The 57671-nt window shown below is 34.7% G+C and carries 50 protein-coding genes and 1 other RNA gene (2 of these 51 only partly in view); 13 read left to right on the top strand and 38 right to left on the bottom strand.

Annotation, left to right across the window (positions count from 1 at the left end):
• The 21 genes from GFU89_RS08930 to GFU89_RS08830 all read right to left on the bottom strand — a co-directional run.
• Nucleotides 1-616 carry the 5' portion of a PHP domain-containing protein gene (locus GFU89_RS08930; RefSeq protein WP_318846796.1) on the bottom strand. Its footprint begins 128 nt before the window's first position, so the window shows 616 of its 744 coding nt (coding positions 1-616); the start codon lies at nucleotides 614-616; its stop codon lies beyond the left edge, outside the window.
• The gene (locus tag GFU89_RS08925) at nucleotides 586-1653 is read right to left on the bottom strand and encodes an ATP-grasp domain-containing protein (RefSeq protein WP_318846795.1); all 1068 of its coding nucleotides are present in this window, start codon (nucleotides 1651-1653) and stop codon (nucleotides 586-588) included. The genes GFU89_RS08930 and GFU89_RS08925 overlap by 31 nt, the downstream gene beginning before the upstream one ends.
• Nucleotides 1650-3029, bottom strand: coding sequence for a polysaccharide deacetylase family protein (locus tag GFU89_RS08920; protein ID WP_318846794.1), 1380 nt, complete (start codon nucleotides 3027-3029; stop codon nucleotides 1650-1652). The genes GFU89_RS08925 and GFU89_RS08920 overlap by 4 nt, the downstream gene beginning before the upstream one ends.
• A 26-nt stretch (nucleotides 3030-3055) precedes the next feature.
• Complete coding sequence (locus GFU89_RS08915; RefSeq protein WP_318846793.1) at nucleotides 3056-4066, bottom strand: Gfo/Idh/MocA family oxidoreductase; 1011 nt, start codon at nucleotides 4064-4066, stop codon at nucleotides 3056-3058.
• Between the two features lie 10 nt (nucleotides 4067-4076).
• Nucleotides 4077-4649, bottom strand: a complete 573-nt coding sequence (locus tag GFU89_RS08910; RefSeq protein ID WP_318846792.1) for an acyltransferase — start codon at nucleotides 4647-4649, stop codon at nucleotides 4077-4079.
• A gap of 12 nt (nucleotides 4650-4661) precedes the next feature.
• The gene (locus GFU89_RS08905; RefSeq protein WP_318846791.1) at nucleotides 4662-5786 is read right to left on the bottom strand and encodes a DegT/DnrJ/EryC1/StrS family aminotransferase; all 1125 of its coding nucleotides are present in this window, start codon (nucleotides 5784-5786) and stop codon (nucleotides 4662-4664) included.
• A gap of 35 nt (nucleotides 5787-5821) precedes the next feature.
• Entirely contained in the window at nucleotides 5822-7012 is a 1191-nt protein-coding gene (gene lhgO, locus GFU89_RS08900; protein ID WP_318846790.1) for an L-2-hydroxyglutarate oxidase, read from the bottom strand.
• A gap of 6 nt (nucleotides 7013-7018) precedes the next feature.
• The gene (locus GFU89_RS08895; RefSeq protein ID WP_318846789.1) at nucleotides 7019-8314 is read right to left on the bottom strand and encodes a nucleotide sugar dehydrogenase; all 1296 of its coding nucleotides are present in this window, start codon (nucleotides 8312-8314) and stop codon (nucleotides 7019-7021) included.
• Nucleotides 8314-10710 carry a polysaccharide biosynthesis tyrosine autokinase gene (locus GFU89_RS08890; RefSeq protein ID WP_318846788.1) on the bottom strand — a complete coding sequence of 799 codons (2397 nt, stop codon included), beginning with the start codon at nucleotides 10708-10710 and terminating at the stop codon, nucleotides 8314-8316. The genes GFU89_RS08895 and GFU89_RS08890 overlap by 1 nt, the downstream gene beginning before the upstream one ends.
• Before the next feature lie 6 nt (nucleotides 10711-10716).
• Complete coding sequence (locus GFU89_RS08885; RefSeq protein ID WP_318846787.1) at nucleotides 10717-11541, bottom strand: polysaccharide biosynthesis/export family protein; 825 nt, start codon at nucleotides 11539-11541, stop codon at nucleotides 10717-10719.
• A gap of 39 nt (nucleotides 11542-11580) precedes the next feature.
• On the bottom strand, nucleotides 11581-13509 hold the full coding sequence (locus tag GFU89_RS08880; RefSeq protein WP_318846786.1) for a nucleoside-diphosphate sugar epimerase/dehydratase: 1929 nt from the start codon (nucleotides 13507-13509) through the stop codon (nucleotides 11581-11583).
• A gap of 356 nt (nucleotides 13510-13865) precedes the next feature.
• The gene (locus GFU89_RS08875) at nucleotides 13866-14324 is read right to left on the bottom strand and encodes a regulatory protein RecX (RefSeq protein ID WP_318846785.1); all 459 of its coding nucleotides are present in this window, start codon (nucleotides 14322-14324) and stop codon (nucleotides 13866-13868) included.
• A gap of 56 nt (nucleotides 14325-14380) precedes the next feature.
• Nucleotides 14381-15646: a serine hydroxymethyltransferase gene (gene glyA, locus GFU89_RS08870; protein ID WP_318846784.1), complete on the bottom strand. Its 1266-nt coding sequence runs from the start codon at nucleotides 15644-15646 to the stop codon at nucleotides 14381-14383.
• Between the two features lie 149 nt (nucleotides 15647-15795).
• Complete coding sequence (locus GFU89_RS08865) at nucleotides 15796-16701, bottom strand: NAD(P)/FAD-dependent oxidoreductase (RefSeq protein ID WP_318846783.1); 906 nt, start codon at nucleotides 16699-16701, stop codon at nucleotides 15796-15798.
• A 162-nt stretch (nucleotides 16702-16863) separates the two neighbouring features.
• Nucleotides 16864-18390 (bottom strand): glycosyltransferase family 39 protein, encoded by a 1527-nt coding sequence (locus tag GFU89_RS08860; RefSeq protein WP_318846782.1) that lies wholly within the window; start codon nucleotides 18388-18390, stop codon nucleotides 16864-16866.
• Nucleotides 18391-18438: 48 nt separating this feature from the next.
• Nucleotides 18439-19011, bottom strand: a complete 573-nt coding sequence (locus GFU89_RS08855; protein ID WP_318846781.1) for a hypothetical protein — start codon at nucleotides 19009-19011, stop codon at nucleotides 18439-18441.
• Nucleotides 19012-19133: 122 nt separating this feature from the next.
• On the bottom strand, nucleotides 19134-20345 hold the full coding sequence (locus GFU89_RS08850) for an efflux RND transporter periplasmic adaptor subunit (RefSeq protein ID WP_318846780.1): 1212 nt from the start codon (nucleotides 20343-20345) through the stop codon (nucleotides 19134-19136).
• Nucleotides 20346-20448: 103 nt separating this feature from the next.
• Nucleotides 20449-21720, bottom strand: coding sequence for an ABC transporter permease (locus GFU89_RS08845; protein WP_413228583.1), 1272 nt, complete (start codon nucleotides 21718-21720; stop codon nucleotides 20449-20451).
• A gap of 56 nt (nucleotides 21721-21776) precedes the next feature.
• A complete protein-coding gene (locus tag GFU89_RS08840; protein WP_318846778.1) occupies nucleotides 21777-23006 on the bottom strand; it encodes an ABC transporter permease in 1230 nt (409 codons plus the stop codon).
• A gap of 129 nt (nucleotides 23007-23135) precedes the next feature.
• Nucleotides 23136-23492 (bottom strand): four helix bundle protein, encoded by a 357-nt coding sequence (locus GFU89_RS08835; protein ID WP_318846777.1) that lies wholly within the window; start codon nucleotides 23490-23492, stop codon nucleotides 23136-23138.
• Between the two features lie 101 nt (nucleotides 23493-23593).
• On the bottom strand, nucleotides 23594-24283 hold the full coding sequence (locus GFU89_RS08830) for an ABC transporter ATP-binding protein (RefSeq protein WP_318846776.1): 690 nt from the start codon (nucleotides 24281-24283) through the stop codon (nucleotides 23594-23596).
• A 424-nt stretch (nucleotides 24284-24707) separates the two neighbouring features.
• Here GFU89_RS08830 and GFU89_RS08825 point away from each other — a divergent pair, with 424 nt between their 5' ends.
• The 6 genes from GFU89_RS08825 to GFU89_RS08800 all read left to right on the top strand — a co-directional run bounded on the left by GFU89_RS08825 (nucleotide 24708) and on the right by GFU89_RS08800 (nucleotide 31652).
• Entirely contained in the window at nucleotides 24708-25682 is a 975-nt protein-coding gene (locus GFU89_RS08825) for a ribonucleotide-diphosphate reductase subunit beta (RefSeq protein ID WP_047378790.1), read from the top strand.
• Between the two features lie 110 nt (nucleotides 25683-25792).
• Nucleotides 25793-26083 (top strand): hypothetical protein, encoded by a 291-nt coding sequence (locus tag GFU89_RS08820; RefSeq protein WP_318846775.1) that lies wholly within the window; start codon nucleotides 25793-25795, stop codon nucleotides 26081-26083.
• 46 nt (nucleotides 26084-26129) lie between these two features.
• Nucleotides 26130-27797, top strand: a complete 1668-nt coding sequence (locus GFU89_RS08815; protein ID WP_318847163.1) for a ribonucleoside-diphosphate reductase subunit alpha — start codon at nucleotides 26130-26132, stop codon at nucleotides 27795-27797.
• 319 nt (nucleotides 27798-28116) lie between these two features.
• A complete protein-coding gene (locus GFU89_RS08810; protein ID WP_318846774.1) occupies nucleotides 28117-30255 on the top strand; it encodes a T9SS type A sorting domain-containing protein in 2139 nt (712 codons plus the stop codon).
• Nucleotides 30256-30353: 98 nt separating this feature from the next.
• Nucleotides 30354-31244 carry a DUF72 domain-containing protein gene (locus tag GFU89_RS08805; RefSeq protein ID WP_318846773.1) on the top strand — a complete coding sequence of 297 codons (891 nt, stop codon included), beginning with the start codon at nucleotides 30354-30356 and terminating at the stop codon, nucleotides 31242-31244.
• 177 nt (nucleotides 31245-31421) lie between these two features.
• On the top strand, nucleotides 31422-31652 hold the full coding sequence (locus tag GFU89_RS08800) for a hypothetical protein (RefSeq protein WP_318846772.1): 231 nt from the start codon (nucleotides 31422-31424) through the stop codon (nucleotides 31650-31652).
• Nucleotides 31653-31706: 54 nt separating this feature from the next.
• Here GFU89_RS08800 and GFU89_RS08795 read toward each other — a convergent pair whose 3' ends face one another.
• A complete protein-coding gene (locus GFU89_RS08795; RefSeq protein WP_318846771.1) occupies nucleotides 31707-32300 on the bottom strand; it encodes a hypothetical protein in 594 nt (197 codons plus the stop codon).
• Nucleotides 32301-32369: 69 nt separating this feature from the next.
• Here GFU89_RS08795 and GFU89_RS08790 point away from each other — a divergent pair, with 69 nt between their 5' ends.
• Entirely contained in the window at nucleotides 32370-33605 is a 1236-nt protein-coding gene (locus tag GFU89_RS08790) for a hypothetical protein (RefSeq protein ID WP_318846770.1), read from the top strand.
• Here the strand turns inward: GFU89_RS08790 and GFU89_RS08785 are convergent.
• The 5 genes from GFU89_RS08785 to GFU89_RS08765 all read right to left on the bottom strand — a co-directional run bounded on the left by GFU89_RS08785 (nucleotide 33602) and on the right by GFU89_RS08765 (nucleotide 39475).
• Complete coding sequence (locus GFU89_RS08785) at nucleotides 33602-34246, bottom strand: HD domain-containing protein (RefSeq protein WP_318846769.1); 645 nt, start codon at nucleotides 34244-34246, stop codon at nucleotides 33602-33604. The two genes, GFU89_RS08790 and GFU89_RS08785, sit on opposite strands and share 4 nt — an antisense overlap.
• A complete protein-coding gene (locus GFU89_RS08780; RefSeq protein ID WP_318846768.1) occupies nucleotides 34243-35088 on the bottom strand; it encodes an alpha/beta fold hydrolase in 846 nt (281 codons plus the stop codon). The genes GFU89_RS08785 and GFU89_RS08780 overlap by 4 nt, the downstream gene beginning before the upstream one ends.
• A gap of 90 nt (nucleotides 35089-35178) precedes the next feature.
• Nucleotides 35179-36069 carry a ribokinase gene (locus GFU89_RS08775; protein ID WP_318846767.1) on the bottom strand — a complete coding sequence of 297 codons (891 nt, stop codon included), beginning with the start codon at nucleotides 36067-36069 and terminating at the stop codon, nucleotides 35179-35181.
• A gap of 67 nt (nucleotides 36070-36136) precedes the next feature.
• On the bottom strand, nucleotides 36137-36772 hold the full coding sequence (locus GFU89_RS08770) for a DUF4241 domain-containing protein (RefSeq protein ID WP_318846766.1): 636 nt from the start codon (nucleotides 36770-36772) through the stop codon (nucleotides 36137-36139).
• A gap of 87 nt (nucleotides 36773-36859) precedes the next feature.
• The gene (locus tag GFU89_RS08765) at nucleotides 36860-39475 is read right to left on the bottom strand and encodes a valine--tRNA ligase (RefSeq protein WP_318846765.1); all 2616 of its coding nucleotides are present in this window, start codon (nucleotides 39473-39475) and stop codon (nucleotides 36860-36862) included.
• Between the two features lie 128 nt (nucleotides 39476-39603).
• Here GFU89_RS08765 and GFU89_RS08760 point away from each other — a divergent pair, with 128 nt between their 5' ends.
• Both GFU89_RS08760 and GFU89_RS08755 read left to right on the top strand, forming a co-directional pair.
• Nucleotides 39604-40080, top strand: coding sequence for a DUF1573 domain-containing protein (locus GFU89_RS08760; protein WP_318846764.1), 477 nt, complete (start codon nucleotides 39604-39606; stop codon nucleotides 40078-40080).
• Between the two features lie 357 nt (nucleotides 40081-40437).
• Complete coding sequence (locus GFU89_RS08755) at nucleotides 40438-41307, top strand: polyphosphate kinase 2 family protein (protein ID WP_318846763.1); 870 nt, start codon at nucleotides 40438-40440, stop codon at nucleotides 41305-41307.
• Nucleotides 41308-41318: 11 nt separating this feature from the next.
• Here the strand turns inward: GFU89_RS08755 and GFU89_RS08750 are convergent, their stop codons facing one another.
• The 4 genes from GFU89_RS08750 to rnpB form a co-directional block, all read right to left on the bottom strand.
• Nucleotides 41319-41909, bottom strand: coding sequence for a hypothetical protein (locus GFU89_RS08750; RefSeq protein WP_318846762.1), 591 nt, complete (start codon nucleotides 41907-41909; stop codon nucleotides 41319-41321).
• A 45-nt stretch (nucleotides 41910-41954) separates the two neighbouring features.
• Nucleotides 41955-42482: a hypothetical protein gene (locus GFU89_RS08745; protein ID WP_318846761.1), complete on the bottom strand. Its 528-nt coding sequence runs from the start codon at nucleotides 42480-42482 to the stop codon at nucleotides 41955-41957.
• A 22-nt stretch (nucleotides 42483-42504) separates the two neighbouring features.
• A complete protein-coding gene (locus tag GFU89_RS08740) occupies nucleotides 42505-43035 on the bottom strand; it encodes a hypothetical protein (protein ID WP_318846760.1) in 531 nt (176 codons plus the stop codon).
• 174 nt (nucleotides 43036-43209) lie between these two features.
• Nucleotides 43210-43534, bottom strand: an RNA gene (gene rnpB / locus GFU89_RS08735) — RNase P RNA component class A.
• A gap of 163 nt (nucleotides 43535-43697) precedes the next feature.
• On the opposite strand from rnpB, the gene GFU89_RS08730 reads away from it, so the two are divergent.
• Genes GFU89_RS08730 through GFU89_RS08720 form a run of 3 tightly spaced genes read left to right on the top strand, consistent with a single transcriptional unit; the run spans nucleotide 43698 to nucleotide 46537 of the window.
• Nucleotides 43698-44189, top strand: coding sequence for an RNA polymerase sigma factor (locus GFU89_RS08730; protein ID WP_062673949.1), 492 nt, complete (start codon nucleotides 43698-43700; stop codon nucleotides 44187-44189).
• The gene (locus GFU89_RS08725) at nucleotides 44182-44856 is read left to right on the top strand and encodes a beta-carotene 15,15'-monooxygenase (RefSeq protein WP_318846759.1); all 675 of its coding nucleotides are present in this window, start codon (nucleotides 44182-44184) and stop codon (nucleotides 44854-44856) included. Before GFU89_RS08730 ends, GFU89_RS08725 begins: the two co-directional genes overlap by 8 nt.
• A 58-nt stretch (nucleotides 44857-44914) precedes the next feature.
• On the top strand, nucleotides 44915-46537 hold the full coding sequence (locus tag GFU89_RS08720) for an AMP-binding protein (RefSeq protein ID WP_318846758.1): 1623 nt from the start codon (nucleotides 44915-44917) through the stop codon (nucleotides 46535-46537).
• A gap of 238 nt (nucleotides 46538-46775) precedes the next feature.
• Here GFU89_RS08720 and GFU89_RS08715 read toward each other — a convergent pair whose 3' ends face one another.
• From GFU89_RS08715 to GFU89_RS08685, 7 genes are all read right to left on the bottom strand, one after another.
• Nucleotides 46776-48923 carry a hypothetical protein gene (locus GFU89_RS08715; RefSeq protein WP_318846757.1) on the bottom strand — a complete coding sequence of 716 codons (2148 nt, stop codon included), beginning with the start codon at nucleotides 48921-48923 and terminating at the stop codon, nucleotides 46776-46778.
• 193 nt (nucleotides 48924-49116) lie between these two features.
• A complete protein-coding gene (gene rpoN / locus GFU89_RS08710) occupies nucleotides 49117-50580 on the bottom strand; it encodes an RNA polymerase factor sigma-54 (RefSeq protein ID WP_318846756.1) in 1464 nt (487 codons plus the stop codon).
• 159 nt (nucleotides 50581-50739) lie between these two features.
• Nucleotides 50740-52188 carry an asparagine--tRNA ligase gene (asnS, locus tag GFU89_RS08705; protein ID WP_318846755.1) on the bottom strand — a complete coding sequence of 483 codons (1449 nt, stop codon included), beginning with the start codon at nucleotides 52186-52188 and terminating at the stop codon, nucleotides 50740-50742.
• A gap of 759 nt (nucleotides 52189-52947) precedes the next feature.
• A complete protein-coding gene (locus GFU89_RS08700) occupies nucleotides 52948-54687 on the bottom strand; it encodes a helix-turn-helix domain-containing protein (RefSeq protein WP_318846754.1) in 1740 nt (579 codons plus the stop codon).
• Nucleotides 54688-54841: 154 nt separating this feature from the next.
• Nucleotides 54842-55483, bottom strand: a complete 642-nt coding sequence (locus GFU89_RS08695; protein ID WP_318846753.1) for a hypothetical protein — start codon at nucleotides 55481-55483, stop codon at nucleotides 54842-54844.
• 25 nt (nucleotides 55484-55508) lie between these two features.
• Nucleotides 55509-56582 carry a fatty acid desaturase family protein gene (locus GFU89_RS08690; RefSeq protein ID WP_318846752.1) on the bottom strand — a complete coding sequence of 358 codons (1074 nt, stop codon included), beginning with the start codon at nucleotides 56580-56582 and terminating at the stop codon, nucleotides 55509-55511.
• Nucleotides 56583-56584: 2 nt separating this feature from the next.
• Entirely contained in the window at nucleotides 56585-57220 is a 636-nt protein-coding gene (locus tag GFU89_RS08685; RefSeq protein ID WP_318846751.1) for an LA_2272 family surface repeat-containing protein, read from the bottom strand.
• A gap of 105 nt (nucleotides 57221-57325) precedes the next feature.
• On the opposite strand from GFU89_RS08685, the gene GFU89_RS08680 reads away from it, so the two are divergent.
• A protein-coding gene (locus GFU89_RS08680) for a helix-turn-helix domain-containing protein (protein WP_318846750.1) crosses the window boundary here: on the top strand, nucleotides 57326-57671 show its 5' end (the start). 584 nt of this gene lie beyond the right edge of the window; only the first 346 of its 930 coding nucleotides appear in the window; it begins with the start codon at nucleotides 57326-57328; its stop codon lies beyond the right edge, outside the window.

The raw sequence follows: 57671 nt of genomic DNA, 5'->3' as shown, positions 1-57671 counted from the left end.
TTTTTTTAAGAAATAATGGAGCAATTTCGCCGTTTGTTAATGCTTCATGAAACATTAAATCATTTTTCTCATATCCTACCACAACATTTAAGAGAGATTGAGGAATATGAGAATCAGAGCTCCAAATTACAGGTTTTTTATATTTTAGAGCCAACAGATAAGACTTGTAGTTATTAATAACTGATGATCTGGCGTTAAACACTTCTATAACGTCCACAGCCTGAGCCAATTCTTCTATTTGGGTATGTCCATCATATGGATGTGGTAAAATCAGTATTGCATTTTGTTCTTTTGCATTTTTATAAAACTCTTCCCATTTCATATCTGTAATTTCATTCTTTACATTTAATGCAATTACATCTCCCCGATCCGTTTTATATTCTGCAGCAGTAGGTATCTCTACATTCAGATTTTGTTCTTTTATTTTTCTTTGAAGCTCTAAACTTCCTTTTATGGTCTCATGATCAGTTAAAACAACAAAATCAAGTTTTTTATCTTTTATTGTTTTAACTATTTTTTCAATTGTATTTATTCCATCATAGGAATAGGTACTGTGAAAATGAAAAATTCCCTTTTTCATTTTATTTACTTTGAGAAAATTTTCTTTATGGTCCATATTAATTTGATTGAATCAACGAAAAAGTTTTCAAACAAGTTCGTATAAGAATCCTTATAAAAATATTCTTTTATTTTATTCAGTTTTCCTGTTTTAATTAAAACCAAAAGATCTCCATCTAAAACCCAGAAGAACTTTTTTCCCACTTCATATTTCTTTTCAGTTTGTTCTTCTACATTATTTGAATAAGCTTCAATCAACGTTTTTCCAAAATTGAGTCCTACTGCATAAGATAAATCTAATGAACCCCAAAATTTGGGATTTAACTCAATTAAATAATATTGCTCTTTCTGCTCATCATATTTATACTCAATCATTAATGGGCCGGACCAATTTAAATATTCTATGATCTGTTTAGATATATTAAACATTTTTTCACAAAAAATAGACTTGGCCGCTGTACTAGATCCCCCTGTAACTGGTATTTCTCTAATGCGTTGATGCATGTAATAGCTAATGATTTTACCTTCTTTAGCAATACAAAAAAAACCTCTGCCTACTCCCGATACCTGTTCCTGCATTAATAGTTTTACTCCCCCTGACAAGTATTTTTCTATTTTCCCGAATTCGGATTCAGAACCTAATTTTACATATAACGGGTCAAATTTAGCTAGGCTTTCATTGCTTGATTTAACAACACAATTCTTATCTCTACTATATAGCTTTAACTCTTCCAGATTTGAAAATAACCTGCATTCAGGATAATTTACATCTCTAAGAGAGTTCAAAATTACCATTTTATCTTTATTTAATGCTATTTCAAGACTCTCTTTTGTAGGTATTAAACATAATTCTCTATATTTTTCAGAGCATATCTTTACGGCTTCACTCCCTACAGGAATTATAAATTCGGGGTTAATCTGTCTGACTGATTCTTCCAAATCCCCCACAATATAATCTTTACAATACCCCAATCTTTTAGTAAAAAAAACGGCTTCTTTGTCTGTAGCAAAAACCTCATGCATTTTGTCTCTATATAATTCCCGCTGTATTGCTATAGAGTTTTTGTAATTTGCATCCGTTATCAAAATTCTCATACTTGCTTGGTGTTATTCAGGGTTGAACAAAATTCGAGGATCTGACAGTATAGTTCTTTCTTTTTTTCATTTTCAAATTCATCATTATGCCAAAGTAATGAAAATCTACCTCCTACTTTATAACACTGAAGAACTATTTTTTTGACATAATTAAGAGCTTTATCATCATCCATTTTTATTTTAGAATAATCCAGAACACTTCCTTCCATTATAATTAAAGGTCTTATTTCTACATTTAGAACTGATTTATTATAGATGTCAAACGGTTTATAAGGAAAACATGTTCCACATCTAAAACCACCTGTTTCGTGGAAGGTTAAGGTATTGTCATACTTCTGCCCAACCGCAGAAATTTGTCTTAGCGTTTCGAGAAAATTAATTCTTAAATAATGCATTCTTCCCCCCATTTCTGTAGGAATGTTCAATTCAGATAAAATTGTTCTGAGCTTCATCCATTCAGTCTTAATATTGAATTTTGATGAGGCACTGTAACTGTAATGAATACCTACTTCGTGGCCTCTATTATTAATTTTTTTAATAAGGCGTTTTACAAAATTGGTGTAGTTATATCTGAAGTCAAATTTAAAAGAGGTATTGTCCGGAATAAAATAAAACTTACTGGTTATACCATGTTTATCTGAAACATCCATAATCCAGTCAAATGTATTGGATGCCTCCTTATCAAAAAAAAATTTTCTATTTGTAAAATAAGAAACAACCAATTGTGGTCTTTTCACTAAATCTATCAGAAAAAGTATGATAACTTTAATTTTTGGGACACTAATATATCTTGATATTTGATCCACATCGTGACTAACTTCATAAGAAAACATATTTTGTTTGCAATCAATATCAGAGGCTAAAAGAATACTTCCAATAAAATAAATCCACTCATCAACTATTGGCCTCAAGTATAATTCACCCTTGAATAAATGAGAATTTTTCAACTCAAATCTGGAATGTTTATCTTCAGAATTCACTCCATATTCCTCTAATCTATTGAGGGACCATACCATATATGATATGAAGTCATAATTTATTGTAAAAACATTATTTTCTTTTCTGATAAACCAGTCTATTTCCGAAACTCCAAATAAAACTAAATTTTCATTTGGGATTTTCAGTCCTGTTGTTTTTGAAATAGATTCTCCAGACACATAAGTGAAGGCATTTTCTTTATTGAAAAATGCTTGTCTTCCATTATCTGTAAAGTTAATAGTTACAAAATGGCTGTTTTGAGAAAAATTCAAACAAAAATGATCCTCTGAAAGCTCAACCTGAACATCTACATCAAATCTCTCTCTAAAAATATTACCCACCCAATCCTGCAACAGATTATCTGAAAGTATTTCCAGGAAATAATTACTTGTTACCAAAATTTTTTTAATATTATGAAAATTTTCTACTTTTTATCATATATTCTCTCAATAATATCCACCACTTTAAGCCCTTCTAAAGCATTAGTAGTGATAGTATTTCTTCCTTTTAATACATCTACAACATTTTCAATGATAAAATGGTGATTGGCTGCAGATCCTTTGTAAGCACCATAATCATTTCCAGGATTTGTTGGAGCTAATTCCGGCATTACATAGTCTTTTATATTGCAAACTTCTACTTTATCCATGTACTGTCCTCCGATTTTCACGGCTCCATGTTCTGCAATAATTGTCATAGAGCTTTCAAGATTCTGATTCCACACTGAAGTAGAATAATTTAATGATCCCATTCCTCCGTCTACAAAATCAAAGCTGACGAACCCTGAGTCTTCAAAATCAGTAAGCGTTTCGTGATTAAAATCTGCAAATTTCGCCTGAATATTGGTAATATCACCGAATAACCAGTACATAATATCTATAAAGTGAGAAAACTGAGTAAATAAAGTTCCTCCATCCAGCTCTTTCTTTCCATGCCATGATTCCGGTTTATAATATCGATCATCACGGTTCCAGTAGCAATTAAGCTGAACCATATATATTTTCCCAAGTTTCCCGCTCTCTACCATTTCTTTTACCCATGCAGAAGGTGGAGAGTATCTGTTTTGCATCACTGCGAAAACTTGCTTATGCTTGTGCAATGCCTGAAAAATAAGTTTTTCGGCATGTTGTTTTTTCAGAGCCATTGGTTTTTCTACCACAACGTGCTTTCCTGCATCTATCACTTTATAAGATTGTTCAAAGTGGAATCCGTTTGGAGATGCAATATTGATAACATCTACTTCAATCCCGGAAGCCAGAAATTCATCCAGTGAAGCAAAAAAGGGAACTTCATAATTTTCAATGCCCAGTACAGATTTATCTTTAACATCGATTAATCCAACCAATTCACATTCCTCATTTCTTGAGATCATTTCGGCATGTCTTTTTCCAATATGCCCGCAGCCAACTACTGCAAATTTGATTTTTTCACTCATTTGTTTGTTTTTAAATTTTAGAAACTTTGTTATTTTCTAATTTGTATTTTTCTCCACTTTCTTCACAAACGGCAATATTTTCTGCATCAAATTGAAGTCTTTGCCCAAACTCACTCATCCATCCCATTTGTCTGGCAGGGTTTCCTACCACCAACGCATAATCCGGCACTTCTTTTGTAACTACAGCTCCTGCTCCAATAAAAGCATACTGACCTATATTATGTCCACAGACAATGGTTGCATTAGCTCCTATAGATGCACCTTTTCCCACATGTGTTTTCAGATATTCACTTTTTCTGTTTACGGCACTTCTAGGATTTATTACGTTGGTAAAAACCATTGAAGGACCTAAAAAGACATCATCGTCACATATTACTCCTTCATAAATAGAAACATTATTCTGAACTTTTACATTCTTTCCTAACACTACTTTCGGAGAAATAACAACGTTTTGTCCTATATTACATTTTTCTCCCAAAACGCATCCGGTCATAAGGTGTGAAAAATGCCAAACTTTCGTTCCGGTCCCTATCTGGCAACCTTCATCAATAACAGCTGTTTCGTGTGCAAAAAAATCTGACATATCTGCTTTATATTAATTAAAATAATTCTTAATTTCTGTAACAATAACATCCAATACTTCCTGATCAAACTCTGTATGTACGGGAAGGGAAATCACTTCGGTGCAAAGCTGCTCCGTAACAGGAAGACTAAAACCTTCTTCTACATATCGAAGAAAAGCTTCTTGTTTGTAAAGGGGCAAAGGGTAATATATCATACTTGGAATATTCTTTTCTGCCAAGTATTTTTGTAGTTCATCTCTTTTCCCATTTTTTACTCTAAGGGTATACTGATGGAATACATGGGTAGAGTTTTCAGCTCTTTTAGGAGTTTGAATTTCGGCAATACCTGCAAGATTTTTATCATAATAATCAGCCATCCTATTTCTGGCGGCAGAGTATTCGTCCAGATGTTTTAATTTTACTTTTAAAATGGCTGCCTGAATTGTATCCAATCTGGAATTACAGCCTAAAACTTTATGATAGTATTTCTTTTCCTGACCATGATTAGCAATCATTCTGATTTTTAAAGCCAGATCATCATCATTCGTCATTAATGCACCTCCATCACCATAGCAACCAAGGTTTTTCGATGGAAAAAATGAGGTACATCCGATATGGCCTATAGTTCCTGTTTTTTTGAAGGTTCCATCAGAAAAAGTATAATCAGAACCAATTGCCTGAGCATTATCCTCTATAACAAAAAGGTTGTGCTTTTTTGCAAATTCAAGAATCTTTTCCATATTGGCACTTTGGCCATATAAATGAACGGGAACAATTGCTTTGGTATTGGGTGTCAGATATTTTTGTAAATCTTCCAGCTCAATATCAAAAGTATCTTCGTTTACATCTACCATTACCGGTTTTAATCCTAAAAGACCAATAACTTCAGCTGTAGCTACATAAGTGAAAGCCGGGCAGATAATTTCGTCACCGGGCTGCAGATCAAGTGCCATCATGGCAATTTGAAGAGCGTCTGTTCCGTTAGCACACGGAATAACATGTTTTACACCCAAATATTTTTCAAAATCCTGTTGAAATTCTTTTACAGCAGGACCATTAATAAATGCTGTATTGTTTATACATTCCTGGATACCGGCATCTACGTCTTCTTTTATTTTCAGGTATTGACCTTTAAGGTCAACCATTTGAATTTTCATATCTTTAGTTTTTTGAGTGCACGTAGAGGTGCATTTTAATTCACGATAAGCTCACTAATCTTATTTCCTATAGAAAGACAGGAAGTGGCTGCCGGAGAAGGTGCATTTCTAACGTGAATGATGTTTCCGTTTTTCACGATATCAAAATCATCAATTAGTCCTCCATTTCTGTCACAAGCCTGCGCTCTTACACCTGAACCTCCTGCTACGAGGTCATTTTCCTGTATTTCCGGTAAAAGTTTCTGTAAAGCTTTTGTAAATGCGGATTTGGAAAGTGAACGGTGCATTTCTCCCATTCCTGTTTTCCCGTATTTTGCAACAATTTTTCTAAATCCAGGCCATAGCATGGTCTGCATTGTTTCGTTGAAATTGAAATCAAAGAAATGGTACCCTTCCTTTTTGAAAGCAAGCACTGCATTAGGCCCTGCTTCTATATTACCATCAATCATTCTGGTAAAGTGCACTCCAAGGAACGGAAAACTAGGATCAGGAACCGGGTAAATAAGATGTTTTACCAAATATTTTTTTTCATCCTTAATTTTATAATATTCTCCTCTGAACGGAATAATGACCACATCGTTTTTTTCGTTGGTCATTTTGGTGATCTTATCAGAATAAAGTCCTGCACAGGAAATCAGCTTTTTGGTTTTAAATTCGGAAATATTTGTGTTTACAATAATTTCAGATCCTTTATCAATGATGTTTTTTACTTCATTGTTGAATCTTACTTCGCCTCCTAATTCTTCAAAAAGCTCTTTTATTTTTTTTGCTATTCCCGGATAGTCGATAATTCCGGTCTGTGGAACTTTGATTGCTTTTACGCCCTCACAATGAGGTTCAATTTCACGAAATTCTTCTCTTGAAAGGTATTTTAAATCCTGCAGACCGTTTTCAACCCCTCTTTTATAAATATTATCTAAAAGGGACAATTCTTCCTGTGAAGTAGCTACGATTATTTTACCACAAAGGTCGTATCTGATCCCATGTTTCTCTGCAAAATTAATGACTGAGTTATATCCTTCGATACAGTTTTTTGCTTTAAGACTGCCTGGTTTATAATAAATTCCACTATGGATAACTCCGCTGTTGTGTCCCGATTGGTGCAATGCAACATCGTTTTCTTTTTCTAAAATTAAAATCTTAGAATCAGGATTTTTCAGCTTAGTCTGATAGGCTGTAGCCAATCCTACCAAACCTGCACCAATGATTATAATATCATAGTTCATTATCTGTTACAGTCTTGCATCTACCAGATTTCTGTCTAAACATGCTTTGGTATCAAAAACCACAGCATTTTCTTTTTTAAGCTGATCCATATCCATTTCCAGAAACTCGTTATGAGATACTGCAATAACTAAAGAATCATACTTTTTCCCTTCCTGCAGAGTATCCAGAATATCAATTCCATATTCATGTTTTACTTCCTCTTTGCTTGCCCACGGATCATAAATGTCTACATTTACTCCATAATCAGCAAGTTCTCTGTAAATATCAACAACTTTAGTGTTTCTGACATCCGGACAGTTCTCTTTGAACGTCACTCCTAAAATCAAGGCATTAGAGTTTTTGATCACTCCACCTTTTGCAATAAGAAGCTTCACTACTTTAGCTGCAACAAACTTTGCAATAGAATCGTTTACACGTCTTCCGGATAAGATAACATCCGGGTGGTATCCTAATTGTTCTGCTTTGTGTGCAAGGTAATAAGGATCTACGGAGATACAATGTCCTCCTACTAATCCCGGTTTATATTTAAGAAAATTATATTTTGTACCTGCTGCTTCCAATACATCATTGGTATCGATTCCTACTCTATCGAAAATTAAAGCTAATTCGTTCACAAAAGAAATATTAACGTCTCTTTGTGCGTTTTCAATAGCTTTAGAAGCTTCTGCTACTTTAATGCTGGGTGCTTTATGCGTTCCAGCTGTAATGATTTTCTTATATAGATTATCAACTTCTTCGGCAATCTTTTCCGTAGAACCTGAAGTTACTTTTTTAACACTGGTAAGCGTATTTACTTTATCTCCCGGATTAATTCTTTCTGGAGAGTATCCTACAAAAAAGTCTTCGTTAAACTGAAGTCCTGAATATTTTTCAAGAACTGGTACACATTCTTCTTCTGTACATCCTGGAAAAACTGTAGATTCATAAATAACAATATCTCCTTTTTTGATAATTTCTCCCAACATTTTTGAGGCAGAAATCAACGGATTCAGATCCGGAGCATTATATTTATCAATAGGGGTAGGAACTGTTACAATGAATACATTAGCTTCAGAAATATCGGACAACAGGCTTGTTGCTTTGTATCCTAAAGAACCATTAGATTCATTATATTTTTTCAGTTCGTTATTTAATTTATCAACATCTGCTTCAAGCGTTATATCTTTTCCGTTGTTAAGCTGATCGACACGCTGTGTATTGATATCAAATCCAAAGACAGGATAGTGATCTGCAAATTCAAGAGATAAAGGTAGACCTACATAACCCTGGCCTATAACCGCTATTTTATATGTTGTTATCATTAACTAAGTTTATTTTTTATTTTTTGAAACCAAGATTGTTCTGTATGTTGGTTATAACCATAACCATATTTGTTACTATATCCTAAATCTTCTCTATTTACATCGTTAAGTACGAATCCAACATTTTTGATTTTTTTCTGATCGATATTGCTATTTGCAAATTCTAACAATGCCTTTTCTGTATATTTAGATCTGGATACATAAATAGTAATATCAGAAAGTTCAGCAATAAGGAATGTGTCTGTAACAAGAAGCAATGGTGCAGTATCCAGGATTATATACTCATATTTATCTTTCAATTCACTTAAAAGAATCTCGTAACGACCGTTGGATAATAGTTCTGTCGGGTTCGGAGGAATCATTCCTGAATAAATTACATCCAGATGAGGATTAAAAGATGATACATGAATGATATCTTGCAGTTTTGTATCGTCATTATAAAGATATTCCGTAAGTCCGGTAAGCCCTTTTCTAGCAGGGTTATATCTTTGAAGCTGAGGATTTCTGATATCAGATCCTATGATAATTGCTTTTTTCTTAGGATTAGCCAATGTTAAAGCTAAATTGACAGAAGTAAAGGTTTTTCCTTCTCCTTTTACTGTAGAAGTAACAAATACAACTTTTCCTTTTCCATCTTTTGAAAGCATGAAATTCATATTAGTAATAAGAATTCTAAATGCTTCCGCCATAGGAGTAATATCATTCGTTTTTACGATCTCAGAATCTCCTTTTTCAAGACTTGGTAATTCAGCAATAATAGGTGCATGTACAAGCTTCTCAAGATCATGTTTTGTAACAATTTTATTATTGAAAAGCATTGTTAAATAAATAATAATAAATGGAATTAACAGACCTGCTACTAAATAAATCGTCAAAATAACATTGGTCTTTGGAGAAATCGCAGCTGGTGAAGCATATGCAGCATCCAGGACTTTTGCTTTTGGAGCTAAAATAGATTGTGCAATAGCAGTCTCTTCCCTTTTTTGAAGTAAAAGCAAGTACAGATTTTCTTTGATCTGCTGCTGTCTTTCTATACTTCTGAACATTTTTTCGATAGAAGGAAGTTTGGATATTTTCCCGGAAACTTTATTTTGTTCTCCTAAATATTCATTTTTTGCAAGTTCCAGCCCCACTCTATTTCTTTGGAGAGTCTGCATAATGGAACTACGCATTGCGTTAATTTGTTTTGTAACATCTACCACAGTAGGGTTTTCTGGTGTAGCAGATTCAAGTAATCTGTTTCTCTGTAAAACAAGTTGGTTATATCCTGATATTCCTGATATTGCTTCAGGATTATTCAATCCTACATTTGCAGGCAGAACCTGATATTGTCCTTGTTTAGAAACATAGCCTATAAGCGCTGTTGTAAGTTCCAGCTGAGCATCCACATCCAGTTGTTTGGCTCTGGCTGCTGCAGAACTTTCTAAATTAATTTTAGCTTCCGTTTCTAAATCAGTAAGGTTATTTTTCGATTTAAAACTTTCTTTCTGATTTTCAACTTCTCCCAGCTCTCCTGATAATTTTTTAATTCTATCTTCAATAAAATCTAAAGTCTTTTTTGATTCTGAATTTTTGTCTACAATAGCATCGCTGTTATAAGCTATTACCAGACTATTGATAATATCTTTTGCTTTTGCTATCTGTGGATATTGATATGCAAGCTTTAGTACGGTAGTTTCTCTATTGACAAGATCAACATTAAGCGGGCCTTGAAGGCTATTTACAGCAGCTTCCAGAGAAGATATCTGAAGTACCAGATTGCTTATGTTTATGCCTTTAACTTCTGCAGCGTTAAATTTTGGGTTTTTTGTTATTATAATGTTTGCAAATGGTAAACTTATTGTCTTACCATAAGTTGTTACAATATCTTTTTTAAGGCTTTCACTACTCAAAGTCAATTTCTCTCCATTGATTGCAAGTAGAATTGTATTTATAGCACCTTTATCTTTCTTCTCTCCAATTACTCTTACTTCTACAGGGGAAGTTTCTTTATATAACTCTAAGGTTCTGATCTTTCCTTTTGCTGTAATATTAGTTTGAAGACTTAAACTGCTAACGACTTCACTCATCATTTTTTTTGACTTCAAAACTTCTATTTCATTGGCTATACTATTGGTTTTAAGACCTCCAATTCCTGATAAATCAGGTAAGACCCCCAAATCGTTTGCCATTACTGATGAAGAAGAATTTTTAGCATCTTTGATAAGAATTGTAGACTGTACACCATATACAGGAACCATAAATTTCAATGAAATATAGCCTATTACCAAAGCAATAAATGCACTTATAATAAACCAAGGCCACTTTCGGATATATGGTTTTAAAATTTCACTAACATTAATTCTCTTTGTGTCGTTTTCGTCTTCTGAAAATTGTGAAGTTCGCTGGTTATCCATCAATTTTTATTTCTTATTAAATAAACTTACCACTACTGCTATGGCTGTAATACCGATAGAAATTGCTGTCAGGTAAAGACCTGTATTTGGATTTTGTTTTGCCATAACATCTTTTGTATTGTTTGAAGAAACAATAATGGCATCCCCTTGTCTCAGGTTATAATATGGAGAATTAATTAAATTAGCATCATGAAGATTAATGCGGCCGTGAGAAACAACCCCGTTCTCTGTTCTTACCACCAATATATCATTTCTTTTTCCATACTGAGTCAAATCACCAGCCATCCCTAATGCATTCCAGATCGTTGCCTGCCCGTTTGCAATAGTATAGTCACCCTGTTTATTTACTTCTCCTAATACGGTAACTTTAAAGTTTGACAGTCTCATATTAACTGTTGGATTAATGACATATTTCGTCATTTTTTCCCTTAGTTCATCTTTAAATGTTGTCAAACTTTTATCTAAAGTATTCAGTTTTCCCAATATTGGAAAGTCAATATCACCATTCGTATCTACAATATATGTTGGACCTGACAGTATTGTTGCTCCCTGATTAGGAGTATTTCCTCCAGCTGCAGCATTGGTTTGAACAAGTTCTGATGAAGAATAGTTTTGATTAAAAGGTTTTACAACATCCATATCCTTTGCCGTGATCAGAATAACCAGCTGATCCCCTGCTTGAATTGTATTTGCAGAATTTTTAGCAGAAGCATTGATTGCAACCTGTTCTATATTCTGCATATAATTTAAATCATTCTTAGCATTGGGATTTACTTTACAGGAAATCACCAAAGAGGACACCAAAACTACTGCTAATATTTTTCCTTTCATTATATTGTTAAATTATGCAAATATACATTTATATTCTTTCTATTTATCTAGTGCCTCATAGATTGAATTATTACTTCGGAATTCTGGCACAATTGTTTTAAGAATCCTTACTACTTCCACTTTATCTCTTCTTAGGGAAGCTTTAGTAATTTGCTTAGTAAGTGTATCTATTTCTTCAAATCCTGTAGAAGGATCTTTAGAGATCATAATTTTATCATTATGAGTAGGAAGTGTTTTTGCATCATCACTCAAGAGTTCTTCATACAGCTTTTCCCCAGGCCTTAATCCTGTATAAATGATCTTAATATCAATATTAGGTTCGAATCCTGATAACTTGATCATTCTTTTCGCAAGATCAAGAATTTTAACAGGTTCACCCATATCAAAGACAAAAATCTCACCTCCTTCACCCATTGTTCCGGCCTGCAGTACAAGTTCACAAGCCTCCGGAATAGTCATAAAATATCTTACAATATCCGGGTGAGTAATGGTTACCGGGCCTCCAGCTTCAATCTGTTTTTTAAAATGGGGAATTACGGAACCATTGGATCCTAATACATTTCCAAATCTTGTTGTAATAAATTTAGTAACATTACCATCTACATTTTGCAGTGACTGTACAAAAAGTTCTGCAGCTCGTTTTGAAGCTCCCATTACGTTGGTAGGATTTACAGCTTTATCTGTAGATACCATTACGAACCTGTTTACTTTATACTTGCTGGATAATGTTGCAACAATCTTTGACCCTAATATATTAACAAAAATTGCTTCATGCGGGTTTTCTTCTACTAAAGGCACATGCTTATAAGCAGCGGCATGGTATACCATCGAGAAGTTATAGGTCTGGAACAGAGATTCCATTCTGTGATAATTAGAAACGTCTCCTAAAACAAATTTGAAAGCAATATGAGGAAACTTATCTCTCATTTCAAGTTCAATTTCATAAAGAGGGGTCTCTGCCTGATCCAGAATGACAATTAAAGAAGGATTAAAGTTAGCCACCTGTCTTACAATTTCACTTCCTATGGAGCCAGCTCCACCGGTCACTAATACTGTTTTATCAAAATGTCTGCTCTTAACTTTTTCATTCTGAATTTTAATAGGTTTTCTATTTAATAAATCTTCAATTTGAAGATTCCTGATAGATCCACCCAAATCACTGTCTCTCAGCTTTTGTACAGATGGTGCCTTGAAGACATTAAGATCCTTCTCTAAAAATAAATTTACCCACGCATTCATCTCATCTCTGGCCATCATTTCTTTAACAATGAGAATACCATCAATAATAAGATCTTCTTTGGTGTTTTCTTCTATTTTTTGTTTTCCGTAAATGGGCTTTCCTAGTAGAGATGCTCTTTTAGAATCTGTTCTTTGAGTTAAGAAACCTACAACCTGATAAGGCAGGCTTGGATTATCCAGAATAGCACGTGCTATTGCAATTGATTGTTCATCAATACCCAGCACCAAAATTCTTTTTTTCAGTGCACTTCTTCTGTATTCCCTTACAATATGAAAAAACTCTTTCACATATAATCTGAAAAGGAACAATCCCATAAATGAAATTACAAAATAAAGGATCAGATAAGGAGTAAGTATAAACTTAGCTCCTGTAGTCCAGAAGTAAAGAATGTTTACAGTTCCAATAGCCAGCATTGTGCAAAAGCAGGATATCAGAAGCTTAAATAAATCTATAAATGTTGAATGGCGGATAATTCCGGCATAGGTCTTGAAGAGATACATAAAAGCAGTATTCACAATAATAATAAAAGCAAATATTAAGCTTTTATCTTCATGATATATAAATTCCTGCTTGGTAATTTTTTCGATAATGTAAGTAGAAAGAAATAAAGATATAACTAGAATAATAATATCTATTACAAGAATTATCCATCTAGGAAGATATCTTACGTCTGAGAGATTGACAACATTATCCCCTCCAAATATTGTTTTTCTAAGAGAATCGTACATTGTCTATATTGGTCTTCATATTTAATTAGGTGTATATCTGATCATCTGATCAAAGATAATTCCGATACAATCATGCAAAAATAAAATAAATTTATTTCAATATGTTGAAATCAAAAATAAATTTGATGTTATATTTATGAAATTTAATAATTTCATTACGGTACAGCTAAACTCACAGACAAAAATCATACCATATAAAGTCTTATAAAGGCGATTTTTATCTATAGAAATTCTTCATTTCAGCTGTTTTATCTTCAAAATAATTATTAAATCTTTATGTATCAATCTCTTTCACTGAACTGATTGTTTTTTTGTTAAAAGTCATATGTCAAGTTTTTTTTTAATTTATTAATATATTAATCAAAAATATCAATTATTTTCTCATATTCAAAACCTTTACTCATCAAATACTTTATTGTCTTGGTTTTTTTTTGATATTCTTTCAAACCGGTTTGTTTGGAATAATACCCTTCAAAAATTTTCCGGATCGTTTTCTCATAATCAGAATCATCTATCTCATCAAAACATGAATTGATCAATCTTTCTGAAATCTGTTTTTGCTTCAGATTCATTTTTATTTTGGTCCTGCCCCAGTGTTTGATATAAAATTTGCCTCTGATATAGCTTCGTGCAAACCTTTCTTCGTTCAGATAGTTTTCTTGCAGGAGGTATAAAATAATTTCTTCTTTAGCTTCATCAATAAGCAGAAACTCTCTCATCTTCTGTTCCACTTCTGCATGGCAACGATCCTGATAAACACAATAATTGACCAGTTTCTGTTTGATTTCTTCGAAAGTATAAGATTTCTTTTCCATTTGAATAAAAAAAGAATGAGCGTTTGCCCATTCTTTATATGATATTGAAACGCCTGTTAGTAATTAAACAAAGCTTTTCCTTCCATTAATTCGTTAACTTTCTTTCTTACAGATGTAAGAACTTCTTCATTTTTGATATTATCTACCACTTCAGAAATTAATCCTGCAATAGTATCCATATCATTTTCTTTCAATCCTCTTGTTGTAATTGCTGCTGTTCCTAATCTGATACCAGATGTTGTAAATGGAGATTTATCATCAAAAGGAACCATGTTTTTGTTGCAGGTAATATCAGCAAGCACTAATGCTTTTTCTGTTTCTTTACCGTTTACACCTTTATTTCTAAGGTCTACCAGCATCAAGTGATTGTCTGTACCTCCGCTTACGATATCAAATCCTCTGTCGATCATCGCTTTTGATAGTGCCTGAGCATTGGATTTAACTTGTTTTGCATAGGTTTCGAACTGTACATCCAAAGCCTCACCGAAAGCTACTGCTTTACCAGCGATTACATGCTCAAGCGGACCTCCCTGAATACCTGGGAATACAGCTCCGTCTAATACCTGGCTCATCATTTTGATGTCTCCTTTTGGAGTTTTGTGGCCATATGTATTTTCAAAATCTTTGCCCATCATGATCATACCTCCTCTTGGACCTCTAAGGGTTTTGTGAGTAGTGGTAGTTACTACATGACAGTGCTCGAATGGTGAATTTAATAATCCTTTTGCTACTAAACCAGCCGGGTGAGCGATATCTGCCCAAAGTGTAGCTCCAATTTCATCTGCCACTTCTCTGAATTTAGCATAATCCAGGTCTCTTGAATACGCTGAGAAACCAGCAATAAGCATTTTTGGCTTTTCTCTTAGAGCAACTTCTCTCATTTGGTCATAATCAATAAGACCTGTTTCCTGCTGTACTCCGTAAGAAACTACATTATATTGAATCCCAGAAAAGTTCACTGCAGAACCGTGAGTAAGGTGTCCTCCCATTGAAAGATCCATCCCCATGATTTTATCACCAGGTTTCAAAACTGCAAGATAAATGGCTGCATTCGCCTGAGAACCGGAATGTGGCTGAACATTCACATAGTCTACTCCGAAAAGTTCTTTTGCTCTGTTGATAGCCAATGTTTCAACCTCATCTACAACTTCACATCCTCCGTAATATCTTTTTCCGGGATATCCTTCAGCATATTTATTTGTCAGTACACTTCCCATAGCTTTCATCACGTTTTCAGAAACAAAATTTTCTGATGCGATAAGCTCTAATCCATGAGTTTGTCTTTGTCTTTCCTTTTCAATCAGGTCGAAAATAATATCCATTTTACTTTTAGTTTTTGAAATTTCCACCCCAAATGTACGGAATTTTCGTCGAGATTTCTCTATTGAAAAAATGATTTTAAACACTAAAAAACGAAAAACCTTATCAATAAATCAAATATTATGATCGTTTTAATTTGATCAAAAATCCTTTAAAATTCTTCGTCTACAAGTTCTTTATTAACCACAGCACCTGCAAAATTCCCTTGTGCAACAGCATTAGCAACCGAACGCATCATTGTTACATTATCTCCGCAGGCAAAAACTCCGGGAACATTTGTTTTCTGCATCATATCTACTTTAATAAATCCTTGTTCTGTAAGCTCACATCCCAGATCTCCGGATACATTGATGTTTTGTTCAAAAGGAATTTTAGCATATAAAGCCTGTAAAGGAAGTTCTTTTCCGTTTTTGAAAAAGATTTTTTGAATAGATCCGTTTTCATGTTTAATCTCTCCAATTTCATCTTCGTTAAGGATAATTTTATTCTGGTTCAGTTTTTCGATTTGTTCATGGGTGAGAACAGCCTTTCCATTGGTAAATAAGGTAAGGTTTTTGGTCAGATTAAAAATCAGTTTTGAAAATTCATAAGCCATATCTCCATTGGAAAGAATTCCGGTCACTTCATTTTTCACCTCATAACCATGGCAGTATGGACAATGGATAACAGAAATTCCCCAGCATTCTGCAAATCCGGGAATATCCGGCATAATATCTTTCACTCCGGAAGCCAGAATCAGCTTTTTAGTATGAAATTTCTCACCGGATAAAGTTTCAATCTCAAAACCTTCAGTTATTTTTACTGTTTTTACAACTGTCCCATTATAAAACGGGACAGTGCTATATTTTTCGACATCGTCTTTTGCCAGCTTTGCAATTTCTGCTGGAGTTTTCCCATCATGGGTAATAAAGTTATGGGAATGCGGAGTCTGTCTGTTACAAGGTTTTCCGTTGTCTATAATCAGGACATTTCTTAAAGATCTTCCCAGTGACATACCTGCTGATAATCCTGAATAGCTTCCTCCTATTATAATGACATCAAAATTTTTGTTTTCCATAGTTCAGTTGATAGTTGATAGTTGATAGTTGATAGTTGATAGTTGATAGTTGATAGTTGATAGCGCAAAGGTAAAATAAATTTCACTAATGCAACTTCATTGCGATAATATTTTTTATCTATTATCTTTATATCTTAAACTATTGATCATGGTTTTATCCTATCATTTCCATTCATTTTTTGTTTCATCAATTTCGTCCTGAATCCTTTTATTGACATCTATTTTCGCTCCCTGTAAACTAAAAATTGCCGTTCCTTTTTCTCTTGCATAAGGATTGGTAATAGAATCATATAATTTTGCCATTTCAAAAAAAGAACCTGATTCTTTAAGTTCTTTTCCAGTTTCAGAGGCATCTTTGATTCTGATCACATTTTTATATTTTTTGCTTAAATCTATCCAATTGATATAGTCAGCATTGAAAGACATCGCTACAACACCTGCCTTTGAATAATAATTAACAGCACCTGCCTGTCCATAATTATCACACAGCACCATGGTATTTCCTGACTTTGACAGTCGGGAATATTCTTTATCTACTTTTTGAGCCAGTTCTTTCCAGCCCTGCATATCGGCAAAATCCTGAGGTAATGGATGATCTTTTCCGTCTTCCCAGCGAAGCAGTCCGAACTTTTTGTACTGATCCTGATGGAACTTAATATACTCAGGACTTTTATTCGGAAAGGCAACATTATACAAAGGAAGAAATAACAATATAGGGATGAGTATACTGACAGGTTTTAAAAATCTCTTCCATCCTTTTTCAAATAAATATCCCAGAAAAACGGAACCAAAAGCAATATACACCGGATAAAGTCCTATTGCATAATAATCTTTTGCTTTAAAAAACAAAAATAGAGCGATTGTGATGATATAGCTCCAAAAGAAAAACTTGAATTTCTCAAAAGGTTTGTATAACAATAATGCGCCCCAGCCTGCTATCATAACAAAAGCAACCCCAATGAAAAAGAGAAGCTGAGATTTCATAAAACCCATTCTATCCACATGCACAAGCTGTTTTTCAGAAAGCTCTTTCATATGATGGATCACCGGAAAATGATTCTGATACTGCCAGAGAAGATTAGGAAAAACAATGATTAAGGCTAAAAGTGCAGCCCAATACACATGAGACTGTAGGAAAATCTTCCTTTGATCCGTTAATAGTAATGCAGGAATAAGCCCCAACAATGAAAAAGCAATATTGTATTTGTTTAATATTCCTATTCCGAAGATGACTGCTCCAATGTAAATCCACTTTACGTTTTCCGAATTAAAATATTTAATCAAAGTATAATAAAGGAACAGCCACAGAAAAATTTCTAAAGAAGTAGGCTGAAACAGCATATTTACCCGAAGAAGTACTGAAAATAATATTCCCAGACAGGCAAGTATTTTAGCAAAAAGACTCCCATTAAGATCTTCAACAACTTTCCAGGTAAGAGCCATCGTCAATGCTCCGAACAAAGCAGGGAAAAACTTAACCCAAAATATGGAATTTCCCAATATTTTAATTACCCATGCTAACCAGGAATTTACCGGAGGAACGGATAAATATCCCCAAGCAAGATGGTTGGCCTGATCGAGATGTAGATATTCATCTCTGTGGAGTTCATACCCAGGACTTACCAGCGAGTATTGAAGAATAAACTTTACAATGATAAAAAGAAGCAGAATCCAATAGTCTTTTTTCATGGGGTGTAGTTTGAATTTAAAGGTAAGACAGTTTAAATCTCTTTTTCGTTACACTTTAATTATTTCAAACTTATTATTAATAATTTCAGTTTTTATCTTCTGAATATTGTCAGACCAATACTTAATTTCTTCAATCTTCTTGGTACATTCTTCTATGGGAGTATTCTGACAGGCAGCTAAATATTCCTGATATGTTTTTAATATATTATTCAGGTATATTTCATAATCTTTAGGGTTTTTGGGAATATATCCTATTCCATCACAACCGCAGGAATGAAAACATTTTCCTGTTTTAAAAAGGCTTTCTACAATCTTCCATTCTTTGACTGCTGTTTTTTTAGGAGCTTTGAAATCCTTCCCAAGATCAGCCATCACACTGCTGCATTCTGGGCATTTTATAATTCTTTTTTCAAGATCTGAAACCATTTTTTCAAGTTCCTTTGTTTCTGCTTTCGTGAAAACATATCCTACTCTACGAATTGTTTTCCCACCAGGTTCATGATATACTTTTTCTTTTTCGATCCTTTTTATAATGTCATAAGTATCCGGCTGTTTAAATGATTTCCGGCATTTAAAACATACATAATGTAATTTATAAGTTTTTACAGCGTATCGACACATTTTTCATGGATTTATCTGACTCAAATATAGGAATTTACTCTTGTAAAAGATTTTGATATAAAAAATCCCGGAGAAAAAGATTTCCTCCAGGATTACAGTTTAAAAGTGTATAGTGTAGTTTATTATTTTTTATTAGACTTTTCTTTCAGTTCTTCTTTGTCTTTATCAGACGGATTCCAAACTTTAATCTCAGTATCTTTTGTAATATCTGATCCCGGAAGAACCTGAACGTTGATACCGTCACTAGCTCCCAGTTTCAAATATACTTTTTTGAATTTCCCGTCTTTTTGTTTCACTTCTACGAAAGGAACGTCTTTTCCTTGCTTCTTTTCATACTGTACTAAAGACTCATCCAATAGCAATGCATTTTTCTGAGAACTCAAAACAATTTCACCGTTTGCAGAAAAACCTGCTCTAATATACTCATTATTAGGATTAGTTACATTCCCTTCTACCGGAAATTTGATAGTTCCTGCATTATCTTTTCCTTTAGGCGCAATCATGGTAAGTTTTCCCGGGAAAGTTTTGTTTTGTAATGCACCAATTACGATGTTCATATCCATTCCCTCGCTAAGCTTTCCAGCTTGTGCTTCATCAATTTCACCTTTAAAGATCAAAACATTTAGATCTGCCACTGAACAGATTGTAGTTCCAGCGTTAAAGTTGTTCGCTTCAATCACCTGGCTTCCTGCTTTTACAGGAACTTCCAGTACGGTACCTGAAGCTTTGGAACGGATCTCTGTGGTAGCTAAGCCCTGCCCTTTAAGCTCAGGAGTTGCACCTGTTTTAGCAATCTGTAATCTTTTCTGAGCAGTATTCAATTGCTGTTGAGCATTTTTCAACGTCTGCTGCTGAGAGAATAATTGCTGCTGAGAGTTCAGATATTCCTGTTTTGAAGCTACACCTTGTTTGTATAGTTTCTCCTGCATTTCAAATTGTTTCTGCATATTTCCTACATTCATCTGAGCATTACTGATCTGAATCTGTGAATTCTGAACTTCCTGCTGAGCAGCATTTACTTCAGAGATGCTTGGAACAATTTTTACGGTAGCAATCAGCTGTCCTACTTCTACCTTATCTCCTTCTTTTACTAGGATTTTTTCTATAATCCCCGCAATATTGGGTTTGATTTCAATTTCTTCTTTGGGAACAATTTTCCCTGTAGCCATTACCTTATCATCCATATTCTGGATTGTAGGCTTACGGGTAAGGAAAGCTTCTCCTTCTTGAGAATTAGATTTGATAAGATAGCCAATCCCTGAGAACAATGCCACTGCAAATAAAAGCCCCAACACTATATAAATGGCTTTTTTCCAGGTGAATTTCTTTTTCATATGTATAGTTTATTTTTTATTAAAAGATTGATGATTTAAAAATTAGAAGATGAATCAGGTATATGATCATCAAATTTTCAAATTATTTTTATTTTCAAATTAATTACTCTGTTCTTAATGCTTCAATTGGTCTGATTTTTACGGCTCTTTGTGCAGGGATCATCCCGATAATCAATCCTAAAACCACCATTACAGCCATTGCTGCAAATACGTTTCCGTAGTTGACTGTCGGATTATAGAAAGGAAATGAATCCTGGCCTTGGGTAACAGCATTCAGAATCATTAACACAAAAATTCCAAACATAAAACCTAATAATCCCGAGGAGAGTGTGATCACCACACTTTCCAGCAAAATCTGATTTCTTACTTCTGCAGGTTTCGCTCCTAATGCTCTTCTGATCCCGATTTCTTTGGTTCTTTCTTTCACTGTAATCAAGAGGATATTGGAGATTGCAATAACCCCTGCAAGGATTGTCAGTGTACCTACGATGATAGTCAACAACTGCATTCCGGTAAGAAAACCTGTCAGTTTTTTAAATTCTTTTCCAAGGTTGAAACTTCCGAAAGCATTGGTATCCTCAGGGGAAACTTTATTTTTTGTTTTTAATACGTTCTTTACGTCTTCTTCTACTGAATTGACGTTAGCATTAGGTTTACTTACAATCGCAAACATGTCAATCTGGTCTCCGGCATTATACATTTTGGTATAAGTGGAAAGCGGAATAAAAGCGGTCTGGTCATTTTCAAATCCACCTCCTTTTTTCACCCGGAAAACACCAATTACATTAAAGAATAGTCCTTTGATATTGATCGATTTTCCAATTGGATTTTCTTTTTTCTTGGCATCAAAGAAGTTTTTATAAATCTCTTCCCCAATGACCACTACATTTTTATTCCCTGAAACATCCGCGTCATTGATATACCGTCCGAAGATCAGTTTCTTTTCTGAAATTTTATTTCCTACAGAGTAGTCTCCCGTAAGTGAATAAGTTCCGTTCTTCCCGTTTCTTGACATGGCTTCTCCCAGTGTTCCGGTAAAGCTTCCTCTTGCATTTTGCGGCGAAATATAATCAATGGCAGTTACTTTTCTTTTCAGCATTTCCATATCATTTAAGTTCAGATGAACTTCTCTTCCTTTAGGAAATCCGTCATAGGGAATAGAGGTTTTCTGCGCCCACAGGAAAATTGAATTGGTGGCAAAACCGGAAAATAATTTATCAAAACCATTCTCCATTCCTTTTGCTGCTCCAAGAAGGCTCACATACAAAAACATCCCCCATCCTACGCCGATCATGGTAAGAAATGTTCGGAGTTTATTATTCCTCAATGAGTAATAAATCTCCTGCCAAGTGTCTTTTTTAAATATGATATTCACCTTGTTGAATTATAAGTTATAAATTATGAATTTACTTCATTTTTTTTTTGCACCAATTACTCTGTTCTCAATGCTTCGATCGGTTTAATTCTTGAAGCTCTGTATGCGGGAACAAATCCTGCAATCAATCCTGAAAAAATCAAAGCAATGAATGCCATAATAATAGCTCCCCACCCTACACTTGGGCTTTTAATAAAAAACTCTTCAAGACTGTTCCCAATAAGGTTTAATGCCAAAACACCTATTCCTACACCAATAAGTCCGGAAACCACTGTAATCACAACGCTTTCCTGAACGATTAATCCTACAATTCCGCTTGGCTTTGCTCCAATCGCTTTTCGTACCCCAATTTCTTTGGTTCTTTCTTTTACGATATACACCATGATATTACTGATCCCAATAATTCCCGCAAGCAATGTACCCATACCAATAAACCCAACAATCGCTGTAAGAACTGCCATAAATGCAAATGTATCATTCATGTTTTTTGCATTGTTCCAGACACGCACCCCATTTTCATCATCAGGAGATACACTTTTTCTCGCTTTTAGTTTATCTTTAAGCTCATCACCATACTTAATGGCCTGATCCGGAGTCAGTTTATCATTGTATGTTATATAGGCTATATTTACGGTATCAGATCCTTTTTTCATCTGCTGTAAAGTACTAATCGGAACGGTAATATGTCTCTCATCTCTATCTCCTCCATCATCTGAAAAAACTCCAATGACTTTATACATTGTTCCATTAATATCGAGTTCTTTTCCTATCGGGCTTCCATTTTTGATCAAATCCCTCTGAACCATTCTCCCGATAACCGCAACATTTAATTTCCTTTCCAAATCCATTGCTGTCACATACCTGCCATCAATAATTTTTCTGTTTTCAATGACTTGCTCCCCAGGTTCAGCCCCATTAATCTGATAAAGGCCACTTTCTTTTCCGTATTTCACCATTAAATTGGCACTATATCTGGGACTGGAAGGGCCGGCTTTTTCCTTATCTGTATTAATTAAAAAGTCATAGTCTGAGTTATTCATTGTTATATTTCGATCAGACTGAAGTCCTTTATAAGCTAAAGAGGCTTTTCCTGTAGAAAAAATAATAAGATTTTTGGCATCTCCCGAAAATCCTTCAGAAAATGCATTCTGAAGTCCTTTTCCAATTCCAAAAAGCACAATGAAAATAAACAGTCCCAAAGCTACCGTAAATCCTGAAAGCACCGTCCGAAGTACATTACTCCGGATAGAACTGAATATTTCCTGCCAACGATCTAGGTCAAACATAGTTTTTATTTTTTTACTTTGTAAAAAAGTCAATTAGCTGCGCAATCAATTTTCTTCGAAGTCAATTAACTTTGTTGTCAATTTATTCTTCTCCAGACTTTAATTACGACCTAACTACTTTTCACATTTCTAATCTTTTTTCAACATTTTACTTAATAGGATAAATGTTGTTTTTATTAAATTTCCAATTTTTGTTAATTCTTCTATTTTAATATAATTACATTCTATAACAATATCAAAACAAGAATCCAACTCAATAACTGAACCTCTGGCAATCTCAAAATATCTTTTCCTTTCCAGTTCAGATTTTCTTGAACACCCTTCGGTAATATTTAATACCACTGAAGTAGAAGCTCTTCGTATCTGGTCAATTATATTAAACTTTTCATGATCAGGAATTTTAGATAAAACTTTATAACATTCTATTCTTAATTCTCTGGCTGACTGATAAACGTTAAGCTTATAATGGTTCAGATTCAAAAACATTCTTATTTTTTTTCATATTCATTTGTGTGTGCGTTATAAATTATTTATCCTCCTCATTATAAAATTCACTTGCGAAGCAAAATTGACCATTCACTATTTACTTATAGTACAATCTGCTTAATAAACTCATCACTTTCAATAACCCCGTCTTTCAGAATTACATTTCTTTTGGTCTGTGCAGCAACATCCGGTTCGTGGGTTACAACGATGATTGTTTTTCCTTCATTGTTGATATCCTGAAGAAGTTTCATAATATCATGAGTGGTTTTGGAGTCCAATGCTCCCGTAGGTTCATCTGCAAGCACCACTTTTGGATTAGTAATCAAAGCTCGCGCGATTGCTACCCTTTGCTTCTGCCCTCCAGAAAGCTCACTGGGAAGATGGGTTGCCCATTGTTCCAATCCTACTTTTTCAAGGTATTCCATAGCTTTCTGATTACGCTCTTTTCTCGGTACGTTTTGGTAGTACAGAGGAAGTGCTACATTTTCCAAAGCTGTTTTATAATTGATAAGATTAAAGGACTGAAAAATAAATCCCAAAAACTTACTTCTATATTCTGCCGCTTTTACTTCTGATAAATGCTCAATAGGAACTCCATCCAATTCATAGGTACCCGAATCTTTTTCATCCAGAATCCCAATAATATTAAGAAGCGTAGATTTTCCGGAACCGGAACTTCCCATAATAGAAACAAACTCGCCCTCAGAAATATTCAGATTAATTCCTTTAAGAACATGAAGTTTGCTTTTCCCTGTATCGTATGACTTATTTAAATCCTGAATTACTAACATTAAGTGATGTATGTTTTATACCCAATAAGTAGATGATATTTTCAAATTGTTACAAGAATAAAAATTTATTCAAATATTTTTTTGTTTAACATTATAAACCTTTATTCATAGTACTTTATAAAAATTCGTTTAACTGTAACTTTAGTTTTCCATGTATTTACCCTCAATATAGTGGTCTAGCCTATTATTCTAGCCAGTTTCATGTAAATGTGGAAAACTTTTCAGGCTAAAAGTCAGCCTATTAGTATTTACCTCTTTCAAAATCAGTTCTTTTTTTCGAACTTTGCTATTAGTTCTTTACAAGAAATATGAATTTGCGAAAGTGAATAACTTCATTTTACAACACGCAGACAAACAAAAAGTTAAGTATTTCCAGAACGTTATCCACAGAGATCTAAATTATTTAATTATAAAGATATTTAATATGGGAATTTTTGATAAAAGAGTAAGTTATAAGCCATTTGAATACCCGGAGGTGCTTCAATTTGTAGAGGCAATCAACAAATCGTTCTGGGTACATTCGGAAGTGGACTTTACTGCAGATGTTCAGGATTTTCATTCGCAGTTGGAACCACATGAAAAGCATGCTGTGAAAAATGCGCTGTTAGCCATTGCACAGATCGAGGTGTCTGTAAAGACATTCTGGGGGAATTTATACAACCACCTACCCAAGCCGGAATTCAATGGATTAGGATCTACTTTTGCAGAATGCGAGTTTCGTCATTCTGAAGCATATTCCCGTTTATTAGAGGTATTAGGATATAATGATGAATTCCTTAACGTAATTGAAATTCCTGCTGTAAAAGGAAGAATAGAGTTTTTAGGAAATGCTTTGAAGCATGCTAATTCTGCTACTCCAAAAGAATATGTTTCCGCTTTATTGTTATTCAGTATTTTGGTAGAAAACGTTTCTCTTTTCTCACAGTTTGCCATTATCCTTTCTTTCACAAGATTTAAAGGATTCATGAAAAATGTTTCCAATATCATTGCATGGACTTCAGTAGATGAGCAAATTCACGCTAATGCAGGAATCTACCTGATCAACAAAATCCGTGAGGAACAACCTGATTTATTAACAGACAGCGATATCGAAGACATCTACACATTAGTTGACGAGTCTATCGCAAGAGAAGGTGATATCCTTAGCTGGATCTTTGAATTGGGAGAAATCGACAATGTTTCTAAAGAAGATCTGTTAAACTTCATGAAATACCGTGTGGATGACAGCTTGAAGAAAATCAACATGAAAACAAGATACAATATCACTCCGGAACAATACAAACCAATGGTATGGTTCGAAGAGGAAGTTTTTGCCAATTCATTAGATGATTTCTTTGCAAAAAGACCTGTAGACTATACGAAGCACGATAAGAGTATTACAGCAAACGATTTGTTTTAATATTGAGGCGCGAGCGAAGCGAGCGTCAAAGCAGTCAGTATCAGGATGTGTATTCCTTTCTGATCAGTTAACGGAATTTAGTTCATTAATAAAGCACAAATACAGAAGAGATGATCAATGTAATAGTAAGCTATACGGTAAATCCCGACTTTGTTTCAAATAATAAAATCAATATCCAAAAGTTCCTGGAAGATTTCAAGAGTTTAAATCCTTCCACTTTTGAGTATAAAGTTTTTGTAAAAGAAGACGGTGTTACTTTTGTACATTATTCAAACTACATCAATGAAGAAGTTCAGCATGAAGTTTTGAATGTTCCGTCTTTTAAAGAATTTCAGAGATTAAGAGACGAAAGCGGACTGAACGGTTCCCACAAAGTAGAAATTTTACAATCAATAATATAAAAAAACAAAATTCCGGAGTGATTCTCTCACTTCGGAATTCGAAAATATAACATCTATGGAAGAGCAAAATTCAAATATATGGTGGCTCAATGAAGAGTCTGAGCAGATGCTGAACAGAGGATATCTGTTGAAAGGTGAAACGGTAGACGGAGCAATCGACAGAATTACCACTGCTGCTGCAAAAAGACTATACAAGCCAGAACTTCAAGCGGCGTTCAAAGAAATGATCACAAAAGGATGGATCAGCTTCTCTTCTCCTGTATGGGCGAATATGGGAACTGAAAGAGGTCTTCCTATTTCATGTTTCAACGCTCACATTCCGGACAGCATTGAAGGAATTACTCACAAAATGGGTGAGGTAATCATGCAGACTAAAATCGGAGGAGGAACTTCAGGGTATTTTGGAGAACTAAGAAACAGAGGAACAGCTGTAACTGACAACGGAAAGTCTTCAGGAGCAGTTTCATTCATGAAGCTTTTTGATACAGCTATGGATGTTGTTTCTCAGGGAGGTGTAAGAAGAGGTGCTTTTGCTGCTTACTTAGATATTGACCACGGAGATATTGAAGAATTTTTATCCATTAAAGATATCGGTAGCCCAATTCAAAACCTATTTACCGGAGTATGTGTGCCAGATTACTGGATGCAGGATATGATAGACGGTGATATGGAGAAACGTAAAGTTTGGGCAAGAGTATTGGAAAGCCGTCAGCAAAAAGGTCTTCCATATATTTTCTTCACAGACAACGTGAACAGAAATAAGCCTCAGGTTTATAAAGACTTAGGAATGACGGTGAATGCAAGTAACCTTTGTTCTGAAATCATGCTTCCATCTACTATGGAAGAATCTTTCATCTGCTGTCTTTCTTCTATGAACCTTGAACTGTATGACGAATGGAAAGATACAGATGCTGTAAAATTAGCAGTATACTTCCTGGATGCTGTTTTATCTGAGTTTATTGACAAAACTGACGGGAACTATTACCTGCAGGGAGCAAGAACTTTTGCAATGCGTCACAGAGCTCTTGGATTAGGAGTTTTAGGATACCATTCTTATTTACAGAAAAATATGATTCCGTTTGAAAGCTTTGAAGCAACTCAGTTCAATGCAAGAGCTTTCAGACATATTAAAGAACAGGCTGAGCAGGCTTCAAGAGAACTTGCCAACATATACGGAGAACCGGAAGTATTGAAAGGGTACGGATTAAGAAATACCACAACCATGGCTATTGCTCCTACCACTTCAAGTTCTGCAATCTTAGGACAGACTTCTCCGGGAATTGAGCCTTTCTCTTCCAACTATTATAAAGCAGGTCTTGCGAAAGGAAACTTTATGCGTAAGAACAAATACCTTGCAAAATTATTGAAAGAAAAAGGATTGGATAACGAAGAAACATGGAGAACAATCATGCTCAACCATGGATCGGTACAACATCTGAATGAGCTTACTCCTGAAGAAAAGGCAGTATTCAAAACATTTAAAGAAATTTCTCCAATGGAAGTTATTTCTCAGGCTGCACAGAGACAGCAATATATTGACCAGGCACAGTCACTGAATCTTCAGATTCCTTCTACAATGCCTGTAAAAGATGTTAACTACCTTTATATTGAGGCTTGGAAAAAAGGAGTAAAAACACTTTACTACCAAAGAAGTTCATCTGTTTCAAAAGAAATGATGGTTAACTTCGTTTCATGTTCAAGCTGTGAAGCATAGGATCAAGTAATAAACACGCTATATTTAAAAAAGCACACTTTTTAGTGTGCTTTTTTATTTATCAGAGCTTTTACAGGTCATTTATACCAAAAAATCAAGAGATAAACCTTTCTTTACAAATAAAAATTGATAGCTATATTTAAGATATTTAAAATAAAGTTTAAGTATAATAAATTCTCATTATCCAATTTTACTTAAAATCAAGAAATCAGTCTACAGACATCTAAAAGGGATCTTTTTCAAAAAAAGACGTTATATTTACGGCATCCGATTGTACACGAAGGGATTTGTAACATTATCTGATAACTAAAACTCAAATATGAAAAAACTTTTATTTACCTTATGGGTAAGCGGATTTTCTATCGCTTATTCTCAGAATCTGAATTTTTCTGATGCAAAATTTAAAGCTTTACTCCTAAGCTCCAACACAACTAACCAGATTGCACAAGACTTTAATGGAAATTCTATTGCTATAGACAATAACGGAGATGGAGAGATTCAGCTTTCGGAAGCACAACAGGTTAAAGTTCTGACGATCAGGTTAGATCCTAATCATATGTATATTGATCTTAATGGCAACACTTTTGATCCTGATAATATTAATATCACATACTATAACAGCCATCTCCCAGACGGGATTTCAGATGCTTTACTGTTTTCCAATCTTGAAGAACTTTATTTTTGGAATACTAAAACCGCAAACATCAGCTTTACAAATAATACTAAAATCAAAAAAGTTCAGGGAAGACCTTTTTATTATGACTTATCACAGGGAGGTCAATATATGGCATCTTCTATTAATCTTTCTTTTGACAACTGTTCAGGAATTCAGAATATCGTCGATATCATCGCCTATCAAATCTCTGGTAATCAATGGTACCCTGATGAAAACAGCTTAAGAATAAAAAACTGTCAGCAAATCAACAATAATGCAGTGATTAGTTCTGCTGAGCTTAGAGAATTGTATATTGAAAATTCCAACGTTCAGACTCTTACATTTGATTCCTGTCAATTTCTGGAAAAGATTGTCGTTCCCAACCTGAATACTTTAACAAAAATATCAGTCACAGGAGGTTTCAACTCTTCCGGGTATTCAGAACAGAATATTGAACTCATCGCCAATAATTGTACGAACCTACAGGAGATTATTGCAAATACAGATCATTATGAATCAACAGGATCCTATTTCTCCAATGTAAACCTTAATGGCTGCTCTTCTTTAAATAAAATAATGGGTTTAAATGCCCCAACTATTGATTTTAGTACGGCAGGACTGATTAATCTTGAAGAATTAGACTGTTCGTTCTATAACAGGTATATATACTCCACCACATCCGGAATTTATTTCGGGAATGTAAATACACTGAACCTTGCAGGTCTTCCAAAACTTAAAACCCTGAAGGCTTTTAATCAAAAAATCACCAATAATGTAAACTTCAGCGTTGCCCAAAAATTGGAAAGTATTGACCTCACCAACTCCTGCGGATATATGAATACAGTGAATACAAGCAATCTTCCTTTCCTGCATACTTTAAAAACAGGACGTTTTGTGACTAATGGTACGCAAGGGGATAGCAATCTTCAGAATATTATTACTAAGAATTGTGTTGCGCTAACCAATTTTGAATTTAGCAATAACGAAAATTTAAAGAAACTTGATTTAGAAAACTGTCCGGGGCTGCAGACTTTGTCAATTGGATATACATTCTCCAACTTAGAAGAAATCAACCTCAGCCAATGTACCGGATTTAAAGATATTGCGGTAAGCAATACAAAAATATCCACTCTGGATACCAAAGACTGCACATCTCTGCAATCATTAAGTCTTTCCTACAATGACCTTCTTACTTCAGTGAATACTTCAAATAATACTAATTTAGAATCCTTAACATTAACAAATCTACCTTTGCTTACCCAGAGTAACACTTCCGATAATATTAATCTGAAGAATGTACATTTTAATACCTGCCCTCAGATTATTCAACTTGATCTTTCCACATCATCACATCTGGAATCCGCTACTTTATGGAATATGTCTAATCTCATTTCTGCCAATCTGAGAAACGGCTCTACGGAAGATTTCATTGATATTACCAATAACAACTCTAATTTATCCGTTTGTGTAGATGATGTCCAGCTTAATGAACTTCAGACAATATATCCTGATATCACATTTACCACAAATTGCAGTAATTCCTTCCTGAAGAGCGACAATGCAGGCTTCAATATAAAACAGGTCAAAGTTTTCCCTAATCCGGTAAAAGACATCTTGCAGGTCAGCTCCGATACTCCTATAAAAAATATAAAAATTATAGATTCTCAGGGAAGAATTATTTTTGATAGAAACTTCAATCAGGCTATTATAAACATTGATTTTTCAGCCTACCCTGCTGCTGTTTATATTATGAAAATCACCACTGATAAAACTCAGGCTACAAAAAAAATCATTAAAAAATAAATATCATCAATACAATTATTTCCATTAAAAATCATAGAAATTTCTATGATTTTTTTGGTTTATATTTGTGTTTATTGTTTAATACCAAAACTACAGATATGAAATTCGGACAAGTAGAAGACCCGTCAAAAATAGATTTCACGTTACCTAAAGACCATCCTAAAACAAAAGAAATGCTGGCTCTTAATAAAAAAGGACTAGAAAACGTTTCTATCGGATGTGCGAAATGGAATAAAACGGATCTTAAAGGGTTTTACCCTAAAGGAACTAAAGATGAACTGACCTATTATGCCACTCAGTTTAATTCTATTGAACTGAATGCTACTTTCTACGGAATGCCTACTCCCGATCAGGTAAAAACATGGAAAGAAAAAACGCCTGAAAATTTTAAATTCTTTCCTAAAATCACCAATACAGTTTCCCATTTCAGAAGACTGATTGATGTGACTGATCCAGTGACTCATTTTGCTTCGGCAGTGATTAATTTTGATGAAAAACTGGGAATGGCTTTTCTTCAGCTTCATGACAATTTTAAGCCTAAGGATTATGACAGACTGGAAAAATTTGTAAAAGAATGGCCTAAAGAAGTTCCTTTAGCTATAGAACTCAGAAATACAGAATGGTTTACCGATGAAGAGATCCTTAATACAACCTGTGAACTCTTTGAAGCCCATAATATCACCAATATCATCGTAGATACTGCCGGAAGAAGAGATATGCTCCATATGCGCCTTACTACGCCCAATGCATTCATCCGTTATGTAGGAGCCAATGCAGAAAGTGACTATGAGAGATTGGATGACTGGCTGAAGCATCTTACAAAATGGAAGAAAGAAGGTCTTCAGAATCTCTATTTTTTCGTACACCAGAACATTGAAAAAGCTTCACCTCTATTATCTGCTTATTTTATCAAGAAACTGAATGAAGAATGGAAAACTGATATTCATATTCCACAAATGGCAACGGAAAGTACGGGAACTCTCTTTTAAATGTCATAAAATGTACAGCAATTATTCAAAAAAACAGAATTTATTTCAGTATAAAAAATTAAACAGACTCTATTTTACTTTTTTTATAAATAGCAAACATCTCCTTTTCATAAAGAAAAATTTCGTATATTAGAGTATAATGTATTTCACTAAACATTATGCTTTAAAACATAAATCATGGAAAAGGAAATTTGTACAATCAGTATTGCCAGTAACTGGCTTGGTGATGAATATATTTTTTATGAAAATAACACCATAAAAAGGATATATGATCATCACAGTCTTAATTCCAATAAAACGGAATGGATTACCCCCAAAGAAATCAGTAAACAGAGTAAAGACAAACTCATCAGATCTTGTCCTGAGGAATTTAAGGAAAAAATTATGCAAATCCTGGATTATCCTTAGCAAAAATAACAATGGGTAATGAGTCTTTTTATAATACTCATTACCCATTCTTTCTTATTTATTTTTCTTCAGAAGCAATACCAGATTGAGAAACAGAAGCAGAAAGTCCAGCGCAATCCAGATCCCCAGTTTTGTATTTTCATAATTATAGGCGTCTACCTGTTTTTTTGCAGCTTCAGAAAGTTTCATACTTTGATTAATGTAATTCTGTACTTCTACAATCTGATCAATATTTTTATTTGGCACGGAATGCTGGGAAAAATACACGAGATTCTTCTTTCCCAGATAGCCTACGATCCAGTATTCGTCAGATTTATCCATTTTCAGGTATTCTATCCTGTAATATTCCGGACGTATTTTACCAATATGTTTAGGCTCAAGTGTTATATTTTTATCAGTTTTATTTACATTGACCAGGTAAAAATCCAATGCCTGAGGAAGTTTATTGACAACCTGCAGTCCCACAGAATTATCTACAAATGCCACAGCACTTTTCTTGATAAACCAGTACGTAAAAACAGAGATTGAAAAAACAACTGTTACAATACGAAACAGCTTCGCCCACTTTGCCATACTTCCTGATTTTATCTTAAACAAAACCAGAGAAAGAACAGAAGCCAGAAATATTATAAAAATAATGAGTGTCATATTTTACAAAGATACTTCTTATCTCTATTTTATCTATATTTGCGCCCATATTTTTAATCTTAACTAACCATGAAAAAAACATTCTCGGTACTACTTTCCTTCTGTGTCGTACTTATTTTCGCTCAGATAAAATTCGAAAAAGGCTACATTATCAGCAGTAATGATGTAAAAAAAGAAGTACTCATCAAAAATCAGGGATGGGCAAACAATCCGAACAGCTTTATTTACAAAGCGGATGAAAAATCAGCAGAAAGTACCGGAACTCCCTCTACAATTAAAGAATTCGGAATCTACAATGATGTAAAATATGTTACTTACAATGGTAATATTGATTATTCATCTGATAATACCGGAGATCTTTCTTCCATCAAGGAACCTGAATTTAAAAAGGTTTTCGTATTCCTTAAAGAAATTGTAACAGGTAATAAAAATCTGTACTCTTATCAGGGAGAAAATGTAATAAGATATTTTTATTCTGATTCAGATTCTTCTATCCAACCATTGATTTATAAAAAATACTTTTTCAATGGAAATAACCTGCAGGTTGCAACAAATGAAGAATATATTAATCAATTGATAACAATATTCTCAGATGATAATACAACCCAGACAATCGCTCCAAAAACAAAATATACGAGTAGTGACCTGATGAAATTTTTCTCTACATATAATAGCAAAATTTCTGGAACTACTAATGAAGAAAATGTTTCTGACACTAAAAGAAATTCAAAGTTTAACTTAGCTGTCAGACCCGGTCTTAATTTTTACTCACCATTGGAAATAACAAAAACCTTAAGTAATGAAGGTGCTCCTTCAAAAACAGGGTTCAGGATAGGGATTGAGGCAGAAATTGTATTACCTTTCAATAGAGGCAAATGGTCAATTGTCGCTGAGCCTACCTTCTCTCTTTACAATAATAAGACTGCTGTAAGAACAACTAATGGTAATTTGTATAATATCAATGTAGAGAATTATTCATTTATCAGTATTCCTCTAAGCATAAGACATTACATGTTCATCAGTGATAAATCAAAGATTTTTATTAATGCTGGTATTAATGTTCTGACTCTGAAAACCAGTTCAGCGAAGGATTTCCCTATAGATTATGATGGATATGTATTTGACAGATTAAAGCTATCTTCATCCCAGGCTTTCAAAAGCGCTGTATTTGGAATAGGATACAATTATAATAACAAATACATCATAGAGGTAAGATATAATACAGGCTTCAATTTGTTCGAAGAAAAAGGGGCGGAGGCACAACTTAAATATGCTTCCATAATCCTGGGATATAATATTTTCTAATCTACATTCCATTCTTTATAAAACTGGTCGAGGAAATTCAGCATATAATCATGCCTTTCTTCGGCCATTTTTTTTCCTTTTTCAGTGTTCATCATATCCTTTAGGAGCAATAGTTTTTCGTAGAAATGATTGATTGTTGTGCCATCAGATTTTTTATATTCTTCTTTCGACATTCCCAATTTAGGTTTCATATCCGGATGGTACATCAGATTATTCTTAAAACCTCCGAAATTAAATGTTCTGGCAATTCCAATAGCTCCTATCGCATCTATACGGTCAGCATCCTGCACAATCTCAAGTTCAATGGGTGGATTTACCGGTGCCTGATCTCTGTTTTTAAATGAAATATTTTCAATCACAAATAAAACCTTCAATATTGTTTCTTCGGGAACATTCTGCTCTTCAAGAAATGCTCTGGATATTTTGGGAGCAATGGTTTCATCACCATTATGAAATTTAGGATCTGCAATATCATGAAGAAGCGCAGACAATTCTACCACCTCTTTATCACAATCTTCCGTTTTTGCTATTTGAGCAGCCAGTTTCCAGACTCTTTCAATATGAAACCAATCATGTCCTGCTTCTGCTCCTTCTAATTTTTCTTTTACAAATGCTATTGTGTTCTCAATCGTACTTTTCATTTATCTATCAGTTCATTTAAAATAATATCCCAGAGTTTGTTATTGTAACTTCTAAAAAAATTGACATGCCCAATTTCCTTTTTATCAGATTCTGAAACAGCGATCAGTCTGTAAGTGGGTTTAAGATTAGGATAAGTAGTATTCAATAAGCTTAATACGCCTCTTTCTGTCAGCCAGATATCATCTTCTGCCCGGATTACAAATACTTTTTGTGTCAAATTTTTAGAAAAGTTATCAATTTTTTCCAACAGTCTGTTGGTTGATTTCTTGTTTAAAATTAAGGTTCTCCAGTCATATGCGCAATTTTTTGGAAGACTTTCTCCCAATCCAAACCAATGTGCCGGAAAATACCCTAATAATGAAGTGGTTAAAGGCTGAGCAATTCCAAATCCCAGATAGGCTTCAATTTTTGTTGTTCCTTTAAGGTTGCCGACAAAAGCATTTTGTGTTCCTACAAAAACAAATTCTTCAAATATCTCAGAATCCTTATTCATTCCCAAAATCAAAGCACCTACAGAGTGGCCTAAACAGTACTTTTTATAGTCCTTAAAGTTTGTTTTGATAAATTGAGTTAAAGCTTTGTAATCTTTTGAGCCCCACAATCTCATTGAACCATGAAATCCTCTCATTTCTTTGGGCTTAGAAAGTCCTATTCCCCTATAATCGTAAGTAATCACCGTAAATCCCTGTTCAGAAAAATAGCTGGCAAAAGAAAAGTACACCTGCTGTTTTACACCTGTCGCCGAGTTGATCAGCAACAGTTTCCCATTACTATTTTCCGGTTTAAAGAGATGGACAGCCAGAGAAATATGATCTTCCGTGGTCAATATTAGTTTTTCCATAGTATAAAAAGAAAAAATCCACTATAAAAGTGGACATTTTACTTATATTTTTATGTTAAGTTTCAGACTTTTGATATGTCGTAAATAGCTTTAAGAAAAGAAATCTGACATTCTTGGCAGCCCAGTCTGAGAACCTTTACCTCCGGAAACTCTTGATGAAACTTCATTTCCAAATTTCACACATTCTTCGATAGAATTTCCATGGCAAAGCGCGATAGCAAATCCTGAAGTAAATGCATCTCCCATTCCCATTTTGTAAACTTTCTCATCTTTATCGTTTCTGTAATATTTCATCTCTGTACCATCAAAGTAAATGGTTGAGTTGGTATCATCTCTTACAAAAACTTTATTGAAATATTTTTTAAGAACCTCTTCTCTTTTTTCTTCACCGAAAATGGTATATAATTCGTTGCTCTTGGCTACAATAAAATCAACCTTTTCTAAAATCTCTTCGCTGACTCTCATTGCAGGAGAAGCATACAAACCTACTTTCTTACCATATTTTTTAGCTTTTTTAACGGTATGCTCTACCACTTCCATAGAAACCTCAAGCTGTACCAGCACAAGATCTGCGGTATTAAAATACTTCTCGGCTTCGTCTATATGTGATTTGCTAAGATATTTATTGGCAGCCGGCACTACAACAATAGCGGCATTACCATGAGAAGTCGTTACATAGGCTGTTCCTGTAGATTCTCTATCTGTTTCATGTACAAAACCTACATTTACATTTTCACTTACCAGATTTCGCATGATCTGCTGCCCAAGAGGATCCATTCCCACGCATCCTATAAAATACACACTTGCCCCCAGCCTGGCAGTACCTACCGACTGATTGGCTCCTTTACCCCCAAAATAGCTATCTGACTTAACGGCTAAAACCGTTTCGTTGGGTGAAGGTAGTTTTTCGGTTTCAAGAACCAAATCTATGGATGAGCTGCCCACAACAATAATTCGGGGTTGTTCTGATAAGAAATTCATTGTGTTTTGTATTAGCTTTAAAATTTATAACTGACAAAATCGTGTTCCAAAAATAACTAATTTTAAATTAACTTATTTCTATAAATTCAGTAATTATTTTCACAGGTAGTTGATTTTGATCATACGCTATATAACTGGCATAAAATCCTTCACCATATCCGGTTTCAAAACCAAATATAGTTCCGGGATGTTCCTTTGCTGGTTTTAGGAAGGCATACTGGTCAATAGCTCCATTTTCATCAAAGAAATACTCATGGAAAAACTCTTCATAGATTCCCATAAAATCTCCTCCTTTATTCTGGTACAATCTCAGTTCAAGCTCGTTGAGACTGTTTTGAGTATCAACATCCATAAAACATCCCATCCCACTTTCTACGGGGTAACCAAAGATTTCTTCTTTTGCCAGTTCCTTTATATTCTGTCCTGCTGTGGTTGCCAGCTTCCATTCTTTAATTTCAGAATTATTGAATATAATTTCGGCATAAGCCACACAGTTACTATTTCTTTCTTTGTGCACAATCACAGAAAAATCTCCCTTCGGAAACTCTGTGGTAAAAGGAAGCATATCATTGGTGATCAGTGGATCGCAGGCAACCAGCTTTCCACTGGAAAGATAAATCTTCCCTGCTTCAAAACTTTCCAGCAACGGATTTTCTACAAAATCCTTCGAGAATAGTTTTTTTATGTTTTCTATATGTGTCATTTTATTTATTCTTTAAACCATCAGGCTGGATACAATTTTTCATCTGTATCCAGCCTGAGATTTTTGACAAAATTTATTGTCTATGTTTTACAAACTTTTCAGTTTCTCTTCAAGGATCGCAATCTTATCCTGAGCATCTTTCTGCTTCTTACGCTCCCCATCTACAACTTCAGGTTTAGCATTGGCAACAAACTTCTCGTTGGAAAGTTTCTTGTCTACTGAAATTAAGAATCCTTTTAAATATTTCAGTTCTTCTTCAGTTTTTACTTTTTCTTCTCCTAAATCTAAGTTTTCACTTAAAGGAATAGAAATTTCAGTTGCTCCTACCAGGAAGGTAAAGCTTGGCTTATCTGTTTTCTGACCAAAATGGATTTCAGAAATATTAGCCAATTTTCTTACTACGGCTTCATTTGCAAATTCAGACGCGTTAGTATATACCTCAGCGGCTTCTCTTGGTGAAATTCCTTTTGTCTGGCGGTAATTTCTAACTCCAGAGATCAATTCTTTAGCGGTTTCAAAGTTTTTAATAACTTCTTCACTATAGTCAGCTGCATTTTTCTGTTGAGCAATAACAAGAGCCTCTTCCTGATTTCTTTCTGAAATCAAATGCCAGATCTCTTCTGATTGGAAAGGCATGAACGGATGAAGCAGTTTCATCAATTCTTCAAAGAATATAATGGTTCTGTCATACACTTCCTTAGAAATTCCTTCTCCATAATTTGGTTTAATTGCTTCAAGATACCATCCGCAAAAATCATCCCAAATTAATTTATAAATCAGGTGAAGCGCATCAGAAATTCTGAATTTCTCAAACTGATCATTAATCTCAACAATTGTTTTATTTAATTTATTTTCAAACCATTCAATAGCCTGAAGATCTGTAGCGATAGCAGGTTTATCTTCATGGTTCCACATATTGACCAAACGGAATGCATTCCAGATTTTAGTCATAAAGTTTCTTCCCTGAAGCATTAGATCTTCATCAAAAAGAAGGTCATTTCCAGCTGCAGAACTCAATAGAATTCCCACACGTACTCCATCGGCACCATACTTTTCCATTAACTCAATAGGATCCGGAGAGTTTCCTAAAGATTTAGACATTTTTCTTCTTTGTTTATCTCTTACAATTCCTGTAAAATAAACATTTTTGAACGGAACTTCTTTTTTGTATTCCAGTCCGGACATGATCATTCTTGCTACCCAGAAGAAAATAATATCAGGGGCAGTTACCAGATCAGAAGTTGGATAATAGTACTTGATATCTTTATTTTCAGGATCTAAAAGCCCTTCAAATACAGACATTGGCCATAACCACGCAGAGAACCAAGTGTCTAATGTATCCTGATCCTGTCTTAAGCTTTCAAGAGTAAGTTCCTGATTTCCGGCCTTCTGTTTTGCTAATTCTAAAGCTTCTTCAGCGGTTTCAGCTACTACAAAATCTTCATCTCCAGTTCCGTAGTAAAAAGCAGGAATCTGCTGTCCCCACCATAGCTGACGGGAAATATTCCAGTCACGGATGTTTTCCATCCAGTGTTTGTAGGTATTTTTAAATTTCTCAGGATAGAATTTTACTTCATCATCCATTACCACATCTAAAGCAGGCTTAGCCAGATCAGACATTTTAAGGAACCACTGTACTGAAATTTTAGGTTCAATTACAGCACCTGTTCTTTCAGAAGTTCCTACTTTATTTACATAGTCTTCAGCTTTCAGCAAAAGATCTTTTTCGTCCAGTTCTTTTGCAATCTGCTTTCTTACATCAAATCTGTTTTTCCCAGCATAATGTAAACCGTGCTCATTAAGGTTTCCGTCGTCATCCAGAGCATCAATCATTTTCAGCTGATGCTTCTGTCCTATTTCGTAGTCATTCACATCATGTGCCGGTGTAATTTTCAGGGCTCCGGTTCCAAATTCAATATCAACATATTCGTCTTCAATGATTGGAACTACTCTGTTTACAATCGGTACAATTACACTTTTACCTTTTAAGTGAGCATATCTTTCATCATTAGGATTGATACATACGGCAGTATCCCCAAAAATGGTTTCAGGACGTGTAGTAGCAACTGAAAGGAACTCTTCTGAGCCTTCAATTTTATATTTAAGGAAATATAGTTTTCCGTTCTGCTCTTTGAATATTACTTCTTCATCAGAAATATTGGTCTTTGCTTCAGGATCCCAGTTGACCATTCTGTGTCCTCTGTAGATCTTCCCTTTATTATATAGGTCTACGAAACTTATGATAACCTGCTGTGAAAGGTTATCTTCCATTGTAAAACGGGTTCTGTCCCAATCACAAGAACATCCCAGTTTTTTCAGCTGCTCAAGGATTGTTCCTCCATATTTGTGAGTCCATTCCCAGGCATGTTTTAGGAATTCTTCACGGGTAAGATCTGACTTATTGATTCCTTCAGACTTCAATTTAGCAACAACTTTAGCTTCGGTAGCAATTGAAGCGTGATCTGTTCCCGGAATCCAACAAGCATTAAACCCGCGCATTCTTGCACGACGGACCAGAACATCTTGAATGGTATTGTTCAACATATGTCCCATGTGTAATATCCCCGTTACATTTGGCGGAGGAATGACCACGGTATATGGTGGTTTGTCATTAGGTTCTGAGTGGAAATATTTGTTTTCCAGCCAGTAATTGTACCATTTCTGTTCTGTTTCCTGTGGATTGTACTTTTCTGAAATCTGCATAAATTCTATTTCTTTGGCTTGCAATTTGCAAAAATAGTCTAAAGAAAAAAATTTTTAAGCATGAATTAAAATAATTTTTAACTTTGTTTCACAAAATTTATCTAACAAACGTATTAACATTCAAGAATATGAAAAAACTAATTGCAGGAATTGCATTATTGGGGACATTTGCAATTGCATCTGCACAAACGATTACATTTGATAAAACAACTTTCGATTACGGTACTATTAAGCCTAATGCTGACGGTACTAGATTCTTTACTGTAACGAATTCAGGTGATAAGCCTTTGATTCTTTCAAACGTAAAGCCTTCTTGTGGATGTACAACTCCTGAATTCAGCCAAGATCCTATCATGCCGGGTAAATCCGCTAAGATCAAGGTTGGATACAACACTGCTATTCCTGGAGGTTTCAACAAAATGATTGAGGTTTTCTCTAACGACCCTGCAAACAGCAGAAGTGTAATCTACATTAAAGGTAACGTAGACGCTAATGCTCCTGCTCCTGTTGCTGAAGCAAAAGTATTGACTCCTGCTGAGCAGAAAGAAGCTGCTAAAGCTGAGAAAAAAGCTGCTAAACTAGCTAAAAAGGCTGCTGCGAAGTAATCTCTACTCAAAAAAATAAAGAAACCGTCTCCATAGAGGCGGTTTTTTTATTACATTTATGTTTGCTTAGATGGCATGGCAGGTAGCGGATAATAGGTAATAGGTGGCAGGAAAATAGCATTGGATTTATAAAACATATTATTTAGGTTTTCGCTGAAGCCTTTGGATTTTTTCTTTAAATGTAAAGCCCATCCCTATTGAATTTTAATTAACAAAATCTTTTAATCTTTTAATCTTTTAATCTTTTAATCTTTTAATCTTTTAATCTTTTAATCTTTTAATCTTTTAATCTTTTAATCTTTTAATCTTTTAATCTTTTAATCTTTTAATCTTTTAATCTTTTAATCTTAAAACTATATGGACACCAATTTCTCAGATGACTTTAAGGTAAACGGAAAATTTTCAATAAAAAAAACTTCAACATCTTATAAAGGAAAGCTCACCAAAGACGAGGGAGAGCAAATGCTGATTCAGGAGAAAGAAAAGCTCCGTGAACTGCAGGAAAAATTATATGCTGACGGAAGCCAATCTCTCCTGGTTGTTTTACAGGCTATGGATGCAGCGGGTAAAGACAGTATGATAGAACATGTTTTCGGAGGGGTAAACCCTCAGGGATGTAATGTGACCAGTTTTAAAACACCAAGTTCTAAAGAATATTCTCACGATTTTTTATGGAGACATTATCTCGCATTGCCACAGAAAGGGATGATCGGGATTTTCAACCGGTCCCATTATGAGAGTGTTCTGGTCTGCAAAGTACATCCTGAATATAATTTAAGTGAAAAAACCTGGTCTTCGGTAAAAGATTTCGACAATACATTCTGGGAAAACAGATATGAAAGTATTCGAAATTTTGAAAAACACCTTTCACAAAACGGAACAACCGTTGTAAAGATCTTTTTACATGTTTCGAAGGATGAACAGAAAAAAAGACTTCTGGACAGAATCAATGAGCAGGAAAAAAACTGGAAATTTTCTGCGGGAGATCTTCCGGAAAGAGCATTATTCGATCAATATATGGAGGCTTATGAAACAGCCATCAATGAAACATCAAAAGATCACGCTCCCTGGTATATACTTCCTGCCGACAGCAAATGGTTTGCACGAGTAGCTGCTATCCAGATCATTATTGATACCCTTGAGAAAATGAATCTCAAATATCCTACACTTTCTGATAAAGACACGAAAGATCTTCAGCTGGCCAAAAAGCAATTAATGGAAGAATAACCAGTCATGGTTTATTTCAAAACCGATTTGCTGTAAATATAAGTAAAGACCTTTGAATGTAATTTTTCAAAGGTTTTTTTCCACGTAAATTGTCCGGTTATTTTTATTCTATTTCCATTTTCTGATAATAGGAATGGGACAACTTCCTTTGGAATGCGCCAGAAAACGTCGGGTGGATTTTGTCTGAAAATATTGATGTAAAGTTTTAATGTTTCCAGATACCAGTCCTGATGCTTATGATAATCATTAATTCCGCCTACATTTGGGAAATGATGCAGTTCTCTTTCCAGAATCTTTGGACAAAATTCTTTCCAATACTCTGTGGTATAGAGCAAATGCATATGCCATACTTTATCTACTACAATTGATGGGGAAGCTCCGTTTTTTGAAATACAGCATAAATAAACAAACTTTTTATATTCTTCAATAGCAAGCAGACAGAATCTTCTCGTCCACCCTTCAGTCTGAGCCAGTTTTCTGGAAAATGGAATAATGACATCAGCCTGATCAATCTGATATGCAGAAATCCTTTTCCACAAAGGATTCTGTTCATAATGTAACTGCGTGCTATCCAATAAAACGGAAGTAAATTCTGGTTTCATAATGTCAAAATTTAATCGGTTACTCTAATTTTTAATAAAAATTCATCAACCACCACATCCACATGATGGAGGAGCGTTATAAGTATATATTTCTTTTTTGTAATGACCTTGAAGTAATGTTGCAAAATCATCTCTGGTCATATCCGTATAAACATCTGTATCAGCTAAATGTAATTGAAAATCTTTTTCCGGATGCATATCTACTGTCACTGAAAGAACGGCATCAATAATCTGAATTTCAGAAATTTCGTTCCAGATCAATTGCTTTTTTGTCTTATGGTTAAAAATTCCTGTTTTGGTGATGGATAGTATTTCGACCGCTTCTTCTTCCGGCCTTCTCTGCTCCGTAATGCATCTGATTAAGATTTTTACTGAGGCATAAAAGAAGACGGATATCAGTACAAGTACAATAATGGACATTAAAAAATTAAAGAAATTACGGCTTGTTAGCAAAAGATAAATCATTATGCAAAGAGCGGCCAATAGAGCAATTGATATCAGCAGAAAGAAAATAATCGGCGGATATCCTGGCTTTCTTTCTATGGATTTATATAAAGTGATTTCTGTTTTCATTCTGAATGTTAATATAATAAAATTAACAACCACAACCGCAGGATACCGGCGTTGTATAGGTATAAATCTCTTTTTTATAATGATGATTTAATAGCTTTTCAAAATCCTCCTGCTTCATTTGCTTCTGAAGATCCGTATTGAAAAGGCTGAATTTAAAATCTTTTTGGGGATCAAAATCTACAGTGACGGACAGTATGGAATCTATAATCTGTATTTCAGAAATATATTCCCATTCGGCTTTTTTGTTTTCCGGATAATAAGTTATTCCTTCTTTTGAAATGTTTACAACAGGATATATAACCGGGCGTTTTCTTTGCTTTCTTACCAGATAAAGGAAATGTTTTATGAGCAAATAATTTAAAAACATCACCCCGATCCATATTATTTTATTAAGAATCTTTATCAGTACAATATTGGTAATATCACTAAAAAAATAAACCAGACATTGATCAATTGCCCAAAATAGTCCATATACAAAGGCAATATAGAGTAGAATAAGAATATATCCAGGTTTTTCTTCAGGAACTGAATGTAATGTGATTGCTGTTCTCATGTGGATTTGTTTGTACAAATTTGTGATAACAGAAAAATATAAAAGTCGTCCTTTTATCTCATTTGGTTTCATACAAGTCTTATATTAGGCTTATAAAAGCCAATACTCTTTCCCATCTAACTATGAAGACAGGTATGATTCAAGAATAAAATTTGAGGAAGATTATATTGGAAAAAAACGAGAAAATCTATAAGCCGGATTTTGTACTTCCGAAGAAGTGCCTGTTATTTATCTACGTGTTACATTGCTGCAGCACTTGAGCTGATTACCCCTCGGTTTTCAGGACGAGCCGCCCCTATTTCCATGACTGAAAAGAACCGATATACTTACCATTGCACCGCAAAGAGTTTACCTGGTTTCACTACAGCCGAACTGTACTTGCTTTCTGTTGCACTTGTCCTACCCTCACGGGTGACGGATGTTATCCGCTTTGCTGCTCTATGGTGTCCGGACTTTCCTACCTCCCGTAAAACGGGAAATCAACAAGCCGATTTTCTCGCGGTTGCAAAGATACATAAATTTCGCAAAGAATGCTGAGAAAGCTAAGGCAGCAGAGAAATCTAATGCGTTAATTCACCTTTTATATTTTGCTTTTTTACGATTTTACATTATAATTTTCAACAATTACCACTTTATTATTATCTTCGTGCCATTATATATCTATGGATTCCAGAGAAAAAGAATTTGCGCAGCTTATCAAGGATAATCAGGGTCTGATTATCAAAGTATCGCGCCTGTATACCAATTCTCTGGAAGATGAAGAGGATCTTTTCCAGGAAATTGTGTTACAGCTTTGGAGAAGTTATGATTCCTTTAAAGGAAATTCCAAGATTTCCACATGGATGTACCGTGTAGCACTCAATACAGCCATTACCCTCTTTAGAAAAAAAAGCAAAAGTCTTCCTACGAATGAGCTGGACATCAACCATAAGGATTTTGTGGAAGATGACGATGAAAAACAGCAGCAGGTATCACTTTTGTATACTGTAATCAAAACTCTTCCTAATGTAGAACGAGCCATTGTCATGATGTATCTTGACGATCTGCCTTACAAGGATATTGCAGAAAACCTCGGTATCACTGAAGTCAATGCACGTGTGAAAATGAACAGATTAAAGAAAACCCTTAAAGAACAGATGGAAAAATATGCCTGAATTTGATTTAGATAGTTTAAAAAAAACATGGCAGGAACAACCTGTCCAGCCTAAATATGACAGCAAGGAGATCCTCCAAATGTTGAATAGAAAATCACGTAATTATATAAAGTATATTTTCTGGATCAGCGTTATAGAATTTTTGTTCTTTTCTGTATTAGGACTGTTTTACCTTTTCCAGGAAGAAGAATCAGACAGTTTCCGTAAGATGCTGGAGAGATTAGGCGCCCAGGAAGCTCCTGAAGTAGAAAACAACTTCGGTCATGCTTATTTAGCTATAAAGGTCTTAAGTTTACTGATAACAGCATATTTTGTATTGAAATTCTACCAGAATTACAGAAGAATCAAGATTGAAGAGAATCTGAAGGGGCTTATCACCAGAATCATTAAATTCAAAACAACGGTCAATGCTTTTATTCTGATCAGTATTGTAATATTGTTGGTATTCACGTTTGTATTAACGGCTTTTATATTTTACACTTTAAATTCTCAGAATATACAGCCTAGCAGCTCTAATCTTACGATTATTATAGCAGGAATTGTTGTCAGCACTTTATTGGGCATATCTATGATCTGGCTTTATTACAGACTGGTATATGGTACGATTATTAAAAAGCTTGATAAAAATCTGAAGCAGCTTAAAGAAATAGATTCTCAGGAAAGTTAATATACATAGGCATAGTTCGGGATATAATTATTAATTTTAGCCCACCAAATCTTAAACTATGCCCTTATCTTATGTGTATGGAACTTCTGAGGTTTCATTATTAGGACAGACCATCGGAGCCAATCTTAAAAGTACTGTCGAAAAACATCCCCATCAGGAAGCATTAGTCTGTGTTCATCAGAATTACAGAGCTACTTATCAGGAATTTTACAATCAGACAACAGCTGTTGCAAAAGCTCTACTGCTTTTGGGAGCAAAAGCTGGTGACAGAATCGGAATATGGTCTTCCAACCGGTATGAATGGGTTCTTTTGCAGTATGCCACTGCAAGAATAGGAACTATTTTAGTCAATATCAATCCGGCCTACAGAACTCATGAACTTACGTATGTTCTTAATCAGTCTGAAGTTCGTTTCATCTTTTCTTCTTTAAGTTTTAAAAGCAGCAATTATAAAGAAATGATTGAGTATGCCAAAGAAGTATGCCCTACCCTTGAGCATGAGATATTCTTTGATGAAAACTGGGAAGAATTTGTCAATAACGGCCAGGATATTTCTGATGAAGTTCTTCACAGTTTTGAAGAGCATGTGCAGTTTGATGATCCTGTTAATATTCAATATACTTCAGGAACTACAGGTTTCCCGAAAGGTGTTACACTTTCTCATCATAATATTCTCAACAACGGTTATTTTATCGGAATAAGATTAAAATATACGGAGAAAGACCGTGTCTGTATTCCCGTTCCTTTTTATCATTGCTTTGGTATGGTTATCGGAAATATATGCTGCACAGCTCACGGTGCCTGTATGGTAATTCCCAATGACAGCTTTGATCCGGAAATTACTTTAAAAGCTGTTTCCGATGAAAAATGTACTTCTTTGTATGGTGTTCCTACCATGTTTATTGCCGAACTGGCAGTAAAGGATTTTGACAAGTATGATTTCTCAAGCCTAAGAACAGGTGTCATGGCCGGATCTGTATGCCCTCCGGAGATTATGAAAAAGGTCGAGAGCCTTATGAATATTAAAGAAATGAGCATCTGCTATGGAATGACGGAAACTTCACCCGTATCTACCCAGACTTTAATAGGAACACCCCTGCAGAAGCAGGTCAGTACTGTGGGAACTGTTCAGGATCATCTTGAAATAAAAATTATTGATGAAAATGGCAGAACACTGAAGCGAGGGGAACATGGTGAACTTTGTACAAGAGGCTATTCTGTCATGCTGAAATACTGGAATGACCCCAAAAACACTAAAAAAGTACTGGATGATGCCCGCTGGATGCACACCGGAGATATGGCAGTAATGGACAAACACGGATATATTACCATATCAGGAAGAATAAAAGACCTCATCATCCGTGGCGGAGAAAATATTTCGCCTAAGGAAATTGAAGATTTTTTATATACTTATACCAACATTCTGGATGTTCAGATCATTGGAGTTCCGAGTGAAAGATTCGGGGAGGAAGTGATGGCCTGGGTAAAAGTGAGAAAAGGTTTTACCATCACTGCTGAAGAACTGCAGGAATATTGCAAAGGAAGAATCGCCCACTATAAAGTACCGAAATATTGGAAATTTGTAGATGAATTCCCAATGACCATTTCCGGAAAAATAAGAAAGGTAGAAATGCGGGAAATCTCCATGAAAGAGCTTGAATTAGGCAGTTTTAAAGATTGAGCCTGTCTAAATTTACATTGATAATTTTAACCACAAAAGGCACAAAAGTTTTAAATATTTAAGTTTTTTTAAAGCCAAAATTTATGCATAATAAGTACAAATTAGTTTTATAAAAATGTTTGATTTTTCACCTTATGTGAGCTTTTCAACGGAAGCATTTTAAACTTACTAATTACACGAAAATACTTTAAAATGAATGCTTTTGTGACTTTTGTGGTTATATAATAAATTAATCGGCTTATTCAGGTTCTGCAATTCCCAGGAAAATGACCACTCCGTCACCTCCGGGGTTATCAAAAACATCTACAAGAGCTGACGGTTTCCAGTTGTTCATGCACCAAAGATTTCCGGCGCCATCAATATTTGTTGAAGTCAGTCTCATAATCGGCTGATAGCACTGCATTTGTACCCCTCCGTATTTTGGCTCATTCAATTTTGGTTTACGCTGAGTACCATATAAAGGATATCCGTTAGCTAAAGTAACCTCAGAACCACCTGTAGGAAGAGTAAGCAGCATTGCGGTTTCCGGTTTTGCCGGGTCACGAAGCATGGTTACTCCAAAAGGCCCCTGCATATCCAGCGCAGGATTATTCTTAAAATCTGTTTCATGACCAAAATTGGCTAGAAAAACGCTCTGTTTTTTATCTATTTTAACTCCCCAGGGAGCATAGGTATTGACATCGTAATATCCCTTAACGGTTGAAAGATCATGGCTAAGAACTGTAGCCCGGCTGCTGCTTACACCTACCACAACAACATCACCATCACCATTTATTGCAATCTGACGAAGCGATTCATAACCTTCCTGCTTATTGGCACTTTCAGAATAATTGCTGAACCAGCTATTTGTTACCACCAATTGATTTCCTTCAATTGTAACTTTATAAACTGCTGAAAAAGCACAGTTTTCAGGAACATCTTTATCATAATTCCCGATACAGGAGACATATGCACTCCCTTTATGATCAGGAATTACATCAAATATTTTCAAATAAGGGGTTTGCGTGGGTAGCGGAGGTAAGTCTGGTGATCTTTTTACTGGAAATTCATTACATATAAGAGTTAATGCTTCTGTGGGACCCTTCCCGAAGTCATCATCTTCCGGTTTTAGATAAACAACTACTGCACTCGGTTCGTTTTCAAAAGGATAAACTCCCGGATTGGCAGGTGCAAAAGGTTCTTGACTGCCCACTGAAGCCATCCAGAGGTTTCCCTGATTGTCATATTCCATTCCCTGAACCCGGGAAAGTCCTAATGTAAAACCGTTGGAAGGACTTACGGGTTTTCCATCTTTATAATAAAAACGGGAGATACTTCCTTCTTGCGGATTGTTATATTCTGAACCCCAGCCAAAGTTTCCGAAGGAAATATATTTTTTATCCGGGCTAATTGCAGCTCCAAAAGCTACTCCAAGCAATCCACCGCCCTGAACCGGAGAAAAATCAGCAGGTGTAGCATCGTATTTATACACAGGACAATGTGTTCCAGAATCAGGAGAACCGGCCCGGAAATTATTGGCGATCCATGCATTATCATCTGCATCAAAAACAACAAATGCCGCACCACTAGGAAGAAAGTTCTTAGCTCCTGAAGAATTACTTTTTAAAGTAAGGGTCCAGTTATTGGGAATTTTTTGATCATCAGTCATATTTTTCATCGAGACTAATGAATCTGGGTAAATTTCTTTCAACCCAATAAGCATTTGATAGATATTGTCGGCATTATTACAGGGATCATGTAATACATTTCGGATGGCCTGAAGGAAATTTTTGTTTGATTCAGAAGGTTTATGCCAGGCATAATCCAGAAACTGTCTGTAAAAAGGCTTTTCTGTGCTGATGACTGGGTTTGTTAAAGAATAATAGTACAAATTACATAAAGAATTGAACATCGGATAACTGTTCGTTTCAAAACCATTCGGTGATGTGCTGATCATATCTCCGATGGCTCCTTCTGTTTTGTACAGATTCTTCTTCATTCCATAAGCGATTTTCATATTTCGCTCGGTTCCTGTAATGTGAACTGTTCCATTATCATCTACTTTTGCCATACGTGCAAATGCATAGATTGAAGCGATGGAGGATTCAGGATTCACAATAACAGGAGCACTGACATCAGGAAGATAGAATGTTGCCAATAAACTCAAGGGTTCGCCTTCAATTTTATATATAGTATCTTCAATTATATATTCATGTACCCAAACAGTTACAGCGTAATATTCGGATTCTGCATTCTTAATTTCAACACTGAAAGTATTGTTTTCAAATGAGGTTTTGTTATTAACAGCACCAATAAAATTTTCAACAATTCCAAAAACTTGGAAACTTCCTGAAGTGATGGTCATATTTTTCACTTCAACACTGAATTGAACGGTTTTTGTTGACATAAGCAAATGGTTAATGAGTTCAGTTAAAAATTTATTAACCAAATGTCGGGATAAAGGATTGAATTTTGTTCAGTAGAAATACGGTACTGGAATGGTTGCTAAGGACTTATTAGATTAAAAAGGAAGAATGAAAATTTGAAACAGGTTCGATAATAAAAAAAGCATCTCAAATTGAGATGCTTTTTTCTATTTTTTAAAGTTCTTTTCTTAATCTTGCTACAGGAATATTGAGCTGTTCACGATATTTTGCAATCGTTCTTCTTGCAATATTATAACCCTGCTCTTTTAGGATTACCACTAATGCATCATCTGTAAGCGGCTTTCTTTTATTTTCTTTGCTGATTACTTCCTGAAGATGGGTTTTGATTTCCTTGGTAGAAACCTCTTCACCGTCATCATTCGTTAAGCTGTCTGAGAACAGGTCTTTAAGGTATACAATACCGTTAGGTGTATCTGCATACTTACTTTTTACCACTCTTGAAATGGTAGAGATATCAAATCCTGTAATATCTGCAATATCCTTTAGGATCATTGGTTTCAGAGATTTTTCGTCTCCGGTAATGAAATAATCCTTCTGGAACTTCACAATCGCTGTAATCGTCTGTAATAAGGTATTCTGACGCTGATTAATAGCATCAATATACCATTTTGCAGCATCCAGTTTCTGCTTGATAAATAATGCAGCCTGTTTATGTTCCGATGAATTTTTATCATGGGAATAAGTTGTCAGAATATCTTTATATTCTTCAGAGACTCTTAAAGTAGGTGCATTTTTGCTGTTAAGCATAGGAATTACCAAACCGTCTTTTACCTGAATCACAAAATCCGGAATAATTTCCTGGTTAATTGTAATCGTTTGTGTGTCAAAATTTCCTCCTACTTTTGGAGATAATTTTGAGATCTCATCCAGTGCATCTTTCAGATCTTCTTCTTCAATATCATATTTCTGGATGATCTTGTTGTAATGCTTATTTGTCAAGGCTTCAAACTGATGTCTCAAAATATTGGCAGCTAAAGAAACTGCTTTATCTGAGCTTACTTTCTTTTCAATTTGCAGCAATAAACATTCCTGCAGGCCTCTTGCGCCTACTCCTGATGGATCCAGTTTCTGAACATAGTTCTCCAGAATATCCTCAACTCTTTCTCTAGTTGTGTAAATTCCTTGTGAGAAAGCCAGATCATCAACAATAGATTTGATTTCTCTTCTAAGATATCCGTCTGTATCTAAGTTTCCGATAAGGTATTCTGCAATCTTAAGGTCTTCATCACTGATATTAACCAGGTGAATCTGTTCTGTAAGATAATCGTATAATGACTGTCCCTCCGTTAGAAGGCTTTCGTTGTCAAATTCTTCATCATCCGGAGAATAGTTGCTGGATGCGGTTTTATAGCTTGGCTCGTCGTCATAAATATATTCATTGACGTCGAAATCTGTTTCAATACTTTCCGTGCCCTCATCTTTATAAGCTTCTTCAAGGGAAGAATATTCATCTTCCTTAGAATCTTCCTTCGCAATTTCCAAAGCTGGGTTTTCTTCTAACTCTCTCTCCAACTCCTCTTCAAATTCAAGAGTATGAAGTTGAATAAGCTTCATCAACTGGATTTGCTGAGGGGCCAGCTTTTGTCCTAATTTGAGTTGTAAGTGTTGTTTAAGCATATTCTTATTTGCGTTTTAACATAACATATTCTACGAATTTAATAAATTTATTTGATAAAAAACGCATTTAGCATGATTTTTGCATTATACATCTCATCTTAATAAACTATTGAAAAATAAAAAAGCCTTAACTTGTGATTAAGGCTTTTTTTTATGGTTCTAGAATTCAGCGCTTTTCGGCGTTCTTGGGAAAGGAATCACATCTCTGATATTCGTCATTCCTGTTACAAAAAGAACTAATCTTTCCAGTCCTAAACCAAAGCCTGCATGCGGCACAGAACCGAATTTTCTGGTATCAAGATACCACCAAAGCTCGTGCTCATCTACATGCATATCTGCCATTTTCTGTTTTAAAACATCCAATCTTGCTTCTCTTTCAGATCCTCCAATAATCTCACCGATACCAGGGAAAAGAACGTCCATAGCTGCAACGGTTTTATTGTCATCGTTCAGTTTCATATAGAAAGCCTTGATTTCTTTTGGATAGTCAAATAATACTACCGGGCTTTCAAAATGTTTTTCAACAAGATATCTTTCATGCTCAGACTGAAGGTCAGTTCCCCACTCTTCAATCGGGTAAGCAAATTTTCCTTTTTTGTTTTCTTTCGAGTTCAATAAGATTTCGATTGCTTCTGTATAGCTTACACGCTTGAAACGCTTCGCTATTACATTCTGAAGTTTTTCGATAAGACCTTCTTTTGCTCTTTCTTTTTCCGGTTTTGTTTTCTGCTCTTCTGCAAAACGGTTGTCTAGGAACTCAAGATCATCTTTACAGTTATCCAATACATACTGGATTACATATTTTAAGAAATCTTCCGCAAGGTCGATATTGTCTTCAAGGTTGTTGAAAGCAACTTCCGGCTCAATCATCCAGAACTCCGCAAGGTGTCTTGTGGTGTTAGAATTTTCAGCACGGAAAGTAGGTCCGAATGTATAGATTCTTCCTAATCCCATTGCTGCAGTTTCTCCTTCAAGCTGTCCTGAAACGGTAAGGTTTGTTTTTTTACCGAAGAAATCCTGTGCAAAATCAATTTCTCCCTCTTCCGTTTTCGGCATATTGTTCAGGTCAAAGTTGGTTACCCCAAACATTTCTCCCGCTCCTTCTGCATCTGCTCCTGTAATAACCGGCGTGTTGATGTAGAAGAATTGGTTTTGGTTGAAAAATGAGTGAACAGCAAAACTTACTGCATGACGCACTCTGAACACCGCTCCGAAAAGGTTTGTTCTGAATCTTAAGTGTGCCTGCTCACGAAGTTTCTCAAGGCTGTGTTTTTTAGGTTGAAGAATCGTATTCTGAAGTTCTTCTGTAAAGTTATCTCCTAAAATAATGATCTTTTTAGCAACAATTTCTACAGATTGTCCAGCTCCCTGGCTTTCTACCACTTCACCTACTACTTTCAGAGAAGAAGCCGTATTAATTTTCTTGATGATCTCTTCATCAAAATTTTCAAAATCAACAACTATCTGCAAATTATTTATCGTAGAACCATCATTAAGCGCAATAAAGCGATTTGCACGGAAGGATCTTACCCATCCGTAAACGGTAATGTCATGATGTAATACTTTCTTGTAATCCTTTAGGATTTCTTTGATCGTTTGCTTTTTCATTTGTTGATGATAAATTTTTTATATAAAAATTAATGTCTGCAAAGTTACAAAAAAACAGCGCAACTTGATGATTGCGCTGTCTTTAAAAATCATTTAACAAGTATTTAAACTTTCAGTTCAGGAAATTTACCTGTTCATCTTCATTCATCTCTTCATTTTCAGGTTACATTTCCACTCAATATTGTCCTGAACTTCAATAAAATCCGCATTGACCCCGGAGTGAACACACTACACTATCACTTTTAGAAAGAATAAATTTTACTTTATTCTGAGTTTTCATGGAATTAGTTTTAATTTATTGAAATGGTTATTAGTTTTTAAGTAACAATTTCATGGTAAACTGCAGGTCATGAATCCATCTATTAAACTATACTATACTTTTAAACACTGTGGATGGATTCTGCGGATTTGTTTTACTTATTGATAATTTTTAAATAATCACTACACTTTTATATTTCTAAATTTCTAAACAAATACTTCATTATTTACATTTTATTTTCGTGGTTATTATTCTGTTTTTATCCTTTTCATTATTAATTTTTATGATACAGTTCCTGATTTGACTTTTTAATTAATCAACAGTCTGGAACTGATATCTTGTACTGTGCACATACAAAATAAATGGTTGTGTTTTTACCTGAAGCAAAGATGCAGTAAGGAAAATAAGGACACAAGTATATGGTTTATAGATTCATAAATTTATATACCTAAAATCATGAATCTATAAACATTAATTAAATGAATTTCAGTTAATTAAACCTAACTTGAAGACATATTTTCAATTTCTTTCAGATAGATAGAAAGAGGGGTTCCGGTTCTTTTTTTGAAGGCTAAAGTGAAAGCCTGTTCGTTATTATATCCTAATTCTTCAGCGATAAAAGGAATTTTGTATGACCTGAATTTTCTGTCAGTGGCCAATCTGCTGATGGCATAATCTATACGAAGATCGTTGAGATATGTTGCAAAATTTTTCCCTTTGTAAGTATTGATAATTTCCGAAAGATATTTAGAGTTTGTTTTTATTTTTTTGGCAAGACTTCCCAATGTAATTCCTTTATTCAAAAATTGGTCTTTGCTTTCAAAGATGTCTAATTCTTTTAAAATGGTCTGGGCAATATCTTCAGAAACAGTTCTGGATGTTTTATCTTCAGAATTTTCCGTATTTTCTACCGGAAGAGATTCTGCCATAACTCCTCTTTGGATTTCGGATTTCTTATCTACTCTATTTTCATTAACAGACTGAATCAGATCCTGAGCAATCTTTTTATAGTTTTTTTCGGATTTTTTGTATTTAAAATAAACGTTGATAAACAGGAGATGTGATATCAATAAAAGGCTCAGCACAATATAAAACAGGCTCTTTCTTTTTGTAAGTTCATTGGTAATGCTTTCTTTCTCCTGCTGTAATTCCGGAGTATCATACCTTCTCGGAAGTTCTCTGGAAATATATCTGAACTGGGTATCCAGTACCTGATCAACCTTTAAAAACCGTTCTACATAATACAGTTGTTTTTCCTTCGCATTGTTTTCTTTATAATAATCAATCAGATAGGTATATACATCTCTCAGCTCAGGGTAGATATAGTTTGTTTTAAGAACCATGGAATCTATCTTCCTGAAAAAGTCTACTGCTTTTTCTTTTTTCTGAAGTCCGGCATAGGATTTCCCTAAATATAAAAGGGTATAATTATGGTTTCTCTTACTGCCATTATTCTTGGTGAAAAAATATTTTTCACATTCCAATAAGCCATCAATCGCTTTCTGGTAGTTTTTTGAATGAAGATGATAATAGCCCAGCAACCCAAGATTCTGATAATAACGGTAAACATCCTTATTCTTTCTGGAACCCTGTAAACCTTCCTTTATCAGTATATAAGCAGAATCCATTTTATTGGTCTCTATATAAGCATCTGCCAGATTCAATTTGAGAGAATTTATCTCCGCCTCATTCATATAATCGGTATCATAAGCGTAGTGTCTCAGTACTTTTGCAGTCTCCGCGTGTTTCCCTATATAATTGTTGAGATAGGCAATACTGATATGTGCCATCGCAATCTGCCTCTTATTTCCTTTTTCTTTTGCATATTTCAGTCCCAGGATATAATTGTTTAAGGCTGCCTGAAGATTATCAGTCTTGAAATACAGGTTTCCTCTTAGCAGGTAGATTCTTGCCGGATAGGTATTTTCTTTTGAATTCTTGGTGATGTGTTGTAAGCTGTCAAGATATTTCAATGCAATGGGTAAATCTTCGTCAAATTGAAGCATAACATACCCTTCAGCAATCTGAGTGGTATTGTTTTCGGATTTTGCCTTTTTAAGATAAGCATTGGCAATACTTTTTATACTGTTTTCCTCTCCGGCATGGGTGTTATAGAATTCTTTTTCCAATTCTTTATACGTCCGTTTTTCCAGAGTATTTTTTTCTGTATTATGGGTCTGTGCGTGAAAAAACACATTCCCTATCATCAAAAACAGTAGTAAACATTTTATTTTCATCATTCATCCGAGCTATATTACAAAAATATTATTTTTCTTCAGTAGATACACCAATGCTTTTGCTTTTTTCAGCTATTAGTCGATATTTTCATTAAAATCAATGCTGATAAGTCTCTAAAAAGAGAGTACAAACGGATAATTGCACTCTCTTCAAAAATTATTTCCATTCTACTCTGCCTTCAAGATAATACACTCTTCCATCACTTTCATAAAGAAGATCATATCCCTGAGATGTCAGATAAAAATGACAAACCTTTGTTACTCCGTTTCTATCTTTAAAATCTATCACAGCAGGACACATTTTAGCATGATCCATTTTTTTTACAATCAGATCAAAATGCTTCTGGATATTTTTTCGGCTGTAAAGGGACAGCATCCGGTCATCAATAAAACGGATATATTTAAGAGATGAAAGCGGGTAAGTAATTATTTCAAAGGGTTTTCCTGCAAGCTTAGCCGCATTTTCGTTAAAAAAATTCGTGATTGAAAGGCTATCCTGGGTAATATTTTTCACCACACTTGATTCATATCTTTTTCCATCTGTAAATTCCATACTGTAGATGGCTTCCATTTTAATAGCAAAACCTTTCCCTGATTTTCTTAAATCTTTTAGATCTGTAAATTCTTTTCCTTTTTTGATCACAATCAAAACATTTCCTTCTCCAAAATCACAGTCATAATATTTTTTATAATCAAAAGGTTCTTCTGTATTCACATTCAAGGTATCATTGCTCTTATTTTGTGAAAAAACACAGGTGGAAAGCATCAGTAAAAATAATATCAGTTTATAATTTTTCATGGTTTAATTATTTAAGGGTTCAACATCATTTACTTAATTTTTTGAGATATTGGTAGTGTGAAATCACAGCATCCACAATACTTTTCTCATGATAGGGAAAGTTGTTTCTAAGCGCAGCTTTTCTGATTGCCGGAGTAATAATGGTATAAACCGTGTGTGGCAAACCGGGGAAAAGATGATGAGCCGCATGGGAATTGAATCCTCCAAAAATCCAGTTGGCCAATCTGCTGGTTGGATGATAATCAAGAGATACGGCTAACTGATGTTCATAATAATCATAAGGAAGATACCCTTCATCATCAGCTTGTGGAAAATCTGTTTCAAGACTCAGATGGGAAATAATCAAAGTCAGCACAAAGAATAACGAAATCGTCACATGCATAATAATGAAAGAGATGAAAATCGTTGTCAACGGAATAGAGGTAAAAAGAACAGGTAAAACCAGCATATAAGTGAAGTAAGCTAATTTTAACAGGATAACTTCCGCTACAGACATCAATGAATGGGTCCGATTTCTAAGGTTGGCCAGCTCTTTTTTCCTGATATAAATAAAATCTTTGATCACAATCCAATGTAAAGTGTAAAAGCAATACAGCACAGTAGCATATAAATGTTGATAGGCATGAATTCTCCTTTTGGGATGATGCTCAGACAGCCGTAAAAAAACATTATCATCAATATCCGCATCGCAGCCATCCACATTAGGAAACACATGATGGGATGCAATATGTCTTTTTCTCCACAATCTGGCATTCACTCCCTGCAGATTGAATGTGATATAATAAATGATCTGATTCACTTTTTTATATCTGGAAAATGTATTGTGTACACAGTCATGAGCACAATTGAAGGCCAATAATATCCCTGTAAGACCTAAAGCAATATAATTCAAGGCTACCAGCCAATTCTTATCTTCCATATAAGGATTAAAAATATTGGCATATAGCAGCAGAAAGCTCATAGCATAAAACAGAAATTTTATAATCATCAATCTGTCAGCCCTTTTTGCCACTTCATCTGTAAGCAATACTTTCACCTCTTCACGCAATTCTGAATAGAAAGGAGAGGTTGCTTTTTTAAATCTGATTTTAGGTTTCATAATCACTTTTTATTTACTTTCTGTTTCTTAAAATTCCAGTTGATCAGAGGAAGTTTTCTCTTCCCATTCTCATTCCATCCGCCAATCTGTACTCCTCTGAAATCATCACATTTATTGTACAACCCGATTTGTATTCCTCTGCATTTCTTTCCAATATTGGCCAATGGCGCTACAGAAACACCTTTCATCTCATGATGCAGATTAAAAAATGGAGAAACAGCCACACCGTTGGTTACTGCATACGTATTGATATTACTTGAAACATTGATCTCCAAACCATTTGTAACGGTAGGCTCCATATTGATCAGAGACAATTGAAGTCCGTTGATCATATTCATCTTTTCACGGGGAACTACTACATAATCATTACTATCTGGTAATTGTAGATTGAAAAGCATCAACGGAGGAAGAAAAATACCCAGAAAATTGAATCCCATTCCCAATCCGTTTACTTTTTTAGGCTTAAAATGATCTTCCTCATCATAATATTTGAATAAAACTCCATTGACATTTCTGACATTCTTTGAGGGTGAAGCTGCGATCAATCTCGGCTTCAAAGAATCAACTTTTAAACTGTCTGATGCATAAGCCAGACTATGGAATAAAAGAACTATTGTAAATAAAATTCGTGTTTTCATAACTCGTTATTTTAAAATTATAGTTCAAAATTATCAGCAGAAGTTCCGGTTTCGAATGTGAAAAAAAATTAAAAAAAATACTACATTTGTGAAAATCACAAAACTATGCACCAGGAAGCTCTACTGAAGGAAATCCGAAGAAAAATCGGGGAAAGATCTTTAAATGATGAGATTGCCAACATCCTTAATATCAGTTATGATGCGGCACACAGAAGAACTTCTTTGAAAGCTAAGTTCAGTTTTGAGGAAGCACTGGAGCTTGCCAAATACTATCAGATCTCATTGGATCAGTTCCTTGGAACAGAAAATCAATTGGTCGTTAAAAGAACACAACCTGTAAGAACCACCGAAGACCTTTTAAACTATTTCGAAAACTCGCTGAAGATTCTAAACGTTTTTCAGAATATCACCAATTCTAAAGTATTCTATTCTGCAAAAGACATCCCGTTTT

It is taken from the genome of Chryseobacterium sp. JV558 (assembly GCF_033712365.1).
GTDB lineage: Bacteria > Bacteroidota > Bacteroidia > Flavobacteriales > Weeksellaceae > Chryseobacterium.
The sequence above is the reverse complement of the archived record's forward strand: the minus strand, read 5'-3'. Positions and strand labels throughout refer to the sequence as shown.

Excerpts from the sequence above, each read along its gene's own strand:
- GFU89_RS08925 (WP_318846795.1), bottom strand. The coding sequence starts at position 1,653 with ATGAGAATTTTGATAACGGATGCAAATTACAAAAACTCTATAGCAATA.
- GFU89_RS08915 (WP_318846793.1), bottom strand. The coding sequence starts at position 4,066 with ATGAGTGAAAAAATCAAATTTGCAGTAGTTGGCTGCGGGCATATTGGA.
- GFU89_RS08910 (WP_318846792.1), bottom strand. The coding sequence starts at position 4,649 with ATGTCAGATTTTTTTGCACACGAAACAGCTGTTATTGATGAAGGTTGC.
- GFU89_RS08905 (WP_318846791.1), bottom strand. The coding sequence starts at position 5,786 with ATGAAAATTCAAATGGTTGACCTTAAAGGTCAATACCTGAAAATAAAA.
- lhgO (WP_318846790.1), bottom strand. The coding sequence starts at position 7,012 with ATGAACTATGATATTATAATCATTGGTGCAGGTTTGGTAGGATTGGCT.
- GFU89_RS08895 (WP_318846789.1), bottom strand. The coding sequence starts at position 8,314 with ATGATAACAACATATAAAATAGCGGTTATAGGCCAGGGTTATGTAGGT.
- GFU89_RS08890 (WP_318846788.1), bottom strand. The coding sequence starts at position 10,710 with ATGGATAACCAGCGAACTTCACAATTTTCAGAAGACGAAAACGACACA.
- GFU89_RS08885 (WP_318846787.1), bottom strand. The coding sequence starts at position 11,541 with ATGAAAGGAAAAATATTAGCAGTAGTTTTGGTGTCCTCTTTGGTGATT.
- GFU89_RS08880 (WP_318846786.1), bottom strand. The coding sequence starts at position 13,509 with ATGTACGATTCTCTTAGAAAAACAATATTTGGAGGGGATAATGTTGTC.
- GFU89_RS08875 (WP_318846785.1), bottom strand. The coding sequence starts at position 14,324 with ATGGAAAAGAAATCTTATACTTTCGAAGAAATCAAACAGAAACTGGTC.
- glyA (WP_318846784.1), bottom strand. The coding sequence starts at position 15,646 with ATGGATATTATTTTCGACCTGATTGAAAAGGAAAGACAAAGACAAACT.
- GFU89_RS08865 (WP_318846783.1), bottom strand. The coding sequence starts at position 16,701 with ATGGAAAACAAAAATTTTGATGTCATTATAATAGGAGGAAGCTATTCA.
- GFU89_RS08860 (WP_318846782.1), bottom strand. The coding sequence starts at position 18,390 with ATGAAAAAAGACTATTGGATTCTGCTTCTTTTTATCATTGTAAAGTTT.
- GFU89_RS08855 (WP_318846781.1), bottom strand. The coding sequence starts at position 19,011 with ATGTGTCGATACGCTGTAAAAACTTATAAATTACATTATGTATGTTTT.
- GFU89_RS08850 (WP_318846780.1), bottom strand. The coding sequence starts at position 20,345 with ATGAAAAAGAAATTCACCTGGAAAAAAGCCATTTATATAGTGTTGGGG.
- GFU89_RS08840 (WP_318846778.1), bottom strand. The coding sequence starts at position 23,006 with ATGTTTGACCTAGATCGTTGGCAGGAAATATTCAGTTCTATCCGGAGT.
- GFU89_RS08835 (WP_318846777.1), bottom strand. The coding sequence starts at position 23,492 with ATGTTTTTGAATCTGAACCATTATAAGCTTAACGTTTATCAGTCAGCC.
- GFU89_RS08830 (WP_318846776.1), bottom strand. The coding sequence starts at position 24,283 with ATGTTAGTAATTCAGGATTTAAATAAGTCATACGATACAGGGAAAAGC.
- GFU89_RS08825 (WP_047378790.1), top strand. The coding sequence starts at position 24,708 with ATGGGAATTTTTGATAAAAGAGTAAGTTATAAGCCATTTGAATACCCG.
- GFU89_RS08820 (WP_318846775.1), top strand. The coding sequence starts at position 25,793 with ATGATCAATGTAATAGTAAGCTATACGGTAAATCCCGACTTTGTTTCA.
- GFU89_RS08810 (WP_318846774.1), top strand. The coding sequence starts at position 28,117 with ATGAAAAAACTTTTATTTACCTTATGGGTAAGCGGATTTTCTATCGCT.
- GFU89_RS08805 (WP_318846773.1), top strand. The coding sequence starts at position 30,354 with ATGAAATTCGGACAAGTAGAAGACCCGTCAAAAATAGATTTCACGTTA.
- GFU89_RS08800 (WP_318846772.1), top strand. The coding sequence starts at position 31,422 with ATGGAAAAGGAAATTTGTACAATCAGTATTGCCAGTAACTGGCTTGGT.
- GFU89_RS08795 (WP_318846771.1), bottom strand. The coding sequence starts at position 32,300 with ATGACACTCATTATTTTTATAATATTTCTGGCTTCTGTTCTTTCTCTG.
- GFU89_RS08790 (WP_318846770.1), top strand. The coding sequence starts at position 32,370 with ATGAAAAAAACATTCTCGGTACTACTTTCCTTCTGTGTCGTACTTATT.
- GFU89_RS08785 (WP_318846769.1), bottom strand. The coding sequence starts at position 34,246 with ATGAAAAGTACGATTGAGAACACAATAGCATTTGTAAAAGAAAAATTA.
- GFU89_RS08780 (WP_318846768.1), bottom strand. The coding sequence starts at position 35,088 with ATGGAAAAACTAATATTGACCACGGAAGATCATATTTCTCTGGCTGTC.
- GFU89_RS08775 (WP_318846767.1), bottom strand. The coding sequence starts at position 36,069 with ATGAATTTCTTATCAGAACAACCCCGAATTATTGTTGTGGGCAGCTCA.
- GFU89_RS08770 (WP_318846766.1), bottom strand. The coding sequence starts at position 36,772 with ATGACACATATAGAAAACATAAAAAAACTATTCTCGAAGGATTTTGTA.
- GFU89_RS08765 (WP_318846765.1), bottom strand. The coding sequence starts at position 39,475 with ATGCAGATTTCAGAAAAGTACAATCCACAGGAAACAGAACAGAAATGG.
- GFU89_RS08760 (WP_318846764.1), top strand. The coding sequence starts at position 39,604 with ATGAAAAAACTAATTGCAGGAATTGCATTATTGGGGACATTTGCAATT.
- GFU89_RS08755 (WP_318846763.1), top strand. The coding sequence starts at position 40,438 with ATGGACACCAATTTCTCAGATGACTTTAAGGTAAACGGAAAATTTTCA.
- GFU89_RS08750 (WP_318846762.1), bottom strand. The coding sequence starts at position 41,909 with ATGAAACCAGAATTTACTTCCGTTTTATTGGATAGCACGCAGTTACAT.
- GFU89_RS08745 (WP_318846761.1), bottom strand. The coding sequence starts at position 42,482 with ATGAAAACAGAAATCACTTTATATAAATCCATAGAAAGAAAGCCAGGA.
- GFU89_RS08740 (WP_318846760.1), bottom strand. The coding sequence starts at position 43,035 with ATGAGAACAGCAATCACATTACATTCAGTTCCTGAAGAAAAACCTGGA.
- GFU89_RS08730 (WP_062673949.1), top strand. The coding sequence starts at position 43,698 with ATGGATTCCAGAGAAAAAGAATTTGCGCAGCTTATCAAGGATAATCAG.
- GFU89_RS08725 (WP_318846759.1), top strand. The coding sequence starts at position 44,182 with ATGCCTGAATTTGATTTAGATAGTTTAAAAAAAACATGGCAGGAACAA.
- GFU89_RS08720 (WP_318846758.1), top strand. The coding sequence starts at position 44,915 with ATGCCCTTATCTTATGTGTATGGAACTTCTGAGGTTTCATTATTAGGA.
- GFU89_RS08715 (WP_318846757.1), bottom strand. The coding sequence starts at position 48,923 with ATGTCAACAAAAACCGTTCAATTCAGTGTTGAAGTGAAAAATATGACC.
- rpoN (WP_318846756.1), bottom strand. The coding sequence starts at position 50,580 with ATGCTTAAACAACACTTACAACTCAAATTAGGACAAAAGCTGGCCCCT.
- asnS (WP_318846755.1), bottom strand. The coding sequence starts at position 52,188 with ATGAAAAAGCAAACGATCAAAGAAATCCTAAAGGATTACAAGAAAGTA.
- GFU89_RS08700 (WP_318846754.1), bottom strand. The coding sequence starts at position 54,687 with ATGATGAAAATAAAATGTTTACTACTGTTTTTGATGATAGGGAATGTG.
- GFU89_RS08695 (WP_318846753.1), bottom strand. The coding sequence starts at position 55,483 with ATGAAAAATTATAAACTGATATTATTTTTACTGATGCTTTCCACCTGT.
- GFU89_RS08690 (WP_318846752.1), bottom strand. The coding sequence starts at position 56,582 with ATGAAACCTAAAATCAGATTTAAAAAAGCAACCTCTCCTTTCTATTCA.
- GFU89_RS08685 (WP_318846751.1), bottom strand. The coding sequence starts at position 57,220 with ATGAAAACACGAATTTTATTTACAATAGTTCTTTTATTCCATAGTCTG.